Origin of the sequence: Flavobacterium glycines, assembly GCF_900100165.1 — a bacterium.
GTDB lineage: Bacteria > Bacteroidota > Bacteroidia > Flavobacteriales > Flavobacteriaceae > Flavobacterium > Flavobacterium glycines.
Map to the genome: position 1 here is coordinate 865,074 of NZ_FNEO01000001.1, position 57,671 is coordinate 922,744.

50 protein-coding genes (2 of these 50 cut by a window edge) are annotated in these 57,671 nt (G+C 34.4%); 19 read left to right on the plus strand and 31 right to left on the minus strand.

Annotated elements, in window-relative coordinates:
- The 3 genes from BLR17_RS03310 to BLR17_RS03325 form a co-directional block, all read left to right on the plus strand.
- On the plus strand, window positions 1-1,083 hold the 3' portion of the coding sequence (locus BLR17_RS03310; RefSeq protein ID WP_066327675.1) for an MFS transporter. 132 nt of this gene lie to the left of the window's left edge; the window shows 1,083 of its 1,215 coding nt (coding positions 133-1,215); the start codon falls outside the window, past its left edge; its stop codon occupies window positions 1,081-1,083.
- A gap of 392 nt (window positions 1,084-1,475) precedes the next feature.
- Window positions 1,476-4,337, plus strand: coding sequence for a TonB-dependent receptor domain-containing protein (locus BLR17_RS03320; RefSeq protein ID WP_245683112.1), 2,862 nt, complete (start codon window positions 1,476-1,478; stop codon window positions 4,335-4,337).
- A gap of 18 nt (window positions 4,338-4,355) precedes the next feature.
- On the plus strand, window positions 4,356-5,702 hold the full coding sequence (locus BLR17_RS03325) for a DUF5689 domain-containing protein (protein ID WP_066327670.1): 1,347 nt from the start codon (window positions 4,356-4,358) through the stop codon (window positions 5,700-5,702).
- Here BLR17_RS03325 and BLR17_RS03330 read toward each other — a convergent pair.
- From BLR17_RS03330 to BLR17_RS03345, 3 genes are all read right to left on the minus strand, one after another.
- A complete protein-coding gene (locus BLR17_RS03330; RefSeq protein ID WP_066327667.1) occupies window positions 5,699-6,817 on the minus strand; it encodes a hypothetical protein in 1,119 nt (372 codons plus the stop codon). The two genes, BLR17_RS03325 and BLR17_RS03330, sit on opposite strands and share 4 nt — an antisense overlap.
- A 132-nt stretch (window positions 6,818-6,949) precedes the next feature.
- Window positions 6,950-7,636, minus strand: coding sequence for a hypothetical protein (locus BLR17_RS03340; RefSeq protein ID WP_066327665.1), 687 nt, complete (start codon window positions 7,634-7,636; stop codon window positions 6,950-6,952).
- Window positions 7,633-13,518 carry a rhamnogalacturonan lyase family protein gene (locus BLR17_RS03345; protein WP_066327664.1) on the minus strand — a complete coding sequence of 1,962 codons (5,886 nt, stop codon included), beginning with the start codon at window positions 13,516-13,518 and terminating at the stop codon, window positions 7,633-7,635. The genes BLR17_RS03340 and BLR17_RS03345 overlap by 4 nt, the downstream gene beginning before the upstream one ends.
- 324 nt (window positions 13,519-13,842) lie before the next feature.
- On the opposite strand from BLR17_RS03345, the gene BLR17_RS03350 reads away from it, so the two are divergent.
- Together BLR17_RS03350 and hflX are read left to right on the plus strand one after the other, a co-directional pair.
- The gene (locus BLR17_RS03350; protein ID WP_066327663.1) at window positions 13,843-14,331 is read left to right on the plus strand and encodes an FKBP-type peptidyl-prolyl cis-trans isomerase; all 489 of its coding nucleotides are present in this window, start codon (window positions 13,843-13,845) and stop codon (window positions 14,329-14,331) included.
- Window positions 14,332-14,447: 116 nt separating this feature from the next.
- Window positions 14,448-15,674, plus strand: a complete 1,227-nt coding sequence (gene hflX / locus BLR17_RS03355) for a GTPase HflX (protein ID WP_066327660.1) — start codon at window positions 14,448-14,450, stop codon at window positions 15,672-15,674.
- A 67-nt stretch (window positions 15,675-15,741) separates the two neighbouring features.
- Here hflX and BLR17_RS03360 read toward each other — a convergent pair whose 3' ends face one another.
- From BLR17_RS03360 to BLR17_RS03425, 14 genes are all read right to left on the minus strand, one after another.
- Entirely contained in the window at window positions 15,742-16,593 is an 852-nt protein-coding gene (locus tag BLR17_RS03360) for a DUF3078 domain-containing protein (protein WP_066327658.1), read from the minus strand.
- Between the two features lie 78 nt (window positions 16,594-16,671).
- On the minus strand, window positions 16,672-17,184 hold the full coding sequence (locus BLR17_RS03365; protein WP_066327656.1) for a DUF2480 family protein: 513 nt from the start codon (window positions 17,182-17,184) through the stop codon (window positions 16,672-16,674).
- Between the two features lie 76 nt (window positions 17,185-17,260).
- Window positions 17,261-17,584, minus strand: a complete 324-nt coding sequence (locus tag BLR17_RS03370) for an SUF system Fe-S cluster assembly protein (protein WP_066327654.1) — start codon at window positions 17,582-17,584, stop codon at window positions 17,261-17,263.
- Window positions 17,585-17,655: 71 nt separating this feature from the next.
- The gene (locus BLR17_RS03375) at window positions 17,656-18,069 is read right to left on the minus strand and encodes a GxxExxY protein (protein ID WP_066327652.1); all 414 of its coding nucleotides are present in this window, start codon (window positions 18,067-18,069) and stop codon (window positions 17,656-17,658) included.
- Between the two features lie 87 nt (window positions 18,070-18,156).
- Window positions 18,157-18,576, minus strand: a complete 420-nt coding sequence (locus BLR17_RS03380; RefSeq protein WP_066327638.1) for a SufE family protein — start codon at window positions 18,574-18,576, stop codon at window positions 18,157-18,159.
- A complete protein-coding gene (locus BLR17_RS03385) occupies window positions 18,566-19,003 on the minus strand; it encodes a hypothetical protein (RefSeq protein ID WP_066327634.1) in 438 nt (145 codons plus the stop codon). The genes BLR17_RS03380 and BLR17_RS03385 overlap by 11 nt, the downstream gene beginning before the upstream one ends.
- 3 nt (window positions 19,004-19,006) lie before the next feature.
- A complete protein-coding gene (locus tag BLR17_RS03390) occupies window positions 19,007-20,221 on the minus strand; it encodes an aminotransferase class V-fold PLP-dependent enzyme (protein ID WP_066327633.1) in 1,215 nt (404 codons plus the stop codon).
- A gap of 211 nt (window positions 20,222-20,432) precedes the next feature.
- The gene (gene sufD / locus BLR17_RS03395) at window positions 20,433-21,749 is read right to left on the minus strand and encodes a Fe-S cluster assembly protein SufD (RefSeq protein ID WP_066327631.1); all 1,317 of its coding nucleotides are present in this window, start codon (window positions 21,747-21,749) and stop codon (window positions 20,433-20,435) included.
- Window positions 21,750-21,820: 71 nt separating this feature from the next.
- The gene (locus BLR17_RS03400) at window positions 21,821-22,186 is read right to left on the minus strand and encodes a four helix bundle protein (protein WP_066327625.1); all 366 of its coding nucleotides are present in this window, start codon (window positions 22,184-22,186) and stop codon (window positions 21,821-21,823) included.
- Window positions 22,187-22,231: 45 nt separating this feature from the next.
- Window positions 22,232-22,984: a Fe-S cluster assembly ATPase SufC gene (gene sufC, locus BLR17_RS03405; protein ID WP_066327624.1), complete on the minus strand. Its 753-nt coding sequence runs from the start codon at window positions 22,982-22,984 to the stop codon at window positions 22,232-22,234.
- 13 nt (window positions 22,985-22,997) lie between these two features.
- A complete protein-coding gene (locus BLR17_RS03410; protein WP_066327622.1) occupies window positions 22,998-23,270 on the minus strand; it encodes a Txe/YoeB family addiction module toxin in 273 nt (90 codons plus the stop codon).
- Window positions 23,261-23,467 (minus strand): DUF2683 family protein, encoded by a 207-nt coding sequence (locus tag BLR17_RS03415; RefSeq protein ID WP_066327620.1) that lies wholly within the window; start codon window positions 23,465-23,467, stop codon window positions 23,261-23,263. Before BLR17_RS03415 ends, BLR17_RS03410 begins: the two co-directional genes overlap by 10 nt.
- Before the next feature lie 19 nt (window positions 23,468-23,486).
- Entirely contained in the window at window positions 23,487-24,935 is a 1,449-nt protein-coding gene (sufB, locus tag BLR17_RS03420; protein ID WP_066327618.1) for a Fe-S cluster assembly protein SufB, read from the minus strand.
- A 146-nt stretch (window positions 24,936-25,081) separates the two neighbouring features.
- Window positions 25,082-25,411 (minus strand): HesB/IscA family protein, encoded by a 330-nt coding sequence (locus BLR17_RS03425; RefSeq protein ID WP_066327616.1) that lies wholly within the window; start codon window positions 25,409-25,411, stop codon window positions 25,082-25,084.
- 273 nt (window positions 25,412-25,684) lie between these two features.
- On the opposite strand from BLR17_RS03425, the gene BLR17_RS03430 reads away from it, so the two are divergent.
- The 3 genes from BLR17_RS03430 (at window position 25,685) to BLR17_RS03440 (ending at window position 30,182) form a co-directional block, all read left to right on the plus strand.
- On the plus strand, window positions 25,685-26,545 hold the full coding sequence (locus BLR17_RS03430; RefSeq protein WP_066327614.1) for an MBL fold metallo-hydrolase: 861 nt from the start codon (window positions 25,685-25,687) through the stop codon (window positions 26,543-26,545).
- 75 nt (window positions 26,546-26,620) lie between these two features.
- Window positions 26,621-28,243, plus strand: a complete 1,623-nt coding sequence (locus BLR17_RS03435) for a S8 family peptidase (RefSeq protein ID WP_066327612.1) — start codon at window positions 26,621-26,623, stop codon at window positions 28,241-28,243.
- A gap of 64 nt (window positions 28,244-28,307) precedes the next feature.
- Complete coding sequence (locus tag BLR17_RS03440) at window positions 28,308-30,182, plus strand: M1 family metallopeptidase (protein ID WP_066327610.1); 1,875 nt, start codon at window positions 28,308-28,310, stop codon at window positions 30,180-30,182.
- A 142-nt stretch (window positions 30,183-30,324) separates the two neighbouring features.
- On the opposite strand, the gene BLR17_RS03445 is transcribed toward BLR17_RS03440, so the two are convergent.
- Both BLR17_RS03445 and BLR17_RS03450 read right to left on the minus strand, forming a co-directional pair.
- Window positions 30,325-30,879 (minus strand): REP-associated tyrosine transposase, encoded by a 555-nt coding sequence (locus BLR17_RS03445; RefSeq protein ID WP_066325709.1) that lies wholly within the window; start codon window positions 30,877-30,879, stop codon window positions 30,325-30,327.
- A 196-nt stretch (window positions 30,880-31,075) separates the two neighbouring features.
- On the minus strand, window positions 31,076-31,450 hold the full coding sequence (locus BLR17_RS03450; protein WP_066325708.1) for a hypothetical protein: 375 nt from the start codon (window positions 31,448-31,450) through the stop codon (window positions 31,076-31,078).
- A 181-nt stretch (window positions 31,451-31,631) separates the two neighbouring features.
- Between BLR17_RS03450 and BLR17_RS03455 the strand changes: the two genes are divergently transcribed.
- The 4 genes from BLR17_RS03455 to BLR17_RS03470 all read left to right on the plus strand — a co-directional run bounded on the left by BLR17_RS03455 (window position 31,632) and on the right by BLR17_RS03470 (window position 38,784).
- Window positions 31,632-32,279, plus strand: a complete 648-nt coding sequence (locus BLR17_RS03455; RefSeq protein WP_066325716.1) for a hypothetical protein — start codon at window positions 31,632-31,634, stop codon at window positions 32,277-32,279.
- Window positions 32,272-35,646: a transcription-repair coupling factor gene (mfd, locus tag BLR17_RS03460; RefSeq protein WP_066325707.1), complete on the plus strand. Its 3,375-nt coding sequence runs from the start codon at window positions 32,272-32,274 to the stop codon at window positions 35,644-35,646. Before BLR17_RS03455 ends, mfd begins: the two co-directional genes overlap by 8 nt.
- Before the next feature lie 173 nt (window positions 35,647-35,819).
- Window positions 35,820-37,904 (plus strand): ATP-binding protein, encoded by a 2,085-nt coding sequence (locus tag BLR17_RS03465; RefSeq protein WP_074517126.1) that lies wholly within the window; start codon window positions 35,820-35,822, stop codon window positions 37,902-37,904.
- A gap of 10 nt (window positions 37,905-37,914) precedes the next feature.
- Entirely contained in the window at window positions 37,915-38,784 is an 870-nt protein-coding gene (locus tag BLR17_RS03470) for a hypothetical protein (RefSeq protein WP_066325705.1), read from the plus strand.
- A gap of 79 nt (window positions 38,785-38,863) precedes the next feature.
- Here the strand turns inward: BLR17_RS03470 and BLR17_RS03475 are convergent, their stop codons facing one another.
- The 3 genes from BLR17_RS03475 to BLR17_RS03485 all read right to left on the minus strand — a co-directional run bounded on the left by BLR17_RS03475 (window position 38,864) and on the right by BLR17_RS03485 (window position 40,974).
- Complete coding sequence (locus tag BLR17_RS03475) at window positions 38,864-39,520, minus strand: aspartate kinase (RefSeq protein WP_066325704.1); 657 nt, start codon at window positions 39,518-39,520, stop codon at window positions 38,864-38,866.
- Between the two features lie 118 nt (window positions 39,521-39,638).
- On the minus strand, window positions 39,639-39,998 hold the full coding sequence (locus BLR17_RS03480; protein ID WP_066325702.1) for a YraN family protein: 360 nt from the start codon (window positions 39,996-39,998) through the stop codon (window positions 39,639-39,641).
- A gap of 76 nt (window positions 39,999-40,074) precedes the next feature.
- Window positions 40,075-40,974: a S66 peptidase family protein gene (locus BLR17_RS03485; protein WP_139068327.1), complete on the minus strand. Its 900-nt coding sequence runs from the start codon at window positions 40,972-40,974 to the stop codon at window positions 40,075-40,077.
- Between the two features lie 232 nt (window positions 40,975-41,206).
- Here BLR17_RS03485 and BLR17_RS03490 point away from each other — a divergent pair, with 232 nt between their 5' ends.
- From BLR17_RS03490 to amaB, 3 genes are all read left to right on the plus strand, one after another.
- Window positions 41,207-42,301, plus strand: coding sequence for an endonuclease/exonuclease/phosphatase family protein (locus tag BLR17_RS03490; RefSeq protein ID WP_066325699.1), 1,095 nt, complete (start codon window positions 41,207-41,209; stop codon window positions 42,299-42,301).
- 193 nt (window positions 42,302-42,494) lie between these two features.
- Window positions 42,495-43,034, plus strand: coding sequence for a 3-hydroxyanthranilate 3,4-dioxygenase (locus tag BLR17_RS03495; RefSeq protein ID WP_066325714.1), 540 nt, complete (start codon window positions 42,495-42,497; stop codon window positions 43,032-43,034).
- 109 nt (window positions 43,035-43,143) lie between these two features.
- Window positions 43,144-44,697, plus strand: a complete 1,554-nt coding sequence (gene amaB, locus BLR17_RS03500) for an L-piperidine-6-carboxylate dehydrogenase (protein ID WP_066325698.1) — start codon at window positions 43,144-43,146, stop codon at window positions 44,695-44,697.
- Between the two features lie 3 nt (window positions 44,698-44,700).
- On the opposite strand, the gene BLR17_RS03505 is transcribed toward amaB, so the two are convergent.
- The 7 genes from BLR17_RS03505 to BLR17_RS03535 all read right to left on the minus strand — a co-directional run bounded on the left by BLR17_RS03505 (window position 44,701) and on the right by BLR17_RS03535 (window position 51,600).
- Window positions 44,701-45,066: a YegP family protein gene (locus BLR17_RS03505; protein ID WP_066325695.1), complete on the minus strand. Its 366-nt coding sequence runs from the start codon at window positions 45,064-45,066 to the stop codon at window positions 44,701-44,703.
- Window positions 45,067-45,116: 50 nt separating this feature from the next.
- Window positions 45,117-46,289: a sensor histidine kinase gene (locus BLR17_RS03510; RefSeq protein WP_066325693.1), complete on the minus strand. Its 1,173-nt coding sequence runs from the start codon at window positions 46,287-46,289 to the stop codon at window positions 45,117-45,119.
- A 318-nt stretch (window positions 46,290-46,607) separates the two neighbouring features.
- Window positions 46,608-47,111: an outer membrane beta-barrel protein gene (locus BLR17_RS03515; RefSeq protein WP_066325691.1), complete on the minus strand. Its 504-nt coding sequence runs from the start codon at window positions 47,109-47,111 to the stop codon at window positions 46,608-46,610.
- Between the two features lie 321 nt (window positions 47,112-47,432).
- The gene (locus BLR17_RS03520; RefSeq protein WP_066325689.1) at window positions 47,433-48,083 is read right to left on the minus strand and encodes a response regulator; all 651 of its coding nucleotides are present in this window, start codon (window positions 48,081-48,083) and stop codon (window positions 47,433-47,435) included.
- 25 nt (window positions 48,084-48,108) lie between these two features.
- Window positions 48,109-49,860 (minus strand): sensor histidine kinase, encoded by a 1,752-nt coding sequence (locus tag BLR17_RS03525; RefSeq protein ID WP_066325688.1) that lies wholly within the window; start codon window positions 49,858-49,860, stop codon window positions 48,109-48,111.
- Window positions 49,861-50,352: 492 nt separating this feature from the next.
- Window positions 50,353-50,850: a DUF6646 family protein gene (locus BLR17_RS03530; protein WP_066325686.1), complete on the minus strand. Its 498-nt coding sequence runs from the start codon at window positions 50,848-50,850 to the stop codon at window positions 50,353-50,355.
- 24 nt (window positions 50,851-50,874) lie between these two features.
- Entirely contained in the window at window positions 50,875-51,600 is a 726-nt protein-coding gene (locus tag BLR17_RS03535; RefSeq protein ID WP_066325683.1) for a metallophosphoesterase, read from the minus strand.
- Between the two features lie 335 nt (window positions 51,601-51,935).
- On the opposite strand from BLR17_RS03535, the gene BLR17_RS03540 reads away from it, so the two are divergent.
- The gene (locus tag BLR17_RS03540) at window positions 51,936-53,027 is read left to right on the plus strand and encodes a PAS domain-containing sensor histidine kinase (protein WP_066325681.1); all 1,092 of its coding nucleotides are present in this window, start codon (window positions 51,936-51,938) and stop codon (window positions 53,025-53,027) included.
- The gene (locus BLR17_RS03545; RefSeq protein WP_066325679.1) at window positions 53,014-53,424 is read left to right on the plus strand and encodes a response regulator; all 411 of its coding nucleotides are present in this window, start codon (window positions 53,014-53,016) and stop codon (window positions 53,422-53,424) included. Before BLR17_RS03540 ends, BLR17_RS03545 begins: the two co-directional genes overlap by 14 nt.
- Window positions 53,425-53,430: 6 nt before the next feature.
- Here the strand turns inward: BLR17_RS03545 and BLR17_RS03550 are convergent, their stop codons facing one another.
- Window positions 53,431-54,570, minus strand: coding sequence for an ATP-binding protein (locus BLR17_RS03550; protein WP_066325677.1), 1,140 nt, complete (start codon window positions 54,568-54,570; stop codon window positions 53,431-53,433).
- A 110-nt stretch (window positions 54,571-54,680) separates the two neighbouring features.
- On the opposite strand from BLR17_RS03550, the gene BLR17_RS03555 reads away from it, so the two are divergent.
- A complete protein-coding gene (locus tag BLR17_RS03555) occupies window positions 54,681-55,502 on the plus strand; it encodes a DUF4382 domain-containing protein (protein WP_066325675.1) in 822 nt (273 codons plus the stop codon).
- Between the two features lie 60 nt (window positions 55,503-55,562).
- Here BLR17_RS03555 and BLR17_RS03560 read toward each other — a convergent pair whose 3' ends face one another.
- Entirely contained in the window at window positions 55,563-56,318 is a 756-nt protein-coding gene (locus tag BLR17_RS03560; protein ID WP_066325674.1) for an SDR family NAD(P)-dependent oxidoreductase, read from the minus strand.
- 368 nt (window positions 56,319-56,686) lie between these two features.
- On the opposite strand from BLR17_RS03560, the gene BLR17_RS03565 reads away from it, so the two are divergent.
- Window positions 56,687-57,671, plus strand: partial view of an AAA family ATPase gene (locus BLR17_RS03565; protein ID WP_066325672.1) — the 5' portion only. It continues 20 nt past the right edge of the window; the window shows 985 of its 1,005 coding nt (coding positions 1-985); its start codon is at window positions 56,687-56,689; its stop codon lies off the right edge, out of view.

Consider the following 57,671-nt stretch of genomic DNA (forward strand, 5'->3'; position numbering starts at 1 on the left):
TGTTTTGCTACCTGGGCAAGTAGAATTCCGGATATTAGAGTAGCATTGCATCTTAGTGATGCCGATTTGGGTTCTATTCTTTTTGCTTTACCAGTGGGACAATTAACCATGATGGCTTTTTCGGGAAAATTAGTTACCCGCTATGGTAGTCATCGTTTGGTGGTGTTGTCGTTGAGTATGTATGCTTTTTGTCTGACCAATTTAGGTTTGGCAACCAATGCCTGGCAATTGGCTTTGGGATTGTATGTGTTTGGGATGTTTGGTAACATGAACAACATCGCTGTAAATACCCAGGGAGTTTATACTGAACAGCTTTTTAAAAGAACCATTATGGCTTCTTTTCATGGGGTTTGGAGTTTTGCCGGTTTTACGGGAGCTTTAGTGGGACTGGGAATGTTGGCTTTAAAGTTAACTCCGCATCATCATTTTATTATTGTGGCAATTATTACGGCATTGCTTATTATTTTTAATTATAAATATTTGGTGAAAGCCAAAGAAAAACGAAAAGCCCCGGAGAAGAAAAAACTGTTTTCAAAACCCGATACGGCTTTAATCTGGCTTGGAATCATTGGTTTTGGTTCGATGGCAAGTGAAGGAATTATGTTTGATTGGAGCGGACTCTATTTTAAAGATATTGTTCAGGCACCCGGACCCTTAATTATTCTGGGTTATACTTCTTTTATGATTATGATGGCTACCGGGCGTTTTCTTGGGGACGGAATGATCAATAAATTTGGTAGAAAAACAGTATTACAAACTGGAGGAATTTTAATCTCAACCGGACTTTTTACAGCGGTATTTTTGCCGTTTTTAATTCCTTCCACCATAGGTTTTATGTTGGTAGGATTAGGTGTTTCGACTATTGTGCCTACATTGTATAGTTTGGCTGGAAAACACCCAACGATTCCTCCCGGCGAAGCTTTAACGGCTGTTTCGAGTGTAAGTTTCCTAGGTTTTTTAATGGGACCTCCCGTAATTGGGTATATAGCTGAATTATTCGGACTTAGATTCTCATTTGCTTTTATTGGGATCTTCGGAATCCTGATTGCCTTTTTAGTGCCAAGAATTAAAGTGATTCAGTAAATTTTTAGGAGCACAATATATTTTTTTACATAAGAGAGTATCACCCGCTGTACGCAGTATCTTTTTATCTGTTTTTAAGAAAAAGATAAAAAGGATACTCGCTGCCATCGGGGCTATTGATGAGGTTTAGTTTTTATAACAAAACAATAGTAAAAAACTTTCAAAAAAATTATTCTGTTAAATAATTTTTTTCTTACTTTTAATTAATCGAAAGTGATAAATGAATTTTTGTAATTTGTTTAATACCACCGCTTTCGTTTTTAACCCTATTTCCAAAAATAACAATCCTATTGACAATGAAATATTCCTTTTTCGGGATGTTTTTGTTATGCTCATCAATTACGTTTTCAAATTGTATTACCAAGTAATTCTTCTTTTTTCAATAAAGAAAAATGACGGATAATTCTATTGGGCTTATGAGATATTTTGTGGTTTTAGTTTTCTGTATAGGGTCGGTCAATTTGGTGTTGGCACAAAATCAGGCGAGAATTTCAGCCAAGGTTTTAGATGCCAAAACACTAAAACCTTTGGTTTCTACGGTGGTTTCTATTCAAAACACCAATTATACACAGCTGACTAATTCGGAGGGAATTGTTGTTTTTGAAGCCATTCCATCAGCGGATTATTTAGTGCTTTTTCATAGTCAGGGCTATAAAGATGCCTTGTTTCCGGTTTCAATTCAAAATACATTAGTATTGGATTTAGGGACTATCTTGTTGGAATCAGATCAGGTTGCTGACCAACAGGCAGCCGTGATTCAGCTTTTTGAAGACGATTTAACCGATGATAACAGCAGTTCCGAAAGTACCTCGGGGTTATTGCAATCTTCTAAAGATGCTTTTCAGCAGGCCACTGCTTTCAACTGGGGACAGGCGCGTTTTAGAATTCGTGGTTTAGATAGTGAGAACGCCACTACAATGATTAACGGAATCGCAATGAACAAACTTTATGATGGGAGACCGCAATGGAACAACTGGGGCGGACTCAACGATGCCACACGAAATCAGGAATTTTCAATAGGAACCGCTCCGTCTGATTATACTTTTGGAGGGATTCTCGGGACACAGCAAATCAACACTCGGGCTTCTGTTTATCGATCAGGATGCCGGATTAGTTTTGCGGGAACCAATACTAATTATAATTGGCGAATGATGGCAACTTATGTTTCAGGCATGAGCAATTCGGGTTGGGCTTATGTGGTTTCGGCTGGGAAACGTTATGCTCAGGAAGGCTATTTTGACGGAACAACTTATGATGCCAATTCTCTTTTTTTAAGTGCCGAAAAGAAATTGAACGATAAGCATTCGATTAATATCACCGGATTTTATACACCAAACGAACGCGGGAAAAATTCGCCAAACACTGATGAAGTGACTCATTTAATGAGTGAAACCTACAATTCTTACTGGGGTTTTCAAAATGGAGAAAAAAGAAATTCCAGAGTAAAAACGGTCGAAGAACCCATCATTATGCTGAATCATTATTTTAAGATAAACGATCACAGCAACCTGAATTCGGGATTGATGTATCAGTTTGGAAAAATAGGCAACAGCAATATCGATTATCAAAATGTCAATAGTCCTGATCCCACTTATTTCAGGAAAATGCCAAGCTATTACAGTTCGATGTATGCGGCAGATAACGGAGAATTCTCAGGCGATTTCACACCTGATTATGATAATGCCGAGAAAAACAGAATTGCTTTTTTAGCGAATCCTCAAATCGATTGGGAAGCGATGTACAGGGCAAATCAGAATCCAATTGTCGATAATAATTCAAAGATAATTGGTTATGAAGCTGCCCAAAGTCATTATGTGTTGTACGAAGACCGAAATGATGATAAAACAATTGCGGTGAATTCGAATTTTAATTCTCAGCTTAGTGAAAACTTGATTGTCAATGCGGGAATTTCATTTCGCGATTTGCAATCGCATAATTACCAAAAACTGCTGGATTTATTAGGAGGTAGTTTTTTTGAAGATATCGACGGTTTTTACAGTGGTACTCAGGCGCAATCAGATTTGAATTATCCCAATAGAACAGTAAAAGTGGGTGATAGTTACGGATACAATTATAAACTTTCGACTCAGGTTTTGGAGGCGTTTACACAGTTTAAGTTTTCCTATGATAAAATTGATTTTTATCTGGCACAGTCTTTTTCCAAAACCAATTATCAACGAAATGGCTTGTACAAAAACGGAATTTATCCGACGATTTCTTTTGGCGAAAGCCCAAAACTGAACTTTGAGAATTTTGGTTTTAAAGGTGGAATGCTATTTAAAATTTCGGGTAAACAATCGTTGTATTTTAATGCGGCTCATTTGACTAAGGCGCCTAATTTGAGAAATAGTTTTTCGAATGCGCGGTTGAATAATACCGTTGTTGACGGCTTGGAAAGTGAAACCTTGAATAGTGTTGATGCGACTTATGTTTTCAGAACGCCTAAGCTAAAAACGAGAGTAACCGCCTATTATTCGACAATTAAAGATGCTACAAAAATTAGCTTTTTTTACGCCGAAGGAATTTTTGATAATGAAGCGGGCTACACCAATACGAATGCTTTTGTGAGTCAGACTTTAACAGATTTAGATAGAAAGAATTTAGGTGCCGAATTGAGCTTGGAATACCAAATGAGTCCAACTTTAAAAACTACTTTTTCAGCGGCTTATGGGCGATATACTTATGACAGTAATCCAAATGTGAGTATTAACAACGATGCGGTGGCTACGGTAGAAAATACCAATCCGTCTTATGATTTTGGCACCGCATTTTTAAAAAATTATAAACAGGCCGGAATGCCGCAGCAGGCGTATAGTTTAGGCTTGGAATACCGTGACCCGAAATATTGGTGGATTGGAACTAATATGAATTATTTGGCTGACACTTATATTGATGTTTCGCCTATTTCCAGAACCAATCGGTTTTATATCAATCCTGCCAGTGGGTTTCCGTTTCCGGAAGCTACTGAAGAAAGAGCAGCGGAATTATTACAACAAGAAAAATTGGATTCGATGGTTTTACTCAATTTAATAGGTGGAAAATCCTGGCGGATTAAAGGGAAAAATCTCGGACTTTTTGCAAGTATCAATAATTTGCTTGACAGCAAATACAAAACAGGTGGTTACGAACAAGCCCGAAATGCCAATTTCAGGCAACTCAATCAGGATGTTTCCAGCGGAACGCCTTCGTTTGGTAACAAGTATTTTTACGGGTACGGCAGGACTTATTTTGTGAATCTCTACTTCAGTTTTTAATTTAAAATTCGAGCTATTATGAGCAATTATACTTTCCGATTTGTTTTAATGTTTTCGATATTAGTTTTTGGAGCTTGTGCCAATGATGCAACGGAAATTCCGAAGTTAGTGTGCAATCAACCCAATTTTGAAGTCAACAAAAAAGTTAGCGATATTCAAAAAACAGCTACCGAAATTGTGGCTCAATATCCGTATGACGATGTGATTGAAGCTTATGTGGTCTCCAGTGATGAAAACGGCAATTTTTTCAAGACGATCTCGTTTCAAACCCTGGCTACCGCTACAACTCCTTCAATTGGGTTTAGTGTTCCGGTTGATGCGACTAATTTGTATGTTGATTATCGGATAGGGAATAAGGTGTGTGTAAAATTAAAAGATCAGTACACCGATTTGTATTATGGTGGTTTGCGAATTGGTAGTTTGTATGTAAATGCTTTTAATCAGGGCGGTGTGGGACGGCTTTCGCAAAACGATTATAAGAAGGTATTAAACGCTTCCTGCACCAATGTGAAAGAGGAACAATTGGTTCGTTCGATTGGTTTGGGCGAAATCAATGACAGTCATTTGAATACGCTGATTGAATTGTCGAATGTGCAGTTTACCGAGCCGGCCATTGGACGTCATTATTATGAAGAAGCGAATGATGTGGGCGGAGCGACTAATTGGAATTTGGTGGACAAAAGTGGCAATCAGCTTATTTTCAGAACCAGTAGTTTTGCTGATTTTTCAAAAAGTATAGTACCCAACGGAAGCGGAAAAGTGCGGGGCGTTTTGACCAAATATGCCACCGATTATCAATTAATTGCCAGAAAAGAAGCCGATGTTCAAATGACGGGAAAGCGTAATATTCCGTTTTTTGTGGAAGATTTTCAATCGGTTACGGATGGTACTAATTTGAGTTTGCCAGGTTGGAGCAACATTATTGAAGCGGGAGCTATTGTATGGAAAGGCGGAATTTCGTCGACTAATGGTTATGCCGAATTTGCGATTACGGGAACTAAAGTAGCATCGAATATTGTTTGGTTAATTTCGCCCAAAATAGATATGGATTTGCATACTAATGAAAGTCTTTCGTTTAGAACAGCCCAGCATAATCTGGATGTAGATTCTCCGTTAAATACTCTCGAAGTTTATATTTCTAATAATTTTGACGGGCTTAATATTAAAACGGCTACCTGGACTAAAGTTGCGGCAAGAATCCCAACTCAGGCTACGCTCTGGAATGAGTTTATTGGTTCAGGAGCTATTGACTTATCTAGTTACACCGGAAAAATTAATATAGCTTTCAAATACATTGGTTCCGGTAAAGACACAGCTTTAGACGGTGCTTTTCAGGTAGATGATGTGCAGGTTTATGGGGATTAGTTTAGCTTGTATTTCTTTTGAAGGTAAGGAGTTAATTTTTCAAAAGGAATAATTGCCCAATCTATAAAGTCACAAGTAGGGGAATGATTAAAACTAAATAATATTCCTTGTTTTGTTATGGCAAAATTAGGGATGGCCCATGTACTTACTTTGTTTAAATCGCAATTGTTGGATTGCATTTTTTCAGGATACAATTCGTTTAAAATAGCAAATACTTTAGGAGCAAAAAGCTTTTTTCGGTATTCGTAAGTTTCGGAAATAGCATTAGCGTCTGGTTTTGCATTTTTTTCATCAAACCAAATGATATCTTCTAAAGCAATTGGTACACCATTTTGAAGATTCAGGACAAACGCTTGTTGTGTTTTGACCGGATTTTGATTTTTTAAAATAGTATTCGAAATAAGTTTGAAACTGAGTAGTGTTTCGTTTAATAAAGTTATTTGAGGTTGAAATGTTAAGTTTTCTCTATTAGGATTGTATTGAAAATAAGTATGAATTAATGACAATTGTATATTCTCAAGGACAGTATTAATGCTGTCCGGTTTTATTTTTTTAGTTTCACTTTCTAATCTAAAAAGACTAATATTGGATTCTTTTTCCAAATACCAGTTCAGCGTAAAATGTTTAGAGATTTTTTCGGTTTTTGTTTTTTCCAAATTGAGAATGGAAATTTTATAGGCATCATAAAGGTCTAATTCTTTATTCTGAGAATAAGAATAATATTTGGAATCCAGATTAATCACTATTGGACTTAGAATAAGATTGATTTTTTTGTTAGCGCCTTCACGCCAAAATCCTTTCCAGTTTCCGTCTTTCTCTTCTTTGATAACTAAACTTATTTCTTTTTTTTGATTATCGGTTGAGGTAAAATTCCAAGTGTTGCCCATTGGATTCCCTTCAAGATAATTATCTGTTTTTTCTTCGATGAAAAAATAGTTTAGATAGCGGACTGGGGATTCATTGAAGCATTTGATTTTTAATACTATTGTTTTTTCATCCACCTTACCTTGTAGAAAATAAGTTTTATCTACATGTGCTGCTATTTTTGCCGATCCTGTGAAACAAGAGATAAAAAAAATCAATATTAAAATTAGATGGAACGTTGGTTTTTTCATTTTTTTATTAAAAAAACGACTCGTAATCTTTGAAAACGAGCCGCCTTGTTATAGAATTATTCAGGAATATGCTCAAACAAAAATAAACTATTTGCAGTATTTTTTGTTCGAATTTGCCTATTGCTTCCAGTTTTATTGATAGGTATAAGTTAATACTGAATAGGAATAAGAACCGAATTTATCAATAGTTTTGATTTTTATTTGATAAGTCGAATTCAATACAGCTGCAAAATCAGCAATGGATGTTGCTGTTTGGTTTGTCAATGATTGGATTACAACATTGTCCTTTTTGATTTCAATATCATATTTCAATTCACTGGTAGTTGAATCTTCGTCTTTACCTACCCATGATAATGAAGCCATACTGGTAGTACTGCTTACATTAAAATTAATAACCGCTGCATAAGGAACATAGTTTCCAATAGGATTTCCGGGAGTGGTAAAAGAGCGTGTTGCACTTGTTTTCTCTCCATCTTCATTCTTAGCTGTAATCGTCCAGGAATAGGTTTTTCCTTTATCCAGAATTACGTCATAGGAAGTAGTGGTAAGTGTTTGATTAAGCACTGTAGTTCCTGCTTGAGTTATTACTAAAACATAAGAAGTAGCATAAACTGTTGTTGCCCAGGTAAATTTAATTTGAGCTTTAGCAGAATTACTGCTTACAACAGTATAATCGGTACAGGTTTCCTGATCAATTGGTAGTGTCAATGCAGGTGTTCCGGGCAAATTTGCTTTTGGGGTGTCACTTCCACCACCGCAAGAAATAAGAAATCCTAATCCTGTAAAAAGGAATATTGTTTTTATATATTTTATTCTCATTTTAAAATAACTTTAAATGTTTCTACTTCAGTCCCCTGGGAGATTTTTATTAAGTACATTCCGGATGCATAGTTTGTCAAATCAACGCTATTTGAGTTTTCAGCATTTTTTTCCTGTAATAGTAAACCACTATTAGTGTAAACTTGTATCAGACCTTTATTTACACCTTGGATATAAACGATATCAGTAGTTGGATTAGGGTGTACCGATATTGAAGGGTTTAAATTAAAATTATCTTGAATAATTCCCTGACAATCACTATTAGTTTCAATGGTAACGGTATTAGTTGTTTGAAGCAAACTAGCATCAATTTCAATTTTCTCGGTTTCATCAGAAGCCGTAATATATGTTCTGGAAATACCGTTTACAGTAACAATGTATTCATTACTGCCGGAAACAGTATAGCTGATCGTTTTATCTGTTGTTACTCTTTTTGCGGTGATATCAGTAATTTCATTTACTACTACTCCATAGCTTTCTTCAAAGGAAATAGATGGTATAGATATTGTAATCTGATAAGTACCTTTTGCAAAATCTGTTTTTGTCCAATTGCTTGTAGTAGTAATAGTCTGATTCGTTAATGATAGATTAACTCCATTTCCTGTAATTGTAAGGTTGTATGTGTAAGAGTTCATATCAGTAGTGATACTAATTTTTCCATTTGTTTTTCCGGGACAAGTAGGTGTTTCAACATATACTTTCAGTTTTGGAGTAGTATGTTTGAATGTTACTGTACTGACAGCAGTAGTTACTTGTATTCCGGCATTAGTTGCAAGGTCAGAAAAATTGATTGTAAAAGGAATTACTCCTTCAGTATCAGCTGCTATCATAGTATAAGTTGCTCTAAAACTATTAGTGCCAACAGTTGTAGCAACAACACTATGTCCCGCAATAGTTACAGTTGGTGTACCAATAGTTTCTGATGAAGTAAAATTTAAGCTTACTACATCTCCTTCTTTTGCAATTTTAGTATTTGCATTGTTTGAAGTAAAAGTTACTGTTGGTAAAGTTGGAATTGTACGATCAAATGTAATTGTTTTTAAATCCGTAGTTGCATTAACGGTAGCTCCGGTATTTCCGGCGGTATCCTTAAATTGAATTGTAAACGGAATAACTCCTTCTGAATCAGAATTGGTCAAAACATAAGTAGCCGTGTAATTATTTCCGCTTGTATTAGTAGCGGATACATTATGTCCTGCAATACTTATACTAGTAACAGAAATGTTCTCAGATGCAGTAAAGTTTAACGTAACTGTATTTCCTGTTTTAGCCAAAGTAGTTGTAGCATTGTTAGATGCAATGTTTACTGTAGTTAATGTTGGAAGTGTTTTATCCAATGTTACAGTTTTACTGTCGGTAGTTGCAGTGACAGTGGGCATTGTATCTCCGGCTGCATCTTTGAATTGTATTGAGAAAGGAATTATCCCTTCTGTATCTGTACTTAGCACTTGATAAGTAGCATTGTAACTATTACTGCCAAGACTATTAGCAGTTACAGTGTGACCGGCAATAGACACTATAATATTTGTAATAGTTGTAGAAGCTGTAAAGTTTAAAGTTACATTGTCTCCTGTTTTAGCTAAAGTAGGAGTTGTATTGTTTGATCCAATGGTTACGGTACTAAGACTAGTAACCTGATTAGTAAAAGTAATTGTACTAGATGCAGCTGTAACTTGTGATCCGGCATTAGAAGCTAAATCAGTAAAATTAATCGTAAAAGGAATAGTTCCCGGAGTATCACTAGATAGCATAGTATAAGCAGCTGTATAATTTGTAGTCGAAACAGCTATTGGTGTTACACTATGTCCTGCAATAGTTACAGTTGGAGTTCCAATTGTTTCAGATGCGGTAAAATTCAATGTAACTACACTTCCCGGTTTAGCAATTGTATTGTTTGTATTACTAGAGGTAAATGTTACAGTTGTCAAGGTTGGAATTGTACGGTCAAAAGTTACTGTTTTTGTATCTGTAGTTGTACTAACTGTAGCTCCGGTATTCCCGGCAATATCTTTGAATTGGATTGTAAAAGGAATAATTCCTTCGGTATCTGTATTTGTTAGTACATAAGTTGCACTATAATTGTTACCGCTAGTATTAGTTGCTGTTACTGTATGTCCTGCAATAGTAACGTTTAAATTAGTCACACTTTCAGAAGCGGTGAAGTTTAAAGTTACTGTGTTTCCAGTTTTAGCTAGAGTAGTAGTGGCATTGTTTGATGTAATTGTAACAGTATTAAGCGTTGGATTAGTATTGTCTATCGAATAAATTTCTCCGGATGTGAATCCACTTCCAATTGCATTACTGAATTCGTCTACAATTCCTGTACCGCTTGCTTTCAAATCCAGACGTAAAGTACCATTTCCGCTAATAGAATTTATTGTTACATCATAGGAAGCAGCAGAAATAGCGGTTATTGATGCTATAGTTCCAGTTGCTGTTTCGGTAGCAGTAATTGCAAAATCATTAACATCAACACCAGTTGCATTAGCCGAAAAATCTACATGATAAACTACTGAAGTTGCATTTGTGGTAGCTGTTGACGGTGTTTTTTTGGTAATTCCTGTAACTTTTAAATTAGACTGACCTGCTATTGAAATTTTAGCGGTTGGAATATTGTTTACATCCATATCATATCCAATATAGTAACTTGTATTTGGCGGTTGGTTGTAAGCCGAATTTTGCCAGGCTACAGCTACACGATATTGAGGGTCATGCATTAATGTTGGAATACGATAAGTTGTAGGCGTATCTGTAGTAAAGATTACAAGTTCTGTATTGTCTGATTTACGCATTATTAGTTCTTCTCTCCAATCACCTAAAATATCAGCCTGTAAACAAGGGTTTGCTTTTGTGCTATTATTATAAGTTACAGGATAATCCTGGTAAATGGTGTATAAACGACCAGAACTTTTAGTGGTAGGGTTCCATTTGTCAATATAATTTTTGTCAAATAATTCACGGCCTAAATCAGCATCCCACCATATTCCAAAATTATAAGATGGTCTGTTAGCACTTATAAGGCTTCCTTTGACATCATATGTGCCATCCCCTGAAGAACCCCACATTTCATAACCTTTAAAATAAGGATCGATATCGGCAGCCATAGAACGACCTACGTCTCCGGTAGTGGCAATTCCCCAGTTAGTTTGTCCCGTTTTGGCATCGTATTGTCTTAAACCTAATCCATCATAAGAACCTGGAGATTCCAGATTAATCCAGATTTCTTTACCTGGAAGGTCTAAATCCATATCGGTCATGTGTAAGGCATCACCATGTCCCATTCCGTAAGTCCAAAGCGGTTTTCCGTCATCGTTGATGGCACTGGAACCATTGATGATTTCGTCTTTACCATCTCCATCTACATCACCTATTGTCATTTGGTGATTACCCTGACCCGAATAAGAATTGTATTCAGGGTGCGTAGGGTCTTTACTGTCAAATTTCCACAGCATAGTTAATTGTCCGTTTCGCCAGTTATAAGCAGCTCGAACTAATCTATTATAATAACCACGACCTACTATTAAACTTGGTCTGGCGCCATCCAAATAGGCTACAGCTGATACAAAACGATCCTGACGGTTTCCGTAAGAATCTCCCCAATCAGCAGTATTATCACGAGCGGGTTGATAGCTTATTGTTGACATAGCAGCTCCTGTTAATCCGTTAAAAACAGTTAAAAATTCAGGTCCCTGTTGTACCCAACCGGAAGTACTGCGATAGTCTACACTAGCATTACCAATAACAGTACCTTGACCATCAACAGTCCCATCGGCCGTTTTTAAAATCATTTCGGCCTTACCATCTCCATCAAAATCATATACCATGAATTGGTTGTAATGTGGTCCGGCATTCACGTTGATTCCTAAGTCTATACGCCATAAACGGGTACCATCTAGTTTGTAACAATCAAATATTTGTTTTCCGCTATAACCACCTGCATTGTCATTTACAATGGTAGGATCCCATTTTAAAATAATTTCATAAGTACCGTCTCCGTCAACATCACCCACTGAGGCATCATTAGCGGTATAAGTATAGCTTTGTCCATCAGGGAGTGTGCTTCCCGGAGGCATTTGTATCGGAATAGATAAGTGATTGTTTCGGCCACCAGTATTAAAAGTATTGAGTGCCCAAACTGTTAAAGCTGTAGTTTGTTGACTTTCGACTCCGTTTATAATGGTAGTAATGCTATAATTATTGTTTGATGAAGTTGTGATGTCTGTGTAATTTGTTGAGCTTGTAATTGGAGAAGAAGTAATTTTTACCCCATTACGATAGACGTTAAATGCAATATTTGCCGGATCGTCTCCAAGTAATCGCCAACTTAAAAATACTGAACTAGAACTTTTTTGTATTGCGACAAGTCCTCTTGTTAAAAATTCCATTTGTTTAGGAGTAGTTACTACTGCATCGGGTACTTGTAATGTGCTTAACCTAATGGTGTTTCCGTAAGAGGTTCCGCCACTATTAGTGGCATAAGCTCTTGCATAATAAAATGTTCCCGGAGTAAGTTCGGAAAGTGTCACCGAGAAATTGCCTGTGCCTCCCGTAGCATCTGCAATTTTGGAGTTAGCAATAGTAGGGCTGGAATTACTATTACTATAAACAACTCCTCTTTCGGTTATGGCTTGTCCTCCATCAGAGGTAATATTACCTCCTGATAGAGCAGTAGTGGTGGTTGTGTTGGTTACATTGTTAGTAGTAAGTACTGCTGGTGGCGGTGGCGGTGTGTATAGTCTAACAATAGGTGTATTTACAGCATTAGAATTTGCTTTGGTATAAATTACATAAGGATACGGTGCACTTCCTATTGCTACAGCAGGCCAGCCTGTTGGTTCATCAACACCTCGGGTAACGGTAGGATCTTTTAATTCAGTCCAGGTTGTGCTTCCTGCAGCAAGAAAACGTACTCGGGTTGGAAATACATTAGTTGAAGAAGTGTAATCTATAAAGGAGCAATAAAGATTGCCTGAATTATCATTAATTAGATTGATGTTTGGGGAGTCTCTACTGGCAAGAGTGGCTGCCGTTCCCCAAGTGTTAGTTGATTTGTCATATATAATGGCGGTTGCCTTATTAGTATTGCCGGTATTAAAATAAGCGACACAAAGAGAATTGTTGTCTCTTACTGCAATGTTAGTATGACGTATACCTGAAATAGGTGTTGGATTAACGGTTTCAGTCCATGTAGAGCCATTAAAACTGTAGAGCGCCATTGTGCCTGAAGAAGCAGTGGTAGAAGATCCTAAGTTACAGTATACTACCCAAGGTTTGTCAGTTGAGTCAATAGCTAAGCTTAGGGCAGCAGCGGTTCCGGCAGCAACGGCACCTGTACCTACAGTTTCCCATGTTGTTCCGTTGAATTTTTTTACATAAGGTAACATCCCGGCCTCTCCAAAAGCAATATAAGGTGTGTTGAATGAATCAAATGCTAAAGAACAACGATTAGTCGAACTATATTGGGATACTGAACTCATCCCATTCGCATTTCCTGTTGAAACATAGAGGGTATTACTATCTGCAGGATTTAAGGCATCCCAAGTCCCGGCAATATAATCGTATTTTTTTACAGCTAATTTAGAACCAGCAGAAAGATCAATGTAAGTAACATATAAATCACCAATTGCATCACTAAAGATACGGGTGTAAGAAGCACTGGTAGCCAGATTTGCTCCGACTTGCTCCCAGGTCCCGTCAGTTAAGCGTTTTTTTACCTTTGGCACTCCGCTTTCTGTAAAGACCACATAAGGGGTAAAATTGGCTCCGTTTTTTACCACAGCAATACTGGTGTAAGAGGAAGCAGCTGTTGCAATTTGTTGTTCATTTCCTAAAATGCTCCATTGTTGCGCAAAGGATGGTAGGCAACTTAGAAAAAAACACATCGTCAAACTGATTTTAAGGCATAGTAGACGATAAGAAAAAGTAGTTTTTCTAGTCATAAATTTGGTTATTGGTTAATAGTCAGACGCTAAATGTAAATCGCTAATATTTATTTTGTATCCTGTGGTGTCTTGTGCTATCCTGCACCATTCTGTAATTTAAGTAGTTTAAATTATGTGAAACTGATAGAAATAAAGGGAAAGTAGTTTGTTTATAAAAAATAATAATCCAGAATATTTTTTTGCAAAATTTCAGATGTAATTTTTTTTTGACAAATAGCATCACTCGAATTTTACTATATTTGGCTTTTTAAAATAAAATTTACTATGAAACATTTATTATCGGCATTATTAATCATGACCCTTTTTATTTCTTGTAAAAAAGAAAACAGTGAAACTAGCGAAAGTAGCAGTGTGGCTCCAAGCGAGATTCCTTACATTGCAAAAAATGAAAAAGAAATTGAAGACTATGTAGCTAAAAAAGGATTAAAAGGAACTAAAACCGAATCAGGATTATATTATGTAATCAATAATCCGGGAACAGGAAAACAAGCTACTCCTGCTTCTAATGTGACAGTTGCTTACAAAGGGTACTTTATGGATGGAAAAGTATTTGATCAAAGTGATGACAAAGGAATTTCTTTTGGTTTGAATCAGGTAGTTAAAGGCTGGACTGAAGGAATTTCGTATCTGAAAGAAGGAGGAAGTGCAATATTAGTTATTCCGGCTAAACTTGGATACGGAGGAAGTGATAATGGTCCTATTCCTGGTGGTTCAGTATTGATTTTTGAAGTAAAACTGATTTCAGTAAATTAAATCCTTTTTCGAAAGGATTTATAAAGATAACGACTCCTGTTTTTTAATGATTTTTAAGAAATTATAAAGCACATTTCTATCCGGCAAATGACTAAATTTGCAACTTATTAGATGTTATGTTAGAAAAAGAAGTAATAAATTTTGAAAAATCAGTCATTGTAGGTATTGTGACCCAAAACCAGAGCGAGGAGAAACTTAATGAGTATTTGGATGAACTGGAGTTTTTGACCTTTACCGCAGGAGGACAGGTGGTGAAACGTTTTTCGCAAAAAATGGACAAACCTAATCCTAAGACCTTCTTAGGATCAGGGAAAATCGAGGAGATTCATTATTATGTAAAGGAAAATGGTATTTCCACAATTATATTTGATGACGAATTAACGCCTTCACAGCAAAAGAATATTTCCAAAATTATCGATTGTAAAATTCTGGACAGAACCAATTTGATTCTGGATATTTTTGCACAACGTGCCGAAACTTCTTATGCACGTACTCAGGTGGAATTGGCACAATGCCAATATTTATTACCGCGACTTTCAGGATTGTGGACACACTTGGAGCGTCAAAAAGGAGGAATCGGGATGCGTGGTCCCGGAGAAACGGAGATTGAAACCGACCGTCGTATTGTACGTGACAGAATCTCTTTGTTGAAAGAAAAAATCAAAACTATCGATAAGCAAATGGGCGTGCAACGCAGCAATCGCGGTGCTATGGTTCGTGTGGCATTGGTGGGTTATACCAATGTGGGTAAATCTACTTTGATGAACGCCATTGGGAAAAGTGATGTTTTTGTCGAAAATAAATTGTTTGCCACGTTGGATACTACGGTTCGAAAAGTGGTGATTAAGAATCTTCCGTTCCTGCTTTCGGATACAGTAGGATTTATTCGAAAATTACCAACACAATTGGTTGAATCTTTCAAAAGTACGCTGGATGAGGTTCGCGAAGCCGATTTGTTATTACACGTAGTCGATATTTCACATCCTGATTTTGAGGATCATATTGCTTCGGTAAACCAAATTTTGGTGGACATTAAAGCCAGCGATAAACCTACTTTGATGGTTTTCAATAAAATTGATGCTTACCGTCATTTGACTATCGATGAAGATGATTTAATGACCGAAAAAACCACCAAACATTATACGCTTGACGAATGGAAATCGACCTGGATGAGTCGTGTAGGAGAGCAAAATGCTTTGTTTATTTCGGCTACTAATAAGCAGAATTTTGAAGAATTCAGAGAAAGAGTGTACGAGGCTGTAAGGCAAATTCACATTACCCGTTTTCCATACAATAAATTCCTGTATCCGGATTATAAGGATGCAATGGAGAAAGAAGAGTAATCTTGATATAAAAAATCCCTTTTTAGAACTGTCCTAAAAAGGGATTTTTTTAACGTAGGATATGAAATTAGAAATTATAATTGATTCCTAATCCAAATATTTCTTTTACCTGAAAAGCTTTAATAGCGTTATCGTCATAAATGGTTTGCATGTTGATATTGGCCGAAAGGTATTTGTTGATTTTCATCACCACATTCATTTGATAGTTGATATCCACATTTTGGGGGTCTTCTAAATAGTTAGAATACAAATTAAGAATATTTTCAATGGATACATTAGTTATAGGGCTAACTTTATAATAAGCCGAAATACTGGCACCAAATTCAAAACGGGAGTTGTCCCCCTGTAAAACTCCAAATGAAGAACCAAGATCTGTAAAATGTTTGTGAACCAGAATTAATTTTCCGGCAGCCGGTGCAAAATTGACACTTAAATTGTTGTCTTTTTTCCATAAAAAACCAGGGCCAAACTGAAAATAAGCAGGAGAGAAAAAATGGGATATTTTGACATTATTTTTATCCAGCCCTGTATCCAGTTGCGATTTGAAATTAAAATACATAGAATAGTACCAATTTTTAACTGTCGATTTTTTTCCCCAAAGTGAATTCAATTCGATGCGGTCATCTGTTTTAGCCGTTCTTTCGTTGCCTTTAATTTTGCTTAGTCCATAAGCAAGAATAAATTTGTTATCCCAAACTACATCTCCTTTTTTATAATTGAAGTCATAGTTTAAACCAAAGTTTCCGGCAACGTTAGAAGTACCGCCGCCAAGCCATTGTTTGTTATAAGCAGATTGACTCAATAACAAGGATATATTACCTTTTGTTGTCCAGGTTTTGGTAGTGTCTTTAGTTATTTCCTGTGCTTTTAGTGAAAAAACAAAAAATGTAAATACAAATATTAGAAGTAGCTTTTTCATATTAAAAGTAGTTTTTGAATAGTAAATATAAAAAAAATGCTACTTGTAAAGTAGCATTTGATTCAATAAATATAAGTTTTAAGCTTTTTTAGGTGCTTTATATAAAGGTACTGCCGAACAGGCCTCTCCGTACATAATACTTCTGGCATAAGGTTGTAAATAATGAGCCGCTAAAACATAAGCACGCATAGGTACGGGTTTTTTAGAACAACCTTTAATAATTACCGATTTATTATCATAAACGGTGTAGTCCAGTTTAGGAAGCAATTCTTCGTATAAAGCTGCATCTAAATCTTCTTTATTTCCGTTGATGATTTTTTTTGCAAAAGGAGCCAGTTGTATCGCAACTAAAATAGATGCCCATGCAGGAACGATAGCATCGGTACTGCAATAGATAGCAACATAGTGGTCCTGGTATTGCGCCCAATCATGATTTTTTAGCTGCTCCCTGAAGTCTTTTTCTTTTAATAGAAATCCTTCCAGTAACCATCGCGAAATATCAATTTGCGTGCGAATGCCTTTTGGATAGTAATCTTCAAGATCGAATACTTCCAAGGCACTATTAGCCACTTTGTTAATTATTTCTTCCATTTTTTTAGTGTTCAGTAATCAGTGTTCAGTATACAGTAGCTATAGAAACTGCCTACTGCTAACTGAATACTAATTTTTAAAGCATTCCTAATTCTAATTTAGCTTCTTCGCTCATTAAGTCTTTACTCCATGGCGGATCGAAAGTGATTTCTACCTCGGCACCTTTTACACCCGGAATGGATTTAATTTTTTCTTCTACTTCTCTTGGTAAACTCTCAGCTACCGGACAGTTTGGAGAAGTAAGTGTCATAAGGATTTTTACTTCATAATCGGTGTTAACCATTACGTCATAAATTAATCCTAATTCGTAAATATCTACAGGAATTTCCGGATCGTAAATGGTTTTTAATTTTTTTACAATCTCTTCTCCTAATTGGTTTGTATCTATTTCTTGTTCCATTTTGTTTTATGTTAAATTATAGACTTATTTTTTGAACCATATAAGGGCATATGAGTTCATATAAGTATTTGTTATTCTTCGTTTAATTGTCTGTATAAATCACCAAGGTATGTTTGTTGTCCTTCGTGAAAAATGTTAGTTACATTAAAATTAATTAATAAACCCATCGGTGCTTCTAAAAGATTCATATAAGTTATCAATTGTGCTTTATGTATTGGCGCTATTTTTTCAACTGCCTTAAGTTCTAAAACTAAACAATCTTCAATAAATAAATCACATCTCAAATCTGATTCTAATTCTAAACCTTTGTATTCGATGGGTATAGTTAGTTCATATTTAAAACTAATTTTTCTAAGAGTTAGTTCTTTAATCATGCATTTGTGGTAAATGCTTTCTAAAAGTCCAGGACCTAAATGTTTATGAACTTCAATTGCAGCGCCATTTACTCTATAGACTAAATCTTTTAATTCTTTTCTTGTTACCATAAAGAATATAATTATTTTGTAGCATTATAAAGATAGTATTAAACTTTCTTCAATGAACTTATATGACTTATATGGTTATATAAAAAATTAATTTTTCACATTAAATGCCAAAGCATACATCTTAATATTCTTAATCATCGAAACCAAACCATTGGCTCTGGTAGGCGATAAATGTTCTTTTAATCCTATTTCATCAATGAAATCCATGTTGGCATCAATGATGTCTTTTGGGGTTTGATTTGAAAAAACACGAATTAAAATCGCAATGATTCCTTTGGTTAAGATGGCATCGCTATCGGCGGTGAAAATTATTTTATCGTCATTTTTTTCTCCTTGTAGCCAAACTTTGGATTGACAACCTTTAATTAAATTTTCGTCTACTTTAAATTCTTCTTTGATTAACGGAAGGTTTTTTCCCAATTCGATGATGTATTCATAACGCTGCATCCAGTCGTCAAACATCGAGAATTCGTCAACAATTTCTTCTTGTATGTCTTTAATTTTCATTGTTTTGTTTTGCAAATGAATTTATTTTAGTCACTATTTTTTTTATTGCATCAGGTGGAAAACCATGGTCAAAGCTTTGTGATTCATAGCTTTTACCTTCGTAATTTATTTTCAAATTGGCTATTGCCGCACCATCATAAAAGCGTTTTTCAGTAGGAGATTTTAAATCTTTGATTTTATCTAAATCTACATCTTTAAAAAGTCTTATGAGTTCTTTCCAGTCGGTATCGCTAATTTTTATTTGGGTTGGTTTTCCTTTTCTATCATTTTTTATGTTGGCATAATGCTTTTCGATTATTATTTCCTGATGAAATCCTCTGGAGTTAGCGGTGTAAATCAATTGAGCGGCTTCAATTTTTTTTTGAGCATCTCCTTCACAGCCTTTGCTCAGAAAGAGAGTCAGGAATAATAATGATAGTATTTTCATGTTTTAAGATAGCATTAATTGGGCCTTTTTAACAGCTTCAACTAAGGCGTCGATTTCTTCTTTTGTATTATAAAAAGAAAACGAAGCTCTTATGGTTCCCGGAATACCAAAGAAATTCATAATTGGTTGCGCACAGTGGTGACCTGTTCTTACTGCAATTCCTAATTTGTCAATAATAGTACCAATGTCATAAGGATGAATTCCTTCTATATTAAACGAAATTACCGATGTTTTATTCTTAGAATTTCCATAAATGCGTAAACCTTCAATTTCTGAAAGTTTTTCAGTAGCATAGGCTAATAATTCTAATTCCTGTTTTTGAATGTTTTCAAAACCGATCTCATTCATATAATCGATAGCGGTTCCCAGTACAATTCCTCCTGCAATGTGCGGTGTTCCGGCTTCAAATTTATGAGGTAATTCGGCATAAGTAGTTTTCTCAAAAGAAACTTCCTTAATCATTTCGCCACCACCCTGATAAGGAGGCAACTTGTTTAACCAGGTTTCTTTTCCATATAAAATTCCCGTTCCTGTTGGCCCGCACATTTTATGACCTGAAAAGGCATAGAAATCACAATCCAATTCCTGAACATCCGGTTTTAAATGCGGTACCGATTGTGCTCCGTCAATCAGGATTGCAGCACCTACTTCATGCGCTTTATCAATCATGTATTTGATAGGATTGATAGTTCCCAAAGCATTAGAAATATGATTTACTGCAACGATTTTAGTTTTATCCGAAAGTAATTTGTCATATTCGGCCATAATCAATTCACCATCTTCGTTCATAGGAATGACCTTTAAGGTAGCCCCGGTTTTTTCGCAAAGCATTTGCCAAGGCACAATATTACTATGATGTTCTAAATGTGAAACAATCACTTCGTCCCCTGGTTTTAAAATAGAAGCAAAACCATTGGCAACCAAATTGATTCCAAAAGTAGTTCCTGAAGTAAAAAGTACCTCATGAGCGTGTTTGGCATTAATGTGATTTTGTACTTTTCCACGGGCTATTTCGTAAGCATCAGTTGCTAATTGACTAAGGGTGTGAACCCCACGGTGAATATTAGCGTTTATTTCCTGATAATATTTTGAAATAGCATCAATAACTACCTGAGGTTTTTGAGAAGTGGCTCCGTTGTCGAAATATACTAAAGGTTTTCCGTTCACTTTTTGATTCAGAATCGGAAAATCAGCTCTTATTTTTTGAATGTCTAACATAACTTATTTAGAAAAAATCTATTTTACAAAAGTACTAAAACTAAAATTGTTTTTAACTGCAATTATTTGTTTTGATTGATTGTAGTATCAGTTTAATTTATGGAGAACTAACCACAGTTTTTTTGGTTTTGGAAAATAAAAATGAAAAGGGCACAATGTTCTATAAATAAACTTGTGCCCTTTGTATTGATTTTGTTAATCCAGGATTTAATTAGATATCAAATCCCAATTTAACGCCTAATTTATTTGCAATAATCTTAGTGATTCTTTGTTTTAATTCAGGGATTTTGATGTTTTCAATAACCGAATTTGAAAAGGCATACATCAATAAAGCTTTGGCTTCTTTTTTAGGAATACCTCTTTGTTGCATATAAAATAAAGCGGTATCGTCTAATTGCCCTACGGTACAACCATGAGAACATTTTACATCATCGGCAAAAATTTCCAATTGCGGTTTAGCATTGATGGTAGCTTTGTCGCTCAGGATAATGTTGTTGCTTTGTTGGAAAGCATTGGTTTTTTGAGCAATTTTGTCTACAAATACTTTACCGTTGAAAACTCCGGTAGCACGATCGTTGTAAATTCCTTTGTAATCCTGGAAGCTCTCACAGTTAGGTTGAGCGTGATTCACTAAAGTATAATGATCGACGTGTTGTTTTTCGCCAATAATTGTAATCCCGTTTAATGTGCTTGTTAATCTTTCTCCAAAATGATAGAAATTCAGATTGTTTCTGGTTAGGTTTCCACCAAAAGAGAAAGTGTGAACATACACGTGACTTTCTTTTTGTTGCGACACGTAAGTGTTATCAATTAAGTTGGCTTCAAGATCGTCATTTTGGATTTTGTAATAATCTACAATAGCACGTTTTTGAGCAAAAATCTCAGTAACTGAATTGGTCAATACCGGATTTCCGCTTAAGCTTTGATGACGCTCAATAATTTGTACATGGGAGTTTTCGCCCACAATTACCAAGTTTCTAGGCTGAACCATTAAAGCGGCTTCGTTACCTGTAGAGAAATACATGATTTCGATAGGTTTGTCTGCAACCTTGCTTTTTGGGATGTTGATGTAAGCACCTTCGCTGGCAAAAGCGGTGTTCAATGAAGTAAGGCTTTCTTCTTTGTTGGCAATTTTGTTAAAATAGTTATCAATAACCATTTTGTATTTTGGTTTTGTTAATGCCGAAGACATTAAGCAAACATCGATTCCGTCGTGAGTTGTTGAAGAAAGATGCGAACTGAAAATACCATCGATAAATACAACTTTGTAAGAGTCAATTTCGTGAAGAAAGTATTTTTTTACTTCTTTAAATTCAATAGCGCTGTCTTTTTTAGGAAATACGGTAAAGTCATTTTTTAGAATGGCATTTAGCGAAGTGTATTTCCAGGCTTCCTCTTTTTTAGTAGGGAAACCTTTTTCTTCGAAGTTTTTTAAAGCGGATGTTCTTACTTCATGAAGCTCTGTTTGAACATCAATGCGTTCTTCGAAAGCCATGAACGATGAGATTAATTTATCTTTTAATTCCATTTTATTTAAGTCTTAAAGTCGAAAGTCATAAAGTCAAAGGCGTAAACTTTTATACCTTAAACTTTTAAACTTTAAACTTTTGATAAGTATTTAATAAAACCACTTAACAATTTTGATATTTCTGTTACTGATTCTAAAAGTTTTTCGAATTCTTCTTTTGTAATATAATCTAAATCAAGTGCCAAATATAATTGAGATCTAACTTCTCCTGCAGATGCTTTTGCAACGTATAAAAAATAAATAAATTCTTTATCTGTATTTCTTTCAAAACCTTCTGCAATATTTGACGTTATTGAAATAGATGCCCGTCTAATTTGTCTGGCGAAATCAAAATCCTTTTTGAAATTTGTATTTTCTGTAATTAGGTAAATTCTTTTGTTGAATTGTCTTGCTTTTTGCCAAGAATTAATTTCTTCGAAAGAATTAAACTTACCCATTATTTCTCTTTTGACTTTTGACCTTCGACTTTAGACTAGTTAATTTTATGCTTCTTGTTCTTGTTTAATCCAGTCGTATCCTTTTTCTTCTAATTCTAAGGCCAGGCTGGCATCACCGGATTTTACAATTCTTCCGTTATATAAAACGTGAACAAAATCAGGAACGATATAGTCTAATAATCTTTGGTAGTGTGTGATAACGATGATAGCGTTTTTGTCACTTTTTAATTTGTTAACACCATTGGCAACAATTCTTAAAGCATCGATATCCAATCCTGAATCCGTTTCGTCAAGAATAGCTAATTTAGGTTCTAACATTGCCATTTGGAAAATCTCGTTACGTTTTTTCTCACCACCTGAGAAACCTTCGTTAAGAGAACGAGACAAAAACTTACGGTCAATTTCTAATAATTCTGATTTTTCACGAATAACTTTCAACATTTCGTTAGCCGGCATTTCTTCCTGACCGTTAGCTTTACGCTTTTCGTTGATAGCTGTTTTCATGAAGTTAGTAACTGAAACTCCAGGGATTTCAACCGGATATTGAAAAGAAAGGAATACTCCTTTGTGTGCTCTTTCTTCAGGAGCTAATTCAGAAATATCTTCGTTGTCTAATAAGATCTCTCCTTCTGTTACTTCGTAGTTTTCGTTTCCTGCAATAATTGCCGAAAGTGTACTTTTTCCTGCTCCATTAGGTCCCATTATCGCATGAACTTCTCCTGCTTTTACTTCAAGGTTTATTCCTTTAAGAATTTCTTTATCACCTATAGAGGCTTGTAAATTTTTTATACTTAACATCAGTTTTTTTGTTTTATTCGTAATGTCCTTTTAAGGAAAGGATATCTAAAATTTCTATTTTGTTTTCTTCAGTAACTTTATATATGATACGGTGTTCTCTATTAATTCTTCTTGACCAGCGTCCGGATAATTGATGTTTTAATTCTTCAGGTTTTCCGATGCCTTCATAAGGATGTAATTGAATGTCTTCTATCAAAGAATAAATCTTTTTTAATATTCCTTTATTTCCGGACTTTACCCAAAAATCTAAATCAGCTTTTGCTTTATCGGAAAATTCTATTTGCATAGTTCTTTCAATTCCTCCATTGTCATTCGAATTCCTCTGCCTTCTTTTATGCTTTTTTCAGCTTCCAAAATTTCTTTTACAAATTCTTCATTGTATGGTTTTTCGTCTTCAATTGTAATTTCAAAACCAAGTGATTTTGCCAGTGATTTTAACACCGGAAAATCTTTTTTCTTTACATTTTTTAAAACAATATCCATGTTGCTTAGAATTTAAAGATTATCCTACCGAACCTTCTAATGAGATTTCTAATAATTTTTGAGCTTCTACGGCAAATTCCATTGGTAACTTGTTCAATACTTCTTTACTGAAACCGTTTACGATTAATGCAATGGCTTTTTCAGTAGGAATACCACGTTGGTTACAATAGAAAACCTGATCTTCACCAATTTTAGAAGTCGTAGCTTCGTGTTCTATTTTAGCCGATGGACTTTTGCTTTCGATATAAGGGAAAGTGTGAGCTCCGCAATTGTTACCCATTAATAACGAGTCACATTGAGAAAAGTTTCGGGCATTGTCTGCTCTTGGAGAAATCTGTACTAATCCTCTGTAGCTGTTTTGTGATTTTCCTGCTGAAATACCTTTGGAAATGATAGTTGATTTAGTGTTTTTACCTAAATGAATCATTTTTGTTCCGGTATCAGCCTGTTGGAAATTATTAGTTACAGCAATCGAATAGAATTCACCTACTGAGTTGTCTCCTTTTAATACGCAAGAAGGGTATTTCCAGGTTACAGCAGAACCTGTTTCTACCTGAGTCCATGAAATTTTAGCGTTGGTTTCGCATAAACCTCTTTTGGTTACAAAGTTGAAAACACCACCTTTACCTTCTTTATTTCCAGGGAACCAGTTTTGAACTGTAGAATATTTAATTTCTGCATCGTCAAGAGCAATTAACTCTACAACCGCTGCGTGTAATTGATTTTCGTCACGACTTGGAGCAGTACAACCTTCCAGGTAAGAAACATAACTTCCTTCATCGGCAATAACTAAGGTTCTTTCAAACTGACCTGTTCCCGCCTGATTGATACGGAAATAAGTTGAAAGTTCCATTGGGCAACGTACTCCTTTTGGGATATAACAGAAAGATCCGTCAGAGAAAACAGCCGAGTTCAAAGCGGCATAAAAGTTGTCTTTTTGCGGAACTACAGTTCCCAAATATTTACGAACTAATTCAGGGTGTTCTTTGATAGCCTCAGAAATACTCATAAAGATAATTCCTTTTTCGGCTAATGTTTTTTGAAAAGTAGTAGCAACAGAAACAGAATCTACAACGATGTCCATCGCTATATTGTTCATCTTTTTTTGCTCATCAAGAGAGATTCCTAATTTTTTGTACATCTCTAAAAGTTCAGGATCCACATCGTCCAGCGTTTTGTTTGGATCTACTTTTTTGGGAGCCGAATAATAAGAAATGGCTTGGAAATCTGGTTTAGTATATTTTACGTTAGCCCATTCAGGTTCTGTCATTTCTTCCCATGCTCTGAAAGACTCAATACGCCAGTCAGTCATCCATTGCGGTTCTCCTTTTTTTTGTGAAATGGCACGAACAATGTCTTCATTTAACCCAATAGGAAAAGTTTCCGATTCCAGATTGGTATAAAATCCGTATTCGTATTCTTTGTTTTCGAGTTCGATTTTTAAATCGTCTTCTGTATATTTACTCATCTTGTTTATTTAAAGATTGAAAAATTTAAAGATTAAAAGTTCTTTAAATAGTTTTTAATCATTTATTAGATTCTAAAAATTTTAGAATTTATTTCACTTTTATGGAGTTTGTAAATTCTTAAAATTAGGTTTGTTTTTTTCAGGATTTAAAGAGAAAAACTTTCTCCGCATCCGCAAGTTCTGGTGGCATTTGGGTTATTGAAAACAAATCCTTTTCCGTTTAATCCTCCCGAATATTCTAAAATTGTTCCGGCAAGATATAGGAATGATTTTTTTTCAACGGCAATAGTAATATCGTTGTCTACGAAAATCTTATCATCCTCACCTTTGTTTTTGTCGAACTTTAAATCATAAGATAAGCCCGAGCATCCGCCACTCTTAACACCTACTCTTACATAGTCAGTAGAAGCATTAAAACCATCTTCTTCCATCAAAGAGATAATTTTTTTTCTGGCAGTATCTGAAACCTGTATCATTGTATGTAGATTTTGTCTAAATTAATTGCAAAGATAAGGTATAAAAACCGTATTCCACAATAGATAACATTTTTATAACTAATAAGGAAATAGATATTATTTATTTCTGTTCTTAATTTTAGAATGAATACAATTTATTAAAGCTTTGTGTTTGAAAATCAGCTTTTAGACTAAAAATGGATTTTTGGAATTTTTCAACTAATAAATCGTTGTTTTTTTATCGAACTGGATGGATTTTCATAAATTGCCAAAGTGAATTTTTAAACGAAAAACATGAAATTATATCCTATTGAAACCGGAAATTTTAAATTGGACGGAGGCGCTATGTTTGGGGTAGTTCCAAAAACGATTTGGAATAAAACCAATCCCGCTGATGCCAACAATTTAATAGATATTGCTGCCCGGAGTTTGTTAATTGAAGAGGGTAATCGTTTGATTTTGATTGATGCCGGAATGGGAAATAAGCAATCGGAGAAGTTTTTTGGGTATTATTCGCTTTGGGGAACCCATTCTATGGATGCATCATTGGCTAAATACGGTTTTCATCGTGATGATATTACCGATGTGTTTTTAACGCATCTTCATTTTGATCATTGTGGTGGCGCTATTCAGTGGAATAAAAATAAAACGGGTTATGAACCTGCTTTTAAAAATGCTAAATTTTGGTCGAATGAAAACCATTGGAAATGGGCTACTGAACCTAATTCCCGTGAAAAAGCTTCATTTTTATCAGAGAATATTTTGCCGATGCAGGAAAGCGGTCAGCTGAATTTCATAAAAAGAATCGAAGGTGATTTTCTGAAAAAATCAGAATTGGATTTTGGGATTTTCTTTGTCGATGGACATACCGAAAAACAGATGATTCCGCATATTCAATACAAAGGAAAAACGATTGTCTTTTGCGCTGATTTGTTGCCTACAGCCGGACATATTCCTATTCCTTATGTTATGGGCTATGATACCCGACCACTTCTGACAATGGATGAAAAAACAAAATTCATGAATGCAGCTGCTGATAATAATTACTATTTGTTTCTGGAGCACGATGCGCATAATGAAATAATAACAGTACAACATACCGAAAAAGGAGTTCGCCTGAATGAAGTTTTTTCATGTGAGGATATCTTAATCTAGTGTTAATCCTGGTATTTTTATAATAGAAAAATTATTTTTAATTTATATTTGAAATGGACTAAAAATATAAAGTACATGAATACTATAAAACCCATTTGTATTTCTGTTTTTTCTGCTTTGATTTTAGCAGGCTGCGGAGCGCAAAAATTACCTGATTATAAATCATTAACAGCAATAACAGCACCTGTAAATAGTAAAAAAAATAAGGAGCTGACAGAGAACGAATTGAAACGTTGGAATCATCACGATATTGTGAAAGATACAGTTCCGGGAATGAGCGTTGACAGGACTTATGCTGAATTGTTGAAAGACAGAAAATCAAAAAAAGTCATTGTTGGAATTGTGGATTCGGGTGTAGATATTGAACATGAGGATTTGAAATCGGTGATTTGGACAAATGCCAAAGAAATTTCCGGAAATGGAATTGATGATGACAAAAATGGTTATGTAGATGATATTCACGGTTGGAATTTTCTGGGAGATATTACCAAAGAAAATTTAGAATACGAAAGAATTGTCAAAGACAAAACGATTACAGATGAGGCAACTTATCAGGCAGCTAAAAAATTTAATGACAAGGTGGTTGCCGAAGCTCCATTGTATAAAAAACATTATGAAGGTTTGTTGGTTGCTTTGCAGGATGCAGATAAAGTTATTGCAGAGCAATTAGGTAAAACAGTGTACACTGTCGAAGAACTTGATGCGTTAGATTCTCAGGATGCTTTGGTTCAGAAAAGCAAAAATGTCATGAAAAAGATGTTTGCTTATGGGATGAGTGTAAAGGGGTTAGAAGATACTTTTAAGAAGGAAATTGAAAAAAATAATTTGATTATCAGTGGTGATAATTTAAAACCTGACTACAGAAAGGTTCTGGGTGATAATCCAAATGACATTACCGTTACTAATTATGGAAATAATAATGTAACAGGACCCGACAGGGAAGAAGCGCTTCACGGAACGCATGTGGCGGGAATTGTCGCGCAGCAAAGAAATAACAATATCGGAGGTGACGGGATTGCTAATAATGTAGCGATTCTTACGGTGCGTGCTGTTCCTGATGGTGATGAGTACGACAAAGATATTGCTTTGGCTATTCGCTATGCTGTAGATAATGGCGCGAAAGTGATTAACGGAAGTTTTGGAAAAAGTTTTTCACCACATAAAAATTGGGTTTTTGATGCAATTAAATACGCCGCTAAAAAAGACGTGTTAATCGTTCATGCAGCAGGAAATGATGCTAAAAACATTGACTATTTTGATAATTTTCCGAATGATTCAGAGGATAAGAAAACCGAAATTTCAGATAATTTAATTACCGTTGGTGCTTTAAATTTCGAATACGGAGATAAAGTTGTGGCTGGTTTTTCAAATATCGGGAAAATTAATGTAGATGTTTTTGCACCTGGTGTAAAAATCTATGCTTCGACTCCGGGAAATACGTATAAATTTTTAAAAGGTACTTCTATGGCTGCGCCAAACGTAGCCGGAGTAGCGGCATTAATTCGTTCGTATTATCCAAAGTTGACGGCTTCTCAGGTAAAACACATTTTGATGGATTCGGGAGTGGCAATTAATATGGATGTTGTGGTAGGTGGTAATCCAAATGATGTTCGTCCGTTTAACGAATTGTCCACAACAGGAAAAATGATAAACGCTTACAATGCTATTTTATTAGCAAACAAAATAGCTAAAAAATAATTCCAATAGCTGTTAATCAAATGGAAGGATGCTGAGTCCTTCCATTTTTTATTTAAAAAAACATATGAGAAAAATTCTATTTCTTGCATTGCTTTTTTCAAATGCACTTCTTGTAACTGCTCAAAACGCTTCCTATTGGCAGCAGGCCGTTGATTATAAAATGGAAGTGATCATGGATGCGGAACATTTTAAATACAAAGGGAAGCAGGAATTGGTGTATGCCAATAATTCGTCGGATACTTTAAGGAAAGTGTATTATCATTTGTATCCCAATGCTTTTCAACCGGGCAGTGAAATGGCCGAAAGAGCTGATAATATCAAAGATGCCGATGCCCGAATGGTTAGAAAAACCAAAGTAGGCGATACGGAAGTAAAAGAAAACCGCATTCAGAATTTGAAACCTAACGAAATAGGATATTTAAAAGTTAGCAATTTTAAGCAAGATGGAGTGGTTGCCGGTACAAAAACTATTGGGACTATTCTGGAGGTGGTTTTGGCAAAACCCATTTTGCCGCATTCTAAAACCACTTTTACATTGGATTTCGGCGGTCAGGTTCCGTTGCAAATTCGTCGTTCGGGTAGAAATAACGCCGAAGGTGTCGCCTTTTCGATGTCGCAGTGGTATCCTAAAATTGCCGAATTTGATTTTGAAGGCTGGCATGCCGATCCTTACATTGCCCGAGAATTTCATGGCGTTTGGGGTAATTTTGATGTAAAAATTACCATTGATAAGGATTATGTTTTAGGAGGATCCGGTTATTTGCAAAAACCAAACAAAATTGGACATGGTTATCAGGATGCCGGAGTTCAGGTAAAATATCCAAAGGGAACCAAAAAACTCACCTGGCATTTTGTGGCGCCAATGGTGCATGATTTTACCTGGGCAGCCGATAAGGAATATTTGCACGATGTAGTCAAAGGACCTAATAATGTGGATTTGCATTTTTTGTACAAAAACAATCCTAAAATTATAGACAATTGGAAAAAATTGCAGCCTTTGATGGTTCAGGTGATGGATTTTTATAATAAGAATATTGGTAAATATCCATACAAACAATATTCTTTTATTCAGGGTGGCGATGGCGGAATGGAATATGCCATGTGTACCCTGATTTTAGGAAACGGAACACTGGAAGGTGTTTTTGGGACAGCTACGCATGAATTAGGACATAGCTGGTTTCAGCATATTTTGGCTTCTAATGAATCCAAACATCCCTGGATGGACGAAGGTTTCACAACTTATGTAGAAGATTTAGCCGTAAATGAAATTACAGGAAAAAAAGCAGTAAACCCATTTGAAGAAAATTATAAGGCGTATTATTCTTTGGTGAATTCCGGTAAGGAACAGCCACAAACCACACATGCTGACCGTTATGATTTGAATCGTTCCTATAGTATTTCTTCTTATGTTAAAGGAAGTATCTTCCTGTCACAATTGGGTTATTTGATAGGTCAGGATAAATTAGCCGAAACCATAAAGAGGTATTATCAGGATTTTAAATTCAAACATCCTACGCCCAATGATATTAAGCGCACGGCCGAGCGTGTTTCGGGAGCGGAACTCGATTGGTATTTAACCGATTGGACGCAAACGACTAATACTATTGATTACGGAATTACTGCTGTTTCGGAGAATGCAGAAAATACAGTTGTTAGTTTAGAACGAATTGGTCGCATGCCGATGCCTATCGATTTGCAGGTGGAATATACTGATGGGACTGTAGAAAGTTTTTACATTCCGTTGCGAATGCTATTTTTTGAAAAAGCCAATCCTAATCCGTTAATTAAAAGAACAGTGTTGAATGATTGGACCTGGGCCAACCCAAAATATGAGTTTACTATTGAAAAACCCAAGAGCACAATTAAAAAAATCACAATTGACCCAAGCGGTTTAATGGCTGATGTACAATTAAAAAATAATACTTATGAGGTGAAGTGATTTTTATTTCTTCATTTATGATAGAAACCCGACAGTTTTCGAAAACTGTCGGGTTTGTTTTTTTGTACACAGGTAAATATCCCAATCGTTCAGTTTTATCACAAACGTTAGCGCAGGCATTTGCCTGTGCCCGCAAAGATTTTCAAAACAAGTCTAATAAAATCACTTCTAGCTCATTATCTAAACCTCCATAATTTCTTGCAGAACTAAAATAATAATCTTCCGGCAAAGTAACAATTTTGTCTTTTACAGGATTGTTGTGGATATAATCTAATTTTTGGCGAATAAATTTGTTGCTGTAAATATGTTCAGCATGATAACCATTTTGCCATACTTTATATTGTTGCTCTTTCTTTAGATGTTCACATGCTTTTTTAAAATATTCCAACATCCATTCTTTTCGACTTTCAGGTTCATCTAGTATGATTTCAATAATTTTTTTGGAAGTGAATCTTTTAAAATCTCGCATAACATCCGACATTATGAAGCCATTTGTTGTTTTACAAAGCAAGTGAATATGACTGGTCATAATACAATATGCATAAATCTCTAAACCTTTGTTTTTTTGACAAAATTGTAAGGCTTTGATAATTGATTCTTTTTGATTTAATCTCGTGAATACATCAATCCAACCCACTGTTGTTATGGTTATAAAATAGGCATCTTCAGTAGTTGTTGCTTTATATTTTGTTGACATTTTTATTTTTAATGTATTTACTCTACTTTGTGGGCACAGGCAAATGCCTGCGCTAACGAATCGCACATATCTGAGCGGTCGGGGAAAGTTGTGGTCATTTACGACTACAACTTATTTTTAATGTATTTACTCTACTTTGTGGGCACAGGCAAATGCCTGCGCTAACGAATCGCACATATCTGAGCGGTCGGGGTAATTAAAAAGCACAGAAGTGTTGCATTATAAACATAATTAATAAAGGGGAGAAAAAGAAAAATACAATGAATAGTTCACCTAATAATTTTTCTCGTTTAGTTTCATTTATCCATTTGTCTCTATATGTAAAATATTTTCCTTTATATCTTCTCTTGGTTGAAAAAAAAATAAATAACCCAATAAAACTTAATATAATTTTATCGTATGAATGAGTTAGTTTAAAATTCAAAATATCAATTAAAAAACTATATAAAGGTATACAATAAAGAAAAACAATAAAGGAAATGGTTAAGACAGCTGTAAAAGCTTCTACTCCATCTCTTTTAAAATGCCTTTTTGCTGTTCTAAAATAAGTATAATCAAATATGTTTTTCATTCCAATTTTGTAGTTTTATTTGCTATTATATCACAATCGTTAGGCATTTGCCTGTGCCCGCAAAAATTGTCAAAACAAATCTAATCAAAAAGTTCTTACAATCAGTTGCTGTTATTCTTTACTTAAAGAAGTGTACGAAATAGCTTTTACTTTGTAACTTTGCGCTTCAATGAAAAACCCGATGAAAAACAAACTATTATATATTTTTAGTCTGCTCATTGTATTGGTTTCCTGTAATCAGGAAAACAACCAAAAACGATTGGCAGAAAATGCCAAAGACGCTAAAAAGAAAAAAATCATTTTTGAAAATATTCAAAAAGGCTGGGATTTTTACGATGAGCCTATCAATGAGGCTACCGAAGAAAGCATAAAAACCTGGACTGAGTTGCGAGTGTTTATGCAGGAACTGGCTCAAAAACCAAGGAAAACCATTGGTGCTTTTCAACAAAAATCGGATGCTATTTCTAAAAAAGCGATGGTGTTGAATATGAATATTCCAGTATTGTTTGATAAACCACAAATCAAAAGTCGTATTTCGGTTTTAATTACTAAGGTGCGATTATTGGATATGTACATTCATCTGGATAATATTCCTGATAAAAAAGTGGTACAATTAGTGGGCGAAATCAATAAAGAATTGGCCACTTTGCAACGTCAAATGGATATTCTTACCGAGAAGAGCAAAATTCCGGTTGAGGAAGGTGAGGACGAGATGAGGCGTATGTTGTTGGATTCAGCCAGAGCTATTCCTAATAATACGGTAATGCCAACGGTTATTCCGGTAGGTACGAGAGGAATTATTAATCCAAATGATGCCCGAGTTGAGTAAGAAAGTCTTATACAGCATTTACGATTCTTCGCCTAAAATCCAACAAATTTCGGCAGCTTTACAGCAAAGAAATCAGCCTAAATTGCACCTTAGTGGTTTGCTGGGTTCGGCTGTTTCTTTTGTTATTCGTTCGGTTTTTAAAAAAGCCGAATTGCCTTTTCTGGTGATTTTAAATAATAAAGAAGAAGCGGCTTATTATCTGAACGATTTGGAACAAATGATAGGCGAAGAGGATGTGTTGTTTTATCCTGGTTCGTATCGTCGTCCGTATCAGATAGAGGAGGTTGACAATGCCAATGTGTTGCTTCGTGCCGAAGTATTAAACCGTATCAATTCCCGCAAAAAACCAGCAGTAATTGTCAGTTATCCCGAAGCGCTATTTGAAAAAGTAGTAACGCGTCAAAATTTGGATAAAAACACACTAAAAGTAAGTGTGGGCGACAAAATTTCGATTGATTTTATCAACGAAGTTTTATTCGAATATGAATTTAAAAGAGTCGATTTTATTACTGAACCTGGAGAGTTTTCGGTGCGTGGAGGAATTGTCGATGTGTTTTCTTTTTCGAATGATAACCCTTACCGAATCGAGTTTTTTGGCGATGAGGTCGAGAGTATCCGAACCTTTGATGTGGCAACGCAATTGTCATTGGAACAGAAAAAGAAAATCACCATTATTCCCAATGTAGAAAACAAGGTTTTTCAGGAAAACAGGGAGAGTTTTCTGGATTATATTTCGGAGCAAACTGTGATTTGTATTCAAAATACCGAAGATTTATTGGTACAATTGGACAAACAATTTGCCCGTGCCGAAGAAGCTTTTGAGAAATTATCCAAAGATGTTAAGCATGCCACTCCTGATGATTTATTTCTGAATCAAAAGACGTTTATAAAGCGTGCTTTGGATTTTTCTATAGTCGAATGGAGTTCAAAAGCTATTTTTAGAACTACCGGAAAATTCGAATTCCATATTCAGCCGCAGCCTTCGTTCAACAAGCAGTTTGATTTGTTGTTGAATAATTTGAGTGAGAATCATTTTAACGGCTATAAAAATTATTTGTTTTGTTCGAATGAAGCGCAGGCAAAGCGTTTTCATGATATTTTTGAAAGTTTGGATGAAGCCAATTCAGAGAATATCCGAAAGCAATACAACACCATTGTTTTGCCTTTGTATCAGGGATTTGTGGACGAAGAAAATCAAATTTGTTGTTATACCGATCATCAGATTTTTGAGCGTTACCATAAATTCAACATCAAAAACGGTTATTCGAAGAAACAGAATATTACTTTAAAAGAACTGACTTCGCTTTCTGTGGGCGATTATGTGACGCATATTGACCACGGAATTGGGAAATTTGGCGGTTTGCAAAAAATTCAGGTCGAAGGCAAAACGCAGGAAACCATTAAGCTGGTTTATGCCGATAATGATATTGTGTATGTGAGTATTCATTCGCTGCATAAAATTTCCAAATACAACGGCAAAGACGGAACGCCACCCAAAATATATAAATTAGGTTCGAATGCCTGGAAAGCTTTAAAGCAAAAAACCAAAGCGAGAGTCAAAAATATTGCGTTCAATTTGATTCAGTTGTATGCCAAAAGACGTTTGGAAAAAGGCTATCAATATGCACCGGACAGTTATTTGCAAAACGAATTAGAAAGTTCCTTTATTTACGAAGATACGCCGGACCAAATCAAATCAACAGCCGAAGTCAAAGCCGATATGGAAAGCGATCGACCAATGGATCGTTTGGTATGTGGAGATGTGGGTTTTGGAAAAACCGAAGTGGCTATTCGAGCGGCTTTCAAAGCGGTGGACAATAGCAAACAAGTGGCGGTTTTGGTGCCTACTACCATTTTGGCGTACCAACATTACCGTACTTTTTCAGAACGTTTGAAAGATATGCCGGTTAAAATTGGTTATCTGAACCGTTTTAGAACAGCCAAACAAAAAGCAGAAACCTTAAAAGATTTAGCCGAAGGCAAATTGGATATCGTTATTGGAACCCATCAGTTAGTGAACAAAAATGTCGTTTTTAAGGATTTAGGTTTGCTAATTGTGGATGAAGAGCAAAAGTTTGGTGTAAACGTAAAAGACAAACTAAAAACCATTGCTGCCAATGTCGATACGCTGACCTTGACAGCTACGCCAATCCCGAGAACGCTACAGTTTTCATTAATGGCAGCACGTGATTTATCGGTAATTACTACGCCTCCGCCTAACCGTTATCCTATTGAAACCAATGTAGTCGGTTTTAACGAAGAGGTAATCCGGGATGCGATTTCGTATGAAATTCAACGCAACGGACAGGTGTATTTTATCAATAACCGAATTGAAAATATCAAGGAAGTAGCCGGAATGATTCAGCGTTTGGTTCCTAATGCCAAAGTAGGAATCGGTCACGGGCAAATGGACGGTAAGAAACTGGAAGAGCTGATGCTGGCGTTCATGAACGGGGAATTTGATGTTTTGGTGGCAACAACTATTATCGAAAGTGGTTTGGACGTGCCTAATGCCAATACGATTTTTATCAATAATGCCAATAATTTCGGTCTGTCTGATTTGCATCAAATGCGCGGACGTGTCGGTCGAAGTAATAAGAAAGCTTTCTGTTATTTCATCTGTCCGCCTTACTCGTCAATGACCGAAGAAGCCAGAAAACGTATTCAGGCTTTGGAGCAATTTAGTGAACTCGGCAGTGGATTTAATATTGCGATGAAGGATTTGGAGATTCGTGGTGCCGGAGATTTATTAGGTGGTGAACAAAGTGGTTTTATCAACGAAATAGGTTTTGATACCTACCAAAAAATCATGAACGAGGCCATCGAAGAATTGAAAGAAAACGAATTCAAAGATTTGTATCCTGTAGAGAATGATATTGAAACCAAGGAATACGTAAAAGATTTACAAATTGATACCGATTTTGAGTTGTTGTTTTCGGATGAATATATCAATAATATCTCGGAGCGTATGAATTTGTATAACGAATTGAGTGCGATTAAAAACGAAGAAGAATTACAGGTTTTCCAAAACAAACTAATTGACCGTTTTGGTCCTTTGCCTCCGAGAGCGAATGCTTTGATGAACAGCATCCGCATTAAATGGGTGGCCACTCATGTTGGGATTGAAAAACTGGTGATGAAACAAGGCAAGATGATTGGTTATTTTGTGTCCGACCAGCAATCGGATTTTTACCAGTCGAATCGTTTTCATAAGGTGTTGCAGTTTGTTCAAAAACATCCTTCACTTTGTAAAATGAAAGAAAAGCAAACTCCTAACGGTCTACGTTTATTATTGACTTTTGAAAATGTAAAATCAACCAGAAGAGCTTTGGAACTGATGGAGCTATTGGGAGGAAAAGAAGCATAAAACCGTTGCTTTTGTAACTTTTTGTTTGGTTTTTGTATTAAAATTTTGTCAGTTTTTTGATTGTGAAAAAAATTCAGGTGTAGTTTAACGAATAATTTAAAATTAAGAAGTTTTACATGGTTTTTTTTATAAATTTAATGTTCTTAATACTAAATGTTTAGTTGTTTCGATATATGACATTAAAAAAAACATCTCCAAAAATACTTTTTTTAATAGTTTCATCAAGTGTAGTTTTTTTGATGCTTTATGCTGTTTTGTTGTATTATATTGGTAAAACAGAAAAGGATGCTTATCAAAATTCGGTTGAATTATTCGAAAGTAAAATCAACCAATTGCTGTTGTTAGAGTCCAAACCGATTTTAACAGCCTTAAAAAATGACACCAATTGGGATGAGTTTGTTGATTTTATCTCAACAAAAAAACAAACATGGTATGATGAGACTATTAGTAATGAGTTGAGGATTTACGGTGCCGATTACTTAGGTGTTTACGACCAAAACAAGCAATTTATTACACGTACTCCTACTCCTGTAATAAAAACCGTTGATTTTATCCCGAAACAAGCCATGACTGTTTTGGATAAAAAAAGAGTTGTAAAGTTTTATATAAAAATCCCTGAAGGAGTTGTCGAGGTAACCGGGGCGACTATTCATCCTTCAGATGATCCTTTTAAAATTAAAACCAAACCTTCGGGTTATTTTTTCGTTGCGCGTTTAATCAATGGGAAATTTATCAAAAATTTAGAAAAAATAACTTCTTCTAAAATAACTTCTTTAAATGTTAATGACAGTATTCCGGAACAAAGACATGTGGTAAGTGCTGTTTATTCCTTAAAAAATCCCAAAGGAGAATTAATTGGGAAATTACTGTTTGAAAGAAATTTTGATGTTTATTTTGAAAATACAATTCGCGTTTTATACATCATTATTGCTGTTTTTATACTGTATTTGGTGGTAAGTATTTATTATACGCAAAAATTGGTCTATCGGCCATTGTACTTGGTTCGAAGAGCACTTCAAAGAGGGAGTTTAAGTGCTATAGCCGAGTTGAAAAAAACCACCGGTGAGTTTAGTTATATAGGTAATTTATTTGAAGAAAATAATAATCAAAAAATTGCTTTGATTAAAGCAAAACTCAAAGCAGAGGAAGGGGATTTGTTAAAAGCTTCTTTCTTAGCCAATTTATCGCATGAAATAAGAACACCAATGAACGCTATCAATGGTTTTACCGAGCTTATTTTGAATACAGACATTGATGAAAAAGAACGAATCGAATATTTAAATGTAATTCAGAAAAACGGACAAAATCTGGTTTCTATTATTGATGATTTGATAGAGATGTCTAAGATAGATGCAAATCAGATAACGCCAAATTTCACCGAAATTAATTTAGAATCCTGTATTGAAGAGCTTTATAAAACGGTTAAGGTAACAATACCTAAAAAGAAACCTTTAAAGTTTAAGTTGTACAAGAGTACTGTTCCTGCAGCTTATAATATTATTACCGATGAGATTAAACTCAAGCAGGTTATCATTAATTTATTGACCAATGCCATAAAATATACAGATGAAGGGATGGTTCGATTTAAATATGAAATCGATGAAGAGAATAATTTAATTCATTTTACCATACAAGATACCGGTTCGGGAATTGATGAAAATCATCATAAACATGTTTTTGATCGATTTAAGCGCATAGAAAATGATCAGTCTATAACAGTAGGAGGATTGGGTCTGGGGCTTTCTATTTCTAAGGCTTATATAGAAATTCTGGGAGGAACAATTAATCTGGAGTCAAAAGTAGGAGAAGGTTCCGTCTTTTATTTTTCAATTCCTTTGAAATATGCAAAAGTGGAGCATATAGTGGTTAAGCCAATCCGTGAAAAAGAATTAGCAAAATCTGAGGATAGGGTAATTTTGATAGCTGAAGATGATAATGTTAATTTTTTATTGTTTCAAAAAATGATGAAAGATAAAGCGTATCAGATTATAAGAGCAGTAAATGGGCAGGAAGCTGTCGATATTTGTATTAATAATTCGGATATTGATTTGGTTTTAATGGATATCAAAATGCCTGTTATGAATGGATTTGAAGCTATTGAGCAGATACGTCCTATCAGGCCGAAACTTCCTATTATAGCGCAAACAGCTTATTCTTCTTCTGAAGATAAAGCTAAAATTGAAAAAGCGGGATTTGATGATTATATTACCAAGCCTTTGAATAGAGATCGTTTGTTTGAATTAATAAATAAATATTAATGTGTTTCAAATGAATGCAATCAAAAGGTTCTTTTTTCAGCTAATGCTGTCGTTGTCGGTTTTTGGTTTTTCGCAGGAAAAAAAATTAAAGGAGGATACGATTGTAGAAGAAAAAAAACTGAGTATTACTATTGATTTAGTGAGCAGGTATCTTTGGCGAGGACAATGTTGGGGTGGAAATTATGCAGCGGTACAGCCTTCAGCAGAATATGCTGTTACACCCAAATTGGCAATAGGGACTTGGGCTACGACTAATTTTAAAAAGGATTATTATTATCCGGATAATGAAAATTATTATAAAGGTTATCGGGAAATAGACTGGTATTTGAGTTATCAAATCAATGATTTTTTGCAATTCCAACTTTGGGATTATTATTGGCCTTCTGTTTCAAAAGTAGAAGGTGTAAGCAATAAATTTTTAGATTACGGGCCTACAAGTTCACAAACAGTAGATGCGATTTTGTATTTTGATTTTTCCGAAGGTTATCAATACCCGTTTAATGCTACCATAAGTACATTTGTAGGAGGGAATGATTATCGCTACAACAGCATACAACAACCAAAACGTAATTATACGACTTATCTTGAGTTAGGGTATACTTTAAAATTGTTTGAAAAGTCAAATTGCAAATTCATTCAAAATTTAGAATTAATGCCTTCGGCGGGAGTTGTATTAAATAATAAAGCAGCTTATTATAATTTTGCTGATTATGACAAGCCTTCTTTTGTGAATTTAGGGGTAAAAGCTACTAAAGAATTTGATTTAGGAGATGATGTTGTAATGCCACTTTCGTTGAATTATGTTCATAACGGGGCTACAAATAACACGGGTTTTTTTGGTAAGGATTTCCTGGTTGCAGGAATTAGTTTTACCTATTAATTTTATTTTGGGATAAAAAGCATAAAAAAAGCAGGTCTTTTAATAAGAGCCTGCTTTTTTAGTTTTGTTATGTTTGTTTTTAGTTCTTCAAATCTTTAATTACTTTGAAAGCAACATCTACCTGATCTTCACCAACCAAAATAGTGAATTCATTAGAAGTCGAAATTACTTCGTTGATGATGATTCCTTCCCAGGCTAAACGTTGGAAAATGAAATAATAAATTCCCGGAACCACAATGTTTTCTTTTGGTAATTTAACTGTTATAGAAGCCAGATTGTCTAATTTCTGAATTAACTTTTCGTTAGAAAAATGTTTGTCTACTAGTTTGTTTACGGTGTTGCTTACCACAATATTAATCTCGTTTACTCCTCTTGAAGAAGTGTAAAAAACATCCGGAAAACCATTGATATCCGAAATTAATTCGGCTTGTTTGTTTAAAACGGTTTCTGAAACAGCAAAAGTATAATCGGTTAAGGCAGAACGAACGGTAATTTCACCTATGTTTTTGATTACTTTATTAATTTTATGATTCAGTCTGAAATCCAGTTCTTCTGTTAATCTTTTTAAGGACATCACAACAGCGCCCTGTTTTACTTCTTTTCCAAATTCGCTCTCCAGCTCGGACATGATGTTCCTGGATAAAGAGGTTAAGTTGATGATTCCAAGTGACAAAGCATTTAATAAAAATGGTTTTGTTTTGATGTAATTTTCGACAATTGAAGAAACTGTTTTCATAATCAAATAGGTGTTTTTACTTAGTTTTTAAGTCGATTTACTTAGTTAAATCGTTAAAAATATGCGCAAATATAATTAAAAAAACAATTTGTTACAAAAATAACATCAAAAATTAACATTAAAAATGAAAAAAGGCGTCTGTAAGGTGTTCAATTACAAAAGATTTACCTTCTTTATAGATGGAAATTATGTCAAAACGGACATTGATGTCGAGGTCTTTTTCAACTACGTAGTTGTCAACGGCTTTCGTAAGTAGTTTTATTTTTTTGGTATTGACAGCGTCCTGAGGAAGGCCAAATTCCAGTGATGAACGCGTTTTTACTTCTACAATAGCCAGTGTATCATTTGTTTGGGCTATGATGTCTATTTCGGCTTTTTGAAATGTCCAATTGGTTTCCAGTATGGTGTAGCCATTGTTTTTTAAGAAATTAACAGCTAATTCTTCGCCTAGTTTTCCTAATTCGTTGTGTTGAGCCATTGGAAATAGTGTTCAGTGTTCAGTAATCAGCCAAATTGTTATTGATTTTTGATATTGTTATTGAAATTGCCATTGATTAATCTTCAAATTTCAATGTACTCTTTTCAGGAGTAACTTCCATAGATACCGTGCTCCCTAAAATCAATGCTCTATTGTCCTGAATATGTCCTGCGGGGAAATTATAAATTACAGGGATGTCGTATTTTTTAGTTACATCTTCAATAATTTCAACTGCATTTTTTCCCCATGGAATTTCGTTGTCTTTCATTTTTGTCATAGAACCTACTACAATTCCTTTTATGCTTTCCAGACAACCGTTGCGTTTTAAATTCATCATCATACGGTCGATATGGTATAAATATTCATCCAGATCTTCGATGAATAAGATTTTTTCATGACAATCAATTGCTGATGGAGAACCAAACAAACTGTACAAAATAGATAAATTTCCGCCTACTAATTCCCCTTTTGCTTTCCCTGCACGGTTCATTGTGTCAGAAGGAATTTCATAACTAATAGGTTCATTAAACAATGCTTCTCTTAAAGTTTCTTTGGCTTCCGGAGTAGCTCGGGGAATACTTACCGGCATGATGCCATGAATGGTTTTGTATCCAAGTGTGTTAAGATGATTGTGTAAAACCGTAATATCGCTAAAGCCTACAATCCATTTTGGATTTTTCCTGAATTGGGTAAAATCTAATGAATCAATTATTCGAACAGTTCCATAGCCGCCTTTTACGCACCAAATGGCTTTGATGTTGGGATTGTCTAATTGTGCTTGGAAGTCGGCAGTTCGCTCCTCATCTGTTCCTGCAAGCTGATTGTTATCCAAGCCAATACTCTTGCCTATTACGACTTCGAGTCCCCAACTATGCAATAAATCGATAGCGGGCTGTAATAAGTTTTCGGTATATTTTCTGGCGGTGGCTACAATAGCAATAGTGTCTCCTTTTTGTAAAGCGGCTGGTGTAATCATGTTTTGTTGAGCTTGACTGGTGAAAGATTGAAAAAATAAAATCAGGAATAGACTAAATATTCGGCTTGAAAATAAAAATCGGGAAGTAGTCATATTGTGTTTTTCCTGAATAAATAAAAATTGAAATGCTTTGTCGAAGCATTAAAACAAAGATAACTAAAAACCAAAAATATTATATTGGAAATTGTATGAAATGGATTAAATTTACTAAAGTGTTTTAACTTAGTTGTTTATGCAAAAACTGAGATTGATTGTTGTTGCTTTGCTTTTATTGGGTCAAATGATTTTTTCTCAGCCCAAAAATTATCGAATTCATACGGTAGCATTTTACAATTTCGAAAATCTATTTGATACAATTGATAATCCTGAGACACATGATGAGGAATGGACTCCCCGGGGAATACAACATTGGACATCTAAAAAATACCATCAGAAACTGCAAAATCTTGCCCGGGTTTTGAGTGAAATTGGCAAACCGGAAAATTCCAATTCGCCTACATTTATTGCAGGTTCTGAAATTGAAAACAGAAATGTACTTGAAGATTTAATTCAACAGCCCAATATGGCGGCCCGGGATTATGGAATTATTCATTTTGATTCTCCTGACAAAAGAGGGATTGATGTGGCTTTATTGTACCAAAAGAAATTTTTCCTGCCTACTTCTTTCACAAATATTCCCTTGAACATTTATAAGAAAGAAAATCAGGAGTTTGCTTCCACCTCAGAAGAAACCGATAATGATATTGTTGGGAACAGCTATCAAAATCGGATTTTTACCCGTGACCAACTTTTAGTAACGGGATTTTTGGATGGAGAAGAAATTCATATTATTGTCAATCACTGGCCTTCGCGTTCAGGCGGGGAGAAAAAATCGAGTCCGTATAGAGAAGCAGCCGGGATTTTGAATCGAAAAATCATTGATTCGTTGCAAAAAATCAATCCAAATGCTAAGGTGATTACGCTTGGTGATTTGAATGATAGTCCTTTTAATAACAGTATCAAAAAAGCATTGGGAACTAAGGCTCAAAAACAGGATGTGCCTGAATTCGGAATTTACAATCCCTTTGAAGAAATGGCTAAAAAAGGTTTGGGAACTATAGCTTTTGGTGATGCTTGGGATATCTTTGACCAAATTATGCTTACCCAGTCTTTGGTGAAAAATGATTTTTCGACTTATCAATATTGGAAAGCGGGAATTTTTAACAGAAGTTATCTGATTCAGAATTCAGGACGTTACAAAGGGTATCCTAAACGACATTCGGCAACCGAAGTAGGTTTTAGTGATCACTTTCCCGTTTATATTTATCTGATTAAAGAGGCTAAATGATGTTTTTTAGGTGTGTTACACAAAGATTCGCAAAGGAAATACTAAGTTTCGCAAAGATTTTTCTTTAAAATTGAATGTTGATGAAGTTAATTTCAAACTGTTTCTTTGTGTCTTCGGGGTTTTCTTAGTGAATCTTTGTGAAAGCCAACATTCTTTTTTTCGTACCTTAGCTTTTTTAAAAAAACAACTCAAAATGGCAATTTCAAGACCTTTTAACCTGATCAAATGGATTGATGAAAATCGTCAATTGCTAAAACCGCCCGTTGGCAACAAGAACTTGTATGTAGATTCCGGTGATTATATTGTGATGATTGTTGCGGGACCTAATGCCCGAAAAGATTTTCATTATAACGAGACTGAAGAATTGTTCTATCAGTTAGAAGGTTCTATTCAAATCCTTACTCAGGAAGATGGCGAGCGTCATGTGTTGGAACTCAATCCCGGCGATATGTACCTTCATCCGGCTACGATTCCGCATTCCCCTATTCGTTCCGAAGGTTCCATAGGTTTGGTTATTGAGCGAAAAAGAGCCAAACAAGGTTTTGTAGACGGTTTGTTGTGGTATTGCGATAATTGCAATCACAAGTTACACGAAGTCTATTTTGAACTCAACAATATCGAAAAAGATTTCTTGCCGCATTTTGAGGATTTTTACAATTCAGAAAAACTACGTACTTGCGAAAAATGTGGAACTGTTATGGAAACAGATCCAAGATTTATCGCTAAAAAATAATTTTTTTAAGGAGCTTTTCCCGTTATCCACTCTATCTTTCCCTGCTTAAAGAAAGCAGGAAAAGGATGCCGTTACTACCGGGGCTAAAACACAAAACGTACTAATTACCATGACAACAATCGCAACTCAATTTGGAATAAAAGCCGCTTTAGCACAATTAGGAATTCGCGAGCTAAATGATGGAACATCAACAGGAGTAAACTCTTTTTCAACAGGAGAAATTCTGGAAAGTTACTCGCCTGTGGATGGTCAGTTGATTGCAAAAGTAAAAACCACTTCGGCTGCCGATTACGAAAAAGTAATGCAAGCGGCTACCGAAGCTTTCCAGTCTTTCCGATTGATGCCGGCACCACAACGAGGTGAAATTGTACGTCAGTTTGGAGAAAAATTACGCCAAAATAAAGAAGCTTTAGGTAAATTGGTTTCTTACGAAATGGGGAAATCACTGCAGGAAGGCTACGGAGAGGTTCAGGAAATGATTGATATTTGCGATTTTGCCGTTGGACTTTCCCGACAATTGCACGGTTTGACGATGCATTCTGAGCGTCCTAATCACCGAATGTATGAACAATACCATTCTTTAGGCGTGGTCGGAATCATTTCGGCATTTAATTTTCCGGTGGCAGTTTGGTCCTGGAATGCTGCGCTGGCTTTGGTTTGTGGCGATGTTTGTGTTTGGAAACCATCTGAGAAAACACCGCTTTGCGGAATTGCCTGTCAAAATATTTTAGCACAAGTTTTACAAGAAAATAAGCTACCGGAAGGAATTTCATGCTTAATCAATGGCGATTATAAATTAGGAGAATTATTGACTAAGGATTCCCGAATTCCGTTAATTTCAGCTACTGGTTCTACCCGAATGGGGAAAATTGTGGCGCAAACTGTGGCTGCCCGTTTAGGGAAATCTTTATTGGAATTAGGTGGAAACAACGCTATTATTGTCACTCCCGATGCCGATATTAAAATGACGATTATTGGAGCTGTTTTTGGAGCTGTTGGAACAGCAGGACAGCGTTGTACTTCTACGCGTCGTTTAATTATTCACGAAAGTGTGTATGATAAAGTCGCAACTGCTTTAGTTGCTGCTTACCAACAATTGCGTATTGGAAATCCATTGGACGAAAAAAATCATGTAGGGCCATTAATTGATATTGATGCTGTCGAAAAATACAACAAAGCCTTAGAAAAAGCAGTTGCTCAAGGAGCTAAAATCCTTGTAGATGGATCTGTACTTTCGGGTTCCGGATATGAAAGTGGCTGTTATGTACAGCCTGCCATTGTTGCAGCCGAAAATTCATTTGAGATTGTGCAATGCGAAACTTTTGCTCCTATTTTGTATTTGTTGAAATATTCAGGAACAGTTGAGAATGCAATTGCAATTCAAAATAATGTTGCCCAAGGATTGTCTTCAGCAATTATGACTACCAACTTGCGTGAAGCCGAATTGTTCTTGTCGGTTTCAGGTTCTGATTGCGGAATTGCCAATGTAAATATTGGAACTTCCGGTGCCGAAATTGGAGGTGCTTTTGGCGGTGAAAAAGAAACCGGCGGCGGCCGGGAATCAGGTTCAGATGCCTGGAAAGTCTATATGCGAAGACAAACCAATACTATAAACTACGGCAGTACTTTGCCTTTGGCACAAGGGATAAAGTTTGATTTGTAAAATTTAAGAAGCTGTTTCTAAAGGTGCTTTTATTGATTTTTTTGAAAGATCTTCAATAGGAGCATCAGCAGATGTAGTTTTAACAAATTGAATTGCATCTTCACGGGCTGCTTTGTCTTCATATATTTTACTGATACCTATGATTTTTCCGTTTGAGGATTTTAGGTTAAAATAGCATTCATTGTCAGCAGTTCTTTTTCTATAAAATTTTGAATCCTCCTTAGAGTTACGTTTTATGGATTCTATTACAATTAAACACATTGCTTTGTTTTTATAGCCTGATTTACTAAAGATTAATTGTTCATAACTGTCTAAAAAATCAAATCTAAATTCTCCATTTGTATTTTTGTTAATTACAAATTTTCCCATTTTAAGTTTGTTGTTTATTGTTTTTGATTTGGGGTATTACTCCTTTTTTTCTAATCATTAAAAATAATTTTAAAGGTGGTTCCTATACCCACTTTACTCTCTACAGTAATTTGTCCATTCATGGATTCAATTTGATTTTTGGTGATATACAAACCAATACCATTTGCGTTTTTATGCTGGTGAAATGTTTTATACATACCAAATAATAAATTACCATGTTTTTCTAAATCAATTCCTAATCCGTTATCATTAATAGTTAAAACCTTCTTTTTGTTTTCTATGAAAAAATCAAATGTGATGACAGGAAATCGATCCGGATGAGCATATTTTACAGCATTGGTGCTAAAATTCAATAAAACACTTGCCAGATAAGCAGAGTTAAAATTAATAATAGACCCTTTTGGAACCTTGTTTATAATAGTGATTTTGTTTTCAAAACCGTAGTTGTTAATTAACTTGCTGTTTTTTTCCAGATAACAGTTTAAATCTAAAGGTTCTTTAATGATATTTATGTTATTTTGAATGTTAACAATTTGAGAAATTTGAGAAATAGTCTCATTCAAATCATTAGAAACAGTTCGTAGGTGATTTATATATTCTTCTTTTGTATGATTGTTTTCTTCTTCATCAATTATGTTTAAAAGCATTTTGATGTTTCCTGCGTGCGTATTTAAGTTGTGCGAAACAATATGAGAGAAATTTAATAAACGACTATTGTGTTCACTGTATAAATTTATTTGTTGGGTTAATTCTAATTCCTTTTCTTTTTGAGCTTTTAAGTTAGGAAGTATATTGTTTTTTGTTTTTTGATTCTCAATATGAGTTATTCTAAATAAGTTGATGTAAAAAATAATACAGCCTTCAGTGTCAAATTTTGTTTTTATAAAAGCTCTGATTAGTGATAATCCTTTTTTGGGTAATGAACTTCTAAATTCAATTTCTGCTTTTCCTTCTTTTTTTTTGAGTTGTATAAATAGTCGTAATATTTTAAATCGATCATCTTTATAAATTCTATTATAAAAAATGAGAGGGATAGTGTCCGGGACAAGGTCGTTTGGTAATTCCAGTGTTTTATATACTGATTTGTTTATTAGTAAATTATGAAAATGATTGTCAGGCAGAATTTTAAATATGAACATTTCTTCTGATAAAACTTCAAATAGTTTTTCATCAAAATTATTTGGTTTTTTAGGATTGTAGCTATTGTAAAAATGAGATATCATATTTTATTATTTTAAAAAAGTGATGTTATTACAAAAGACTAAAAATTACAACTTTAAAGTGCAATTGTCTAAAATAAAGGATATTATCCAACGGATTTCTATAATATAGTTTGTTTTTTTTGGCTGCATTTTAATATATCGTTTCCACTATATAATAAGTTTATTGTATTTTTTGTAGAAGAAAATGAAATACTTTGTTATATGATTTTTGATTTTTTTTTGAGGTAATTTCCCGAAGCAAGGCTTCGGGAAATTAAAAACAAAAAAAACACCCGAATTAATACCTCTTGAGATATGTCCAGAGGTAATTTAGTTTATTTAGAATTTATATGTGATTCCAATTTTTCCACCACTGGTCGCATTTCCACCGCCTAATTCTAAATTGATTCCTAGTTTATCATTAAAGAAATATCTTCCGCCAATTTGCGCTCCAAGTCCAATATCAGAAGCATCATTTGTTTTATAAGCGTCATTTTCATAATTCCAGACGTAGTAATTAAGGCCGAGTCCAGCGTAAAAATCCCATTTTTTTGAAATTTCTAACACACGGTTAAAATGGTAATTACCATTGACACCAATACCAACTACGGAAGATTTGAATTTTGAGTTTCCAAAGTTTTCACTTTTTGAGCGATAGGACAGTTCTCCTCCTAAAGTAATGTCTTCATGAAGACCATAATCAAGACCTACATAAACAGGTGTTCCCCATCCTGAGGTTCCTAATCCTGCATTTAATTGCATATGTCCTTTTCCTAATCTTCCTTGTGCAAATGTTCCAAAAGAGATAAAACTGAATGTTAATAATAGAATGTTTTTTTTCATGATTTTGACATTTTTTTGACTTTACCGCATAACTCAGGATTCACGTGATTTTATAAGTAAATCAATTGTTAGCTGGTATAATTACATTGGGTTAATACATTTAATTCAAACTTAATTAGTCATTAATTAAACTGATGAAGTTTGTGATAGTACAAATGTAATTGCTCTGAAATCATTACTTTGTAGAGGGTTTAGTAATGGTTAGTAGAATTATTTCTACAAGAAAATCAGAAAAATTTAGAAGTCAAAGTATCAGAACTGTTTTAGAGAAGATAAGCAGGAACAAAAAACAAAGTAGAGATGAAAACAGTAGATAATAAATTATTCACTGTCATCATTATAAAGGCGGAAAAGTTCAATTAAAGTTGCTAAGTTGTCAATTTCTAATTTTTCAAAAATCCTGTTTTTAAAAGTGCTAACCGTTGTTTTTTTGATATTTAAAAGATCAGATATTTCTAAGTTGCCATAGCCTTTAATTAGCATTCTGGCAACTTCTAATTCTCTATTGGATAATTGCTCTATCGGATTAATAGGTGATTTAGAGATATACGAATCTAAAATTCTATCCTTCACATTTTGGGTGATGTATTTTCCGGATAAAATCATACTGGTTAATGCTTGTTTCATTTCTTCTTCAGAACTTCCTTTGTTTAAGTAGCCTGAAGCACCTGAGTTCAAATAGCGCAAAGCATAGATGTCTTCATGATATGCAGTAAATATTAAAATTTTAATATCTGGTTGAATATTTTTAACGTCTTTAATAATATTAATACTGTTTCCATCAGGAAAATTAATATCTAAAATCAGTAAATCAATCTTAGTTTCATTTAGTACTTTAAAAGTGTCTTTAAAGTTTCCCGACATGTAAATTTTTGGATTCAAAAACAGCTCATTAATCAACATGGAAATTCCTTGCCTTACTATGCTATGGTCGTCTGTGATTAAAAAAGTACAGTTATTAGGTAATTTCATTTTACTAAATTAAATTATTTTTCTTCTAGATTTTACTCAATACCAAATTGAATATTATAGTAGTTCCTTTGCCTTCTTCACTTTGTACATTGATTTCGCCATCAAACAATTCAACTATTTCTTTGCAAAGATTTAAGCCTAAACCAACACCTAAATCATTGACTTTTCTGGAAACCGTTCCTTGATAGTACGATTTAAAAATATTATTTAAATCATTTTGGTGGATACCAATTCCATCATCGGCTACTTCAACGTGGAGATTCATTTCATAATCCGAAATGGTATCGACATTAATAGTTATATTGATATTGCCATTCTCTGTAAATTTATTTGCATTGCCAATGATGTTGTAAAACAATTGATGAATTTTAGTCACATCTGTACAAACTTCACAATCGGAATTAAGATTAGAATGAATGTTTATTTGATTTCCTTTAACTTCTGCTAACGAAGTCATCGAAGAAATGATTTGGTAAATCTCAGTTTTTAAAGAGATGTTTTTATTTTTTAATTCTAATTTTCTGTTTTCATCTTTAGAGTATTCTAAAATTTGATTTGATAAAAGAAGTAATGAATTTGTTGTAAATTCGATAGCTTTAAAGCTGTCTTTTAGTTCGGTCTCTTTAATTAAAGAACGAACTTTTCTGCTATACATCGAGATGATATTTAAAGGAGATCGGATTTCGTGACTAATCATTCCCATAATTCGATTTTTAAAAATTAAATTCTGACGTATTTGATTTTGAGCAGCTATCAATCTTTTTTCATATTCAAAGGCTACATGGGTAAAGCTAAGGAGAACAATAGATACAATAAACATAATAACAATCAGGAATATTATGGAATAATTTCTAACGCTTTTATTTGATTTATATTGATTAACTATGTTGTTTTTATTGTCCGTTTGAAGTAAATCAGCAGAATTTTTATAATCAGAAATAATGTTTTGACCCATGTTCAATAATTCATTGTTGAGTGCAATTAATTGAGAATCTTTATTTCTTAAATCTAAAAATGATTTCTTTAAATTGATGAATTCATTTTGGTAATAGTTATTGGTTTTGTAAAAAACAGTTTTTAATTGGTCTTCAATACTCCCGGAAATCACTCTGTCTTTGTATTTCATAGTTACAACGGTGTTCAGCTGTTCTTTTTGAACATTGAGTCTTCCGGCAAAAGCATCACCAAGCCGGGCTATTAATCCTTTTCGGGAAACGCTGTCTACTTTGATGTAGGAATCTGTTTTTACACTGTCTAGAATTTTTTTAGATTCAAATCTTGTGAATTTAAAAAGCTTAGCTGCATCGTCGTGACTGTTGTTAATTTGGCTATTGATAATAGAATCAATTGTAGATTTTAAAATTGAAATCTCAGCTTCGGTTTGCCCTTTTTTTGCAATTAGTTTTTTATAAGCTCCATTTCCATTGGAAATAAAATGCAAACTATCTAATAAGTGACTGATGTCATTTAAGGAAGTAGAATATTTTTGGAATGAAACTTCATCTCTGTTTTTGAGATAATTATTAAAATACTTTTGTGATTGAATCAAAGAAGTATTTGCAAGATGGGCATAGTTAATTATTTTCTCTGAAGACGAGATTTCTTCAAGAGCGTTCGATAATTTTGTTTCGTTTTGGGTCTCGTTATACCAGATAGCAATAGCTGTGATTTGTAACAAAATAACGCTAGCTAACAAAGTATAATGAATGATTTTTCTATGCTCAAATTTTATTTTTTTTAAATAAAAAGCACGGGATGGGGAGGGAATTTTAATCAAAACTTATTTAATATTAAAAATTAATTAAGGAAATTACAACTACTTTTTTGACGTTAATTATAAAATGGATAGAATATGTTTTGTTGTCATTTTACTCATTTTAGATTTTATTAGGTTAAAATCAAATGGTATAGTTATTCATCAAAAAGGAATTGATGCTTTAAAAAATTAATAATTTATTTAATTGTTTTATTCGGTAGCGAATTATTGTTTATAAATATTGTTTAGCGTATTGTTTCGATAATCAATACACTATAGCCATAATAACAAATAAGAAAGTGTTAAATAGATTTGGGGAAAATCTTTAGATGACTAACTTTTAATAAACATCCTTTTGTTTAATGCAAAATTAAGGATGTTCATTACAAATCATGTAGTTCGTTATAAAAACTCGTGTAGAATTAGTTCTACACGAGTTTTACTAAGTGATCAGTTTTTAGTTTGATGAATAGATTTTAGATAAATAGTCTGTTATTTTACCTAATGTCTTTTTTACAAATTAAACGAAGCTCCAATGTTAAACACAAATTGGTTGTTTAAACGTTCAAATCCAGTAGCTTCTGGTTTGTATTTAGCAATAGGAAATCCTATTTCACTAACTATTCCAAAACCCTCTGTAAAGAAATAACGAACGCCCAAATGTGCGCCAAAGTTTCTTAAACCTAAATCTAATCCTGGATAGATATCTACCTTTTCGTCAATGTTAAAAACATTGCCTAAATTGGCATTAAAGCGGGCTTTAATATCTACTCTGTCGCTAAAATCGGGTTTGTTGTCTAGTTCATCTCTACTTACAGATAGTAAATAGGAACCTACAACTCCAATCGAAATATTTTCTCCCAAACCATAATCGTTAGAAAGACGAATTCCAGAGCCTCCGTTTTGAATGTTAGCGGCTATGTCAAATTTGATATCTCCTTTTCCTTTAAAGGCTTGTGCGCTAATTAGGCTTGTAAAACTTAATAATAGTAGGCTAAATGTTTTTTTCATGATAATTTTTTTATACAAATGTAGTTAATTTCTCCCTTTTTCTTCGAAATATAAATTATTCAATGGTTCGCTTTGCCAGAACTCTTTTGTGTCAATATCCATTATCGTCAGTGGACCTTTGAAAGCAGCTCCTGTATCAACATTCCAAATACAGGCTTTTTTAACAGGAATGGTTTTGTTTATTCGAGTAACAGGGGTGTGTCCTATGTATATTTCATGGTATAGCAATAATCTTTTGGGATATGATAAATCGTTGGAATTGATGTTCATGTCTAAGGCTAAAGCGGTTTCCCATAAAGTTCGGTCCCAGTAGAATAATTTTGGAAAATATTCAAAATTAACTCCGTTCATATTGGTAAATCCGGCGTGGATAAATAAGCGTTGGTGGTCGTCTAAATAATAATCATGTAAGGATTGCAAAAACTCAATATGAATTTGTTTGTTTTCGTCGCTTACGTTTTCATAAGCTATAACGGTTGCTTCGCCTCCATGGTTGTACCATAAAGCATTGTCTTTGTTGTCTTTTAGCCAATGGAGTAATAATTCGTCATGATTTCCTCTGATGAATATACAGTCGTTTTTGGCGTTTAATTCAATTAAATAATCGAGTACTTGTGGTGATTGACTCCAGCCATCAACATAATCTCCCAGAAAAATTAGTTTGTCTTTTTCGGTAACCTTAGCTCTTTCCATAATTTGATGTAAAGCCCGTAAACCTCCATGAATGTCTCCTATGACTAATGTTCTCATTTTTTTTGAAATCTGCTTTTATTCTGTAATATAATAAAAATTGTTTTAAGAAACAGAATGAAATCAGTTTTTTAATGCATAAGTCTATAAAAAAATGCATAATGGATAAAAAAAGTGCATAAGATATTATTTGATGTTGTAAAAAAAACGACTCGTTTTTTGTGGAACTTTACGTACTTTTTTGTAGTTTTATACTGCGTTTTAACCGGTGCGTGGAAATATTTTAAAAATCCAGAATATGTTAGGGATTTTGCTTAGGTGTAGTTTTGCAATAAGTTGACAAATAAATATTTCAGAGAAGATTTATATAAACTAAGTTTAAGTGGTAATTACATATGAAAGAAAAACTCTCTGATTATAAACATGCTTTAGATGAGTCAGCTATTGTTGCTATTACTGATCAAAAAGGTATAATAATACATGCGAATGATAATTTTTGCAAAATCTCTAAATTTAGCAGGGAAGAGTTAATAGGTCAGGATCATAGAATTATTAATTCCGGTTTTCATCCGAAAGATTTTATTAAAAATATATGGACTACTATTGCTAAAGGAAAGATTTGGAAAGGGGAATTAAAAAATAAGGCTAAAGACGGGACGACTTATTGGGTTGATACTACTATTGTTCCTTTTTTGGATGCTAAAGGGAAGCCTTATCAATATATTGCAATTCGTTCCGATATTACAGATAGAAAAAAAGCAGAAGAAAATTTGATTAGATATTCTAATGCTTTAGAAATAATGAACAAGCAGTTAGTTGATTTTTGCAACATTGTTTCTCATAATTTAAGAGCGCCTTTAACTAACATCGCAATGTTAGTGGATTTCATTGAACAGAGTAAAAGTGAAGAGGAACGTAAGGAAGTTCAAGTAAAAATAAAACCGGTAATTAATCATTTATTAGAAGTTTTTAATGAATTAGTTGAGTCTATTCAGGTGCAGCAGGATGCCGGAATTAAAATTGACGAGATTGTTGTTAGGGAATGTATAGAAAAGAATTTGAATCTGTTTGTAACTCAAATTAAAAAATATGAAGCTACTGTTAAAACAGAATTAGTTGGTGTTTCTAAAATATATTTTCCACAAAAGTATATTGATAGTGTATTAACTAATTTGATTAGTAATGCTTTAAAATACAAGTCTCCAGATAGAAAATTAGTTCTTGAGATTAAAGCGAAACAAGAAGAAGATACTTTTTTATTAGCTGTTAGTGATAATGGTTTGGGGATTGATTTGGATATGCATAAACATCATGTGTTTAAGATTAGGAAAACCTTTCATAGGCATAAGGATGCAAAGGGATTTGGACTTTATTTGATTAAAACGCAAATAGAGGCGATGGGTGGCAAAATTTGGGTTGAAAGTAAAGTGAATGTTGGAACAACTTTTTTTGTAGAATTTAAAAATATAAAATATGAAGACAATTAAGAATATGACATTAATAGATGATGATGATATTTTTGTTTTTTTAACCAAAAAAGCTATTGAAAATACAAGTTTGGTAGAGCTAATCAGGGTTTTTGGAAATGGTTTAGATGCAATAAATTTTCTTATAGAGCATTGTAAAGATTTAGAGGCATTACCTGAAATCATATTGCTGGATCTTAGTATGCCTATTATGGACGGTTGGCAGTTTTTGGATCAATTTACAAAGCTGGCACCTAAAATTGATAAAAAAATAACGATATATATTTGTTCCTCGTCAATTTCACCGAGTGATGTTGAATTAGCTAAGAAAAATGATTTAGTATCGGATTATATTATAAAACCGATAACAAAAGATAAATTGATAGATCTGCTAAAAAATATTATTGAGGAAATTTAGGTTTAATTATTGTACGTCGTATTTCATTTTTCTTAAAATACGCATGGCTTCCTTGAAAGATAAATAGACTGAAGGAAAGGGTTTTAGGTGTGTTTTGGCATCGATAAGTTTTTGTTTGGCTTCTTCAAAACCGTTGAGGTAACAAATCATGAAAGTAGAAGGAAGATTTTCCAGGTCTTTTAGTTCTCTTTGAGATAATTGCTGGTTTGTTTTGAGTTTGTTTACTAATGCTTGATTGTTGTTGTAAATATGAAAAAGCATTTTTTTATTGAATGCCGGTGGTTCAAAAAGCATTTTGCTTTCAATTTTGTAATAGCCATTTTCAAAAAAATGAATAGTTTGCTCTTCCAAAGGATAGAAGCTGGTTTTATCGTTTAATCCTAGTGGAACATATTCGATAATGGTAAAACTATTTTCGTCAAAAGAGATGGTGACCACATCCTGAGCTGAATAAAAAAGTTTAATGTGTTCGTTAATTAATTCGATATCCACTCGGGATAAAAAGATTTTATCTCGAACTCTCTTGGGGGTTCCGGCCCAGCATATGACAAATAATTCTTTGAAAACTTTGTATTTTGGGGCCATGTCCTTGTGTCTGAAATTCATAAAATCATAAAAGCCGTCCAAGGTGTATTTGATATTATTGCGGGAATTGTTTTCAAGGTCTATGACCGTAGCCGTATTCAGGTAATTTTTTTCTATTTTGTCTTCAGTAGGTGTGGTGTTGCTGCCTCGTCGGATAAAAACACTATGAGCAGGGATAGTGTGAATTCCTTTTTTGAAAGAGGAAATTTTATTCTTGGGTTTTATAGTGACTAACCCAATTACTTTGTCTTTTGGTAAATTGGGAAACGGAACATTTTCATACTGTATTTTAGGCGGATTGTCTAAATAAGCGTTGATTAGATTTTGAATATGACTATCGTCAAAAAAATCAGCGCCTACAATTTCATTATCTTGGTCTTCCACGCCTACAACAATATAGGAATTGTTAGCTGGGTTTGAGTTAGAAAGGGCGCAAATGTGCTTTAAAAATTTGGATTTTCCTTCTTTTGTGTGTAAATTTAATTGACGTTTTTTGTCGTAAAAACTATTTTCATCGTTATGAGAAAGCAAATTTTTTATTAAAAGCCGTTTGTTAATCATTTGATAATAAAATTTACGATTTGAGTTTTACAAAAAAAACATTGCTTTTACGGCAATTTTATTGTTTTTATTGCGTTGTGAATATACTAATTTTAAATAAGTAAGAAAAAATGAAAAAGATTAAATTTTGCCCCCAATTATTTTTTGTCATTCTTTTGTTGGCTACTTTTTTTACAGCATGTAATGATAATGACGACAGTAATCAAACTGCAAGAATGACGGTTCGAATGACTGACGCTCCCGGAGATTATGATGAAGTAAACATTAATGTTCAGGATATCATGATGAAGACTTCAACTGATACCGGAGAGGAAGGTTGGAAAAGTGTCGTGAGCGATGGGTTTGTTCCCGGAGAATATAATTTATTGGATTTAACAGGAGGAGTCAATCTTTTATTGGCTGATAATGTTGTTCCTGCTGGATATTTAGGACAGCTTCGATTGGTTTTAGGAGAAGGAAATAATTTTGTTAAAGATAATGTTGTTTATCCGTTAGCTACACCAAGTGCTATGCAATCCGGTTTGAAATTGATGGTTAATCAAACTTTGCAGGCTGGAGCTACCTATGATTTTCTTTTGGATTTTGATGTGGCTAAGTCAATAGTTTCAGCCGGAAGTTCAGGTGTATACAATTTAAAACCTGTAATTCGTGTTTCAACTATGGCTACATCGGGAGTTGTAAAAGGAAAGATAAGCCCAGCTTTGACAGGTTTCCAAGTTGTAGCGACAATTCCGGTAGGAGATACTACTGTTTCGGCTTATGCTGATGAAACTGGAGCGTTTCAATTAAATGGAATTCCGGCAGGTACTTACACGGTTACATTAACTCCGGAAACAGGTTCAGGTAAAGCTATTAAAACAATAAGTAGTGTGCTGGTAGTAAATGGAGAAGTAACGGATTTAGGTAATATCACCTTAGATAATGCGTTATAATTTTAAAAATTAATAACTAAAAAATAAAAAAACAGCTATGATTAGCTGTTTTTTTTATGTCTATTCTTCTCTCTGAATGATTGTTGCCGAACCCTGCGCGGTACAGATGACAACCATGTCGGAGATGTTAACATGGTAAGGTCTGGAAATAACAAAATGAATAACGTCGGCAATGTCTTCAGGTCTCAAAGGTGTAAAGCCTTTGTATACATTAGCCGCTTTTTCGCTGTCACCTTTAAAACGCACCTGACTAAATTCGGTTTCTACCAGGCCGGGATGAATGGCTCCAACCCTAATTCCGTATGGGTTTAAGTCCATTTTCATTGCTTTGTTGAGAGCGTCTACAGCGTGTTTGGTGGCGCAATAGACATTTCCGTTTGGATAAACTTGTTTAGCGGCTGTGGAGCCAATGTTGATAATATGTCCAGATTTTTGAGATATCATTTTTGGGATGATTGCTTTTGAAACATATAAAAGTCCTTTGAGATTGATATCAATCATATTTTCCCAATCGTCTAAATTGCCTTCCTGAATTGGCTCCAGACCATGAGCATTTCCGGCATTGTTGATTAAAACATCAATTTTAGAAAAAGATTCTGGTAAGGAGTTGATGCTTTCAAATACGGCTTTTTTATCACTAACATCAAAAGACAGTATGTGAACTTTGGTTAGTGAACTTAATTCTTTTTCCAGTTCTTCGAGGCGTTCTTTACGTCTTCCGCAAAGGATAACATTATAATTGTTTCGTGCTAAGATTTGAGCTGTTGCTTTTCCAATTCCACTGGTAGCACCAGTTATTAAGGCTGTTTTATTCATGATATTGTGTTGAACTTATTGGCTGGATTAAAAAATGTATTGTTCGAGTCAGTCTAAAGAAAAATAATTCAGAAAGAGTGGATAGTTTAAAATAAAATGATAGTTAAATTTATTACTAACCGTTTTGGATTTTGTTAATTAGGATTGTTGCAAAACCTTTTATTTTTAGGATGAAAATAGATTTTGATAACTTTTCAAAGTCTATTTCTCAAAGTTCTTAAAATTATGGAAATTGTATCATAATTCGTCCTTAAAATTGCAGTATTGGTAGAAGTTTTAACCATTTTTTAACATCTTTCCTTTAAAAAAAAATTCAATTTGCACTCTCAAAACTAAGGCATTAAATTCAAGGAATTAAAAATAATTTTATGGAAGAGAATACAGCGACTTTGGATATTAGAGCAATCAACGAAAAGATAGAAAGAGAGAGTGCTTTTATAGACCTTCTTACTATGGAAATGAATAAGGTGATTGTGGGTCAGAAGCACATGGTTGAACGATTATTGATTGGATTATTAGGACAAGGACATATATTGCTTGAAGGAGTTCCCGGATTAGCTAAGACTTTAGCAATTAACACGCTGTCTAAAGCCGTTCACGGTTCTTTTAGTCGTATTCAGTTTACACCGGATTTATTACCTGCCGATGTTATAGGAACGATGATTTATAACATTAAGCAAAATGAATTTTCGATTAAAAAAGGACCTATTTTTGCTAATTTCGTTCTTGCTGATGAGATTAACCGTGCTCCGGCTAAGGTGCAATCAGCTTTGTTAGAAGCCATGCAGGAAAAGCAGGTAACCATTGGAGATACTACATTTAAATTAGAAAAACCTTTCCTGGTTTTAGCTACGCAAAACCCAATTGAACAGGAAGGAACCTATCAGTTACCGGAAGCTCAGGTGGATCGTTTTATGTTAAAAACGGTGATTGATTATCCAAAAATGGATGAAGAACGATTGGTAATTCGTCAAAACTTAACAGGAAGCTACGAAACTGTAAATCAGGTGGTTTCTGTTGATCAAATTTTGCGTGCGCAACAGGCAGTTCGTGAGGTTTATATGGATGAAAAAATTGAGAAATACATTCTGGATATCATCTTTGCTACCCGTTATCCGGAGAAATATAAATTAGCCGATTTGAAACCGTTAATTAGTTTTGGTTCTTCGCCACGTGGAAGTATCAATTTAGCTAATGCGGCTAAATGTTATGCTTTTATCAAACGCAGAGGATATGTGATTCCTGAGGATGTTCGTGCTGTGGTTCATGATGTATTGCGTCACAGAGTAGGTGTAACTTATGAAGCTGAGGCCGAAAATATCACTTCTGTTGATATCATCAATAAAATCATTA

Bases quoted from the DNA above. Each gene is read 5' to 3' on its own strand.
- BLR17_RS03320 (WP_245683112.1), top strand. From the start codon at position 1,476: ATGACGGATAATTCTATTGGGCTTATGAGATATTTTGTGGTTTTAGTT.
- BLR17_RS03325 (WP_066327670.1), top strand. From the start codon at position 4,356: ATGAGCAATTATACTTTCCGATTTGTTTTAATGTTTTCGATATTAGTT.
- BLR17_RS03330 (WP_066327667.1), bottom strand. From the start codon at position 6,817: ATGAAAAAACCAACGTTCCATCTAATTTTAATATTGATTTTTTTTATC.
- BLR17_RS03340 (WP_066327665.1), bottom strand. From the start codon at position 7,636: ATGAGAATAAAATATATAAAAACAATATTCCTTTTTACAGGATTAGGA.
- BLR17_RS03345 (WP_066327664.1), bottom strand. From the start codon at position 13,518: ATGTGTTTTTTTCTAAGTTGCCTACCATCCTTTGCGCAACAATGGAGC.
- BLR17_RS03350 (WP_066327663.1), top strand. From the start codon at position 13,843: ATGAAACATTTATTATCGGCATTATTAATCATGACCCTTTTTATTTCT.
- hflX (WP_066327660.1), top strand. From the start codon at position 14,448: ATGTTAGAAAAAGAAGTAATAAATTTTGAAAAATCAGTCATTGTAGGT.
- BLR17_RS03360 (WP_066327658.1), bottom strand. From the start codon at position 16,593: ATGAAAAAGCTACTTCTAATATTTGTATTTACATTTTTTGTTTTTTCA.
- BLR17_RS03365 (WP_066327656.1), bottom strand. From the start codon at position 17,184: ATGGAAGAAATAATTAACAAAGTGGCTAATAGTGCCTTGGAAGTATTC.
- BLR17_RS03370 (WP_066327654.1), bottom strand. From the start codon at position 17,584: ATGGAACAAGAAATAGATACAAACCAATTAGGAGAAGAGATTGTAAAA.
- BLR17_RS03375 (WP_066327652.1), bottom strand. From the start codon at position 18,069: ATGGTAACAAGAAAAGAATTAAAAGATTTAGTCTATAGAGTAAATGGC.
- BLR17_RS03380 (WP_066327638.1), bottom strand. From the start codon at position 18,576: ATGAAAATTAAAGACATACAAGAAGAAATTGTTGACGAATTCTCGATG.
- BLR17_RS03385 (WP_066327634.1), bottom strand. From the start codon at position 19,003: ATGAAAATACTATCATTATTATTCCTGACTCTCTTTCTGAGCAAAGGC.
- BLR17_RS03390 (WP_066327633.1), bottom strand. From the start codon at position 20,221: ATGTTAGACATTCAAAAAATAAGAGCTGATTTTCCGATTCTGAATCAA.
- sufD (WP_066327631.1), bottom strand. From the start codon at position 21,749: ATGGAATTAAAAGATAAATTAATCTCATCGTTCATGGCTTTCGAAGAA.
- BLR17_RS03400 (WP_066327625.1), bottom strand. From the start codon at position 22,186: ATGGGTAAGTTTAATTCTTTCGAAGAAATTAATTCTTGGCAAAAAGCA.
- sufC (WP_066327624.1), bottom strand. From the start codon at position 22,984: ATGTTAAGTATAAAAAATTTACAAGCCTCTATAGGTGATAAAGAAATT.
- BLR17_RS03410 (WP_066327622.1), bottom strand. From the start codon at position 23,270: ATGCAAATAGAATTTTCCGATAAAGCAAAAGCTGATTTAGATTTTTGG.
- BLR17_RS03415 (WP_066327620.1), bottom strand. From the start codon at position 23,467: ATGGATATTGTTTTAAAAAATGTAAAGAAAAAAGATTTTCCGGTGTTA.
- sufB (WP_066327618.1), bottom strand. From the start codon at position 24,935: ATGAGTAAATATACAGAAGACGATTTAAAAATCGAACTCGAAAACAAA.
- BLR17_RS03425 (WP_066327616.1), bottom strand. From the start codon at position 25,411: ATGATACAGGTTTCAGATACTGCCAGAAAAAAAATTATCTCTTTGATG.
- BLR17_RS03430 (WP_066327614.1), top strand. From the start codon at position 25,685: ATGAAATTATATCCTATTGAAACCGGAAATTTTAAATTGGACGGAGGC.
- BLR17_RS03435 (WP_066327612.1), top strand. From the start codon at position 26,621: ATGAATACTATAAAACCCATTTGTATTTCTGTTTTTTCTGCTTTGATT.
- BLR17_RS03440 (WP_066327610.1), top strand. From the start codon at position 28,308: ATGAGAAAAATTCTATTTCTTGCATTGCTTTTTTCAAATGCACTTCTT.
- BLR17_RS03445 (WP_066325709.1), bottom strand. From the start codon at position 30,879: ATGTCAACAAAATATAAAGCAACAACTACTGAAGATGCCTATTTTATA.
- BLR17_RS03450 (WP_066325708.1), bottom strand. From the start codon at position 31,450: ATGAAAAACATATTTGATTATACTTATTTTAGAACAGCAAAAAGGCAT.
- BLR17_RS03455 (WP_066325716.1), top strand. From the start codon at position 31,632: ATGAAAAACAAACTATTATATATTTTTAGTCTGCTCATTGTATTGGTT.
- BLR17_RS03465 (WP_074517126.1), top strand. From the start codon at position 35,820: ATGACATTAAAAAAAACATCTCCAAAAATACTTTTTTTAATAGTTTCA.
- BLR17_RS03470 (WP_066325705.1), top strand. From the start codon at position 37,915: ATGAATGCAATCAAAAGGTTCTTTTTTCAGCTAATGCTGTCGTTGTCG.
- BLR17_RS03475 (WP_066325704.1), bottom strand. From the start codon at position 39,520: ATGAAAACAGTTTCTTCAATTGTCGAAAATTACATCAAAACAAAACCA.
- BLR17_RS03480 (WP_066325702.1), bottom strand. From the start codon at position 39,998: ATGGCTCAACACAACGAATTAGGAAAACTAGGCGAAGAATTAGCTGTT.
- BLR17_RS03485 (WP_139068327.1), bottom strand. From the start codon at position 40,974: ATGATTACACCAGCCGCTTTACAAAAAGGAGACACTATTGCTATTGTA.
- BLR17_RS03490 (WP_066325699.1), top strand. From the start codon at position 41,207: ATGCAAAAACTGAGATTGATTGTTGTTGCTTTGCTTTTATTGGGTCAA.
- BLR17_RS03495 (WP_066325714.1), top strand. From the start codon at position 42,495: ATGGCAATTTCAAGACCTTTTAACCTGATCAAATGGATTGATGAAAAT.
- amaB (WP_066325698.1), top strand. From the start codon at position 43,144: ATGACAACAATCGCAACTCAATTTGGAATAAAAGCCGCTTTAGCACAA.
- BLR17_RS03505 (WP_066325695.1), bottom strand. From the start codon at position 45,066: ATGGGAAAATTTGTAATTAACAAAAATACAAATGGAGAATTTAGATTT.
- BLR17_RS03510 (WP_066325693.1), bottom strand. From the start codon at position 46,289: ATGATATCTCATTTTTACAATAGCTACAATCCTAAAAAACCAAATAAT.
- BLR17_RS03515 (WP_066325691.1), bottom strand. From the start codon at position 47,111: ATGAAAAAAAACATTCTATTATTAACATTCAGTTTTATCTCTTTTGGA.
- BLR17_RS03520 (WP_066325689.1), bottom strand. From the start codon at position 48,083: ATGAAATTACCTAATAACTGTACTTTTTTAATCACAGACGACCATAGC.
- BLR17_RS03530 (WP_066325686.1), bottom strand. From the start codon at position 50,850: ATGAAAAAAACATTTAGCCTACTATTATTAAGTTTTACAAGCCTAATT.
- BLR17_RS03535 (WP_066325683.1), bottom strand. From the start codon at position 51,600: ATGAGAACATTAGTCATAGGAGACATTCATGGAGGTTTACGGGCTTTA.
- BLR17_RS03540 (WP_066325681.1), top strand. From the start codon at position 51,936: ATGAAAGAAAAACTCTCTGATTATAAACATGCTTTAGATGAGTCAGCT.
- BLR17_RS03545 (WP_066325679.1), top strand. From the start codon at position 53,014: ATGAAGACAATTAAGAATATGACATTAATAGATGATGATGATATTTTT.
- BLR17_RS03550 (WP_066325677.1), bottom strand. From the start codon at position 54,570: ATGATTAACAAACGGCTTTTAATAAAAAATTTGCTTTCTCATAACGAT.
- BLR17_RS03555 (WP_066325675.1), top strand. From the start codon at position 54,681: ATGAAAAAGATTAAATTTTGCCCCCAATTATTTTTTGTCATTCTTTTG.
- BLR17_RS03560 (WP_066325674.1), bottom strand. From the start codon at position 56,318: ATGAATAAAACAGCCTTAATAACTGGTGCTACCAGTGGAATTGGAAAA.